We start from the raw sequence: 57671 nt of genomic DNA on the forward strand, positions 1-57671 counted from the left end.
CATCAGCATTTCGCTGTTGATGAACTGGTACAACAAGCGCATTGCGCTGATCGAACGGTGAGGGTACATCCGTGACAGCCCATGTTTTCAAACCCGACATGCCGCCACCGGTGAAGAGCGTTGGCGTGCTCGCCTGGATGCGGTCCAACCTGTTCTCCAGCTGGCTCAACACCCTGCTGACATTGTTCGCCCTGTACCTGGTCTGGCTGATCGTGCCACCGCTGGTGCAGTGGGCGTTCATCGACGCCAACTGGGTCGGTACCACCCGCGCCGACTGCACCAAGGAAGGCGCCTGCTGGGTGTTCATCCAGCAGCGCTTCGGCCAGTTCATGTACGGCTACTACCCGGCGGAACTGCGCTGGCGCGTCGACCTGACCGTGTGGCTCGCCGTGCTCGGTGCCGCGCCCTTGTTCATCAAGCGCTTCCCGAGCAAGGCGGTGTACGGCCTGGGCTTCCTGGTGCTGTACCCGATCCTCGCCTACCTCCTGTTGCACGGCGGCGCGCTGGGCCTGGACACGGTGCCCACCAGCCAATGGGGCGGCCTGATGCTGACCCTGGTGATCGCCACGGTCGGTATCGTCGGCGCCTTGCCGCTGGGTATCCTGCTGGCGCTGGGGCGGCGCTCGAACATGCCGGCGGTGAAGGTGGTCTGCGTGACCTTCATCGAGTTCTGGCGTGGCGTGCCGCTGATCACCGTGCTGTTCATGTCGTCGGTGATGCTGCCGCTGTTCCTGCCCGAGGGCATGAGCTTCGACAAGCTGCTGCGGGCGATGATCGGCGTGATCCTGTTCCAGTCGGCGTACATCGCCGAGGTGGTGCGTGGCGGGCTGCAGGCCATCCCCAAGGGCCAGTACGAGGCCGCCGCGGCCATGGGCCTGGGCTACTGGCGGGCGATGGGACTGGTGATCCTGCCCCAGGCGCTCAAGCTGGTGATCCCCGGTATCGTCAACACCTTCATCGCCCTGTTCAAGGACACCAGCCTGGTGATCATCATCGGCCTGTTCGACCTGCTCAACAGCGTCAAGCAGGCGGCGGCTGATCCTGCCTGGCTGGGCATGGCCACCGAGGGCTACGTGTTCGCCGCCCTGGTGTTCTGGATTTTCTGTTTCGGTATGTCCCGCTACTCCATGCACCTGGAGCGCAAGCTGGACACTGGCCACAAGCGTTAGGAGTTTCGAAATGAGTGAAGCGATCAAGCAGCCTGCCGGCCCCGAAGGCATCATCCAGATGCAAGGCGTGAACAAGTGGTACGGCCAGTTCCATGTGCTCAAGGACATCAACCTGAACGTGCGCCAGGGCGAGCGCATCGTGCTGTGCGGGCCGTCCGGCTCGGGCAAGTCGACCACCATCCGTTGCCTCAACCGCCTGGAGGAGCACCAGCAGGGGCGCATCGTCGTCGACGGCGTGGAGCTGACCAACGACCTCAAGCAGATCGAGGCGATCCGCCGCGAGGTGGGCATGGTGTTCCAGCACTTCAACCTGTTCCCGCACCTGACCATCCTGGAGAACTGCACCCTGGCGCCGATGTGGGTGCGCAAGATGCCGCGGCGCAAGGCCGAGGAAATCGCCATGCACTTCCTCGAGCGCGTGCGCATTCCGGAGCAGGCGCACAAGTACCCGGGGCAGTTGTCCGGTGGTCAGCAGCAGCGGGTGGCGATTGCCCGGGCGCTGTGCATGAAGCCGAAGATCATGCTGTTCGACGAGCCGACCTCGGCGCTGGACCCGGAGATGGTCAAGGAGGTGCTCGACACCATGGTCAGCCTGGCCGAAGACGGCATGACCATGCTCTGCGTGACCCACGAAATGGGCTTTGCCCGCACCGTGGCGAACCGGGTGATCTTCATGGACAAGGGGGAGATCGTCGAGCAGGCGGCGCCGGATGACTTCTTCGACCGGCCGCGCAGTGATCGGACCAAGCTGTTCCTGAGCCAGATCCTGCATTGATGCAATCGGGGCCGCCCCACGGGGCGGCTGACGCGGTCCCTGTAGGAGCGGCCTTGCGTCGCGATGGGCCGCGTAGCGGCCCCGGGGACATGTGCTGCGAAGCTGAAAACCTGGGGCCGCTTACGCGCCCCATCGCGACGCAAGGCCGTTACTACAGGGATCGCGCATGTGCTGGTTTACTTCTCTTCCTTCGGGGCCACCGGCGTCGGCGGCGGCCGCAGTCCCACTTCGGCGACCAGCTTGAGCTGCTGCCCATTGCGAACCACCTCGATGGTGATCTTCTCGTTGGGCTTGATCCTTGCCACCTGGTTCATCGACTTGCGCCCGTCACCGGCCGGTTCGCCGTTGATGCTCAAGATCACGTCACCCAGTTGCAGCCCCGCGCGCGCCGCCGGGCCATCGCGGAAGATACCTGCCACGACAATGCCCGGGCGGCCCTGCATGCCGAACGACTCAGCCAGCTCCTGGCTCAGCGGCTGCACTTCGATGCCCAGCCAGCCACGGATCACCTGGCCGTGCTCGACGATCGACTTCATCACCTCCAGTGCCAGCTTGACCGGAATGGCGAAGCCTATGCCCTGGGATCCGCCGGACTTGGAGAAGATCGCCGTGTTGATACCCACCAGGTTGCCGTTGGCATCCACCAGCGCGCCGCCGGAGTTGCCCGGGTTGATCGCAGCGTCAGTCTGGATGAAGTCTTCGTAGTTGTTCAGGCCCAGCTGGTTGCGGCCGGTGGCGCTGATGATACCCATGGTCACGGTCTGGCCGACGCCGAACGGGTTGCCGATGGCCAGGGTCACGTCACCGATGTGGATATTGTCGGAGCGGCCGATGGTGATCGCCGGCAGGCTGTTGAGGTCGATCTTGAGCACCGCCAAGTCGGTTTCCGGATCGCTGCCAATCACCCGGGCGAGGGTCTCGCGGCCGTCCTTGAGGGCCACCACGATCTGGTCGGCACCGCTGGTGACATGGTTGTTGGTCAGCAGGTAGCCTTCCGGGCTCATGATCACCGCCGAGCCCAGGCTCGACTCCCAGCGCCGCTGCTTGGGCAGGTTGTCGCCGAAGAACCGGCGGAATTGCGGGTCTTCGAACAGCGGGTGGGCGCTCTTGTTCACCACCTTGGTGGTGTACAGGTTGACCACCGCCGGCGCGGCCAGGGTCACGGCATCGGCGTAGGACACCGGACCCTGCATGATTTTCGTGGTTTGCGGGGCCTGCTGCAGGTTGACGTCCTGGCTGGGCAGGCCGACCCATTGCGGGAAGCGCTGGATGATCAGGATGGCGATCAGCACACCGGTGAGCAGGGGCCAGCCGAAGTAACGCAGAGCCTTGAACATGAATGAATCCTGGGAGTAGGGCGGGGGCCATGTCAGTTCGGCCCGGGGCGAGCGCGCGCGATCATACACGTGAACACAACGATCAGCGATGGCCGGAATCCCCAGGCGATTGTCGCCGGTTCCCCCGAAACCGGCGACGGCCCATAATGGCGGCCATTATAGGGCCTCGCGCCCTGTCGCAACGCCGAATTCGAGGAGATTTTTCATGGCCGTCGCCCTTAATACACTGGTCGAGGAAGCCGAGCGCTACCTGGGCAGCGCGAAGATCCAGGACTACTGCCCCAATGGCCTGCAGGTCGAGGGTCGCCCCCAGGTCAGCCGTATCGTCAGCGGCGTCACCGCCAGCCAGGCGCTGTTGGACGCGGCGGTCGAGGCCGAGGCAGACCTGGTGCTGGTACACCATGGCTACTTCTGGAAGGGCGAGAACCCGTGCATCACCGGGATCAAGCAGCGGCGCCTGAAGACCCTGCTCAAGCACGATATCAGCCTGCTGGCCTTCCACCTGCCGCTGGACGTGCACCCGGAAGTGGGCAACAACGTGCAGTTGGCGCGCCAGCTCGACATTACCGTCGAAGGCCCTCTGGACCCGAACAATCCCAAGGTGGTCGGCCTGGTCGGGTCGCTGGCGGAACCGGTGTCGGCGCGGGACTTCGCCCGTCGGGTGCGCGAGGCGCTGGGGCGTGAGCCGTTGGTCGTCGAGGGTGAGCAGATGATCCGCCGGGTCGGCTGGTGCACCGGCGGCGGGCAAGGCTACATCGACACCGCCATCGCCGCCGGGGTCGACTTGTTCATCAGTGGCGAGGCGTCCGAGCAGACGTTCCACAGTGCCCGCGAGAACGGCGTGAGCTTCATCGCCGCCGGCCATCACGCCACCGAGCGCTATGGCGTGCAGGCGTTGGGGGATTACCTGGCGCGACGGTTCGCGGTCGAGCACCTGTTCATCGATTGCCCGAATCCGATCTGACGGCCAGCAGCAAGAATGCGGTTTCCTGTGGGAGCGGCCTTGTGTCGCGAAAGGGCCGCAAAGCGGCCCCAAGATTTATGCGCCAACGCAAAAATTCTGGGTCTGCTACGCAGCCCTTTCGCGACACAAGGCCGCTCCACAGGGACCTCGCATGGCCCAAACCCCCAGTCATATCGTTAGATTGTTTCGATCTAGGCAGCCTCCTAAATAGAATCAGGTGCTGTGATAAAGTGGCTCGCTCGAACACGGCCCGCAGGCCGTCCATAAGATCGTTTTTCGTGAGTAGCCATGGTCGACAATCTGACGCACTTGAAACAGCTGGAGGCGGAGAGCATCCACATCATCCGCGAGGTGGCCGCCGAGTTCGACAACCCGGTGATGCTGTACTCGATCGGCAAGGATTCCGCGGTCATGCTGCACCTGGCGCGCAAGGCGTTCTTCCCGGGCAAGCTGCCGTTCCCGGTGATGCACGTCGACACCCAGTGGAAGTTCCAGGAGATGTACCGCTTCCGCGACAAGATGGTCGAAGAGATGGGCCTGGAGCTGATCACCCACGTCAACCCCGAGGGTGTGGCGCAGGGCATCAACCCGTTCACCCATGGCAGCTCCAAGCACACCGACATCATGAAGACCCAGGGCCTGAAGCAGGCGTTGGACAAGCATGGTTTCGACGCCGCCTTCGGTGGCGCGCGCCGCGACGAAGAGAAGTCGCGGGCCAAGGAGCGCGTCTACTCGTTCCGTGACAGCAAGCACCGCTGGGACCCGAAGAACCAGCGCCCGGAGCTGTGGAACATCTACAACGGCAAGGTCAACAAGGGTGAGTCGATCCGCGTGTTCCCGCTGTCGAACTGGACCGAGTTGGACATCTGGCAGTACATCTACCTCGAAGGCATCCCGATCGTGCCGCTGTACTTCGCCGCCGAGCGTGAAGTGATCGAGAAGAACGGCACCCTGATCATGATCGACGACGAGCGCATCCTCGAGCACCTGAGCGACGAGGAAAAAGCCCGCATCGTCAAGAAGAAGGTCCGTTTCCGCACCCTTGGCTGCTATCCGTTGACGGGGGCAGTCGAGTCCGAAGCCGAAACGCTGACCGACATCATTCAGGAAATGCTTCTGACGCGTACTTCCGAGCGTCAGGGCCGGGTCATCGACCACGATGGCGCAGGCTCCATGGAAGACAAGAAACGTCAGGGCTACTTCTAATTTTCAGGGTTACTCCATGTCGCACCAATCCGATTTGATCAGCGAAGACATCCTCGCTTATCTGGCTCAGCACGAGCGCAAAGAACTGCTGCGTTTCCTCACCTGCGGCAACGTGGACGACGGCAAGAGCACCCTGATCGGGCGCCTGCTGCACGACTCGAAGATGATCTACGAGGACCACCTCGAGGCCATCACCCGCGACTCGAAAAAATCCGGCACCACCGGTGAGGAAGTCGACCTGGCGCTGCTGGTGGACGGCCTGCAGGCCGAGCGCGAGCAGGGCATCACCATCGATGTCGCCTACCGCTACTTCTCCACCGCCAAGCGCAAGTTCATCATTGCCGACACCCCGGGCCACGAGCAGTACACCCGCAACATGGCCACTGGCGCGTCCACCTGCGACCTGGCGATTATCCTGGTCGATGCCCGCTACGGCGTGCAGACCCAGACCCGCCGACACAGCTACATCGCCTCGTTGCTGGGCATCAAGCACATCGTCGTCGCGGTCAACAAGATGGACCTCAAGGGCTTCGAGGAGCAGGTCTTCGAGTCGATCAAGGCCGACTACCTGAAGTTCGCCGAGGGCATCAACCTCAAGCCGAGCAGCCTGCACTTCGTGCCGATGTCGGCGCTCAAGGGCGACAACGTGGTCAACCGCAGCGAGCGCTCGCCCTGGTACACGGGCCCGGCGCTGATGGAGATCCTCGAGACCGTCGAGATCGCCGCCGACCGCAACGTCACCGACCTGCGTTTCCCGGTGCAGTACGTCAACCGTCCGAACCTGAACTTCCGTGGCTTCGCCGGTACCATCGCCGGTGGCGTGGTGCACAAGGGTGACGAGATCGTCGTGCTGCCGTCGGGCAAGAGCAGCCGGGTCAAGTCCATCGTCACCTATGAAGGCGAGTTGGAGAACGCCGGCCCCGGCCAGGCCGTGACCCTGACCATGGAAGACGAGATCGACATCTCCCGTGGCGACCTGCTGGTGCATGCCGACAACGTACCGCCGGTCACCGACCAGTTCGATGCCATGCTGGTGTGGATGGCCGAGGAGCCAATGCTCCCGGGCAAGAAGTACGACATCAAGCGCGCCACCAGCTACGTGCCGGGCTCGATTGCCAGCATCACCCACAAGGTCGATGTGAACACTTTGGAGCAGGGCGCCGCCAGCGCGCTGCAGCTCAACGAGATCGGCCGGGTCAAGGTCGCGCTGGACAGCGCCATCGCCCTGGACGGCTACGAGAGCAACCGCACCACCGGCGCGTTCATCGTCATCGATCGCCTGACCAACGGCACGGTCGGTGCCGGCATGATCATCGCCCCGCCGGTACTGCCGCACGGCAGCACCGGCCAGCACGGCAAGCTGGCCCATGTGTCCACCGAGGAGCGCGCCCTGCGCTTCGGCCAGCAGCCGGCCACCGTGCTGTTCAGCGGCCTGTCCGGCGCCGGCAAGAGCACCCTGGCCTATGCCGTGGAGCGCAAGCTGTTCGACATGGGCCGCGCGGTCTATGTGCTCGATGGCCAGAACCTGCGCCACGACCTGAACAAGGGCCTGCCGCAGGACCGCGCCGGCCGCACCGAGAACTGGCGCCGCGCCGCCCATGTGGCGCGCCAGTTCAACGAAGCCGGCCTGCTGACCCTGGCAGCGTTCGTTGCCCCGGATGCCGAAGGCCGCGAGCAGGCCAGGGCGCTGATCGGCAAGGAGCGTCTGGTCACCGTCTATGTGCAGGCGTCGCCGCTGGTGTGCCGTGAGCGTGATCCGCAAGGGCTGTACGCGGCCGGTGGCGACAACATTCCGGGCGAGAGCTTCCCGTTCGACGTGCCGCTGGATGCGGACCTGGTGATCGACACCCAGTCGGTCAGTGTCGATGAAGGTGTGAAGCTGGTGCTGGATGTGCTGCGTCAGCGTGGTGCGATCTGAGTAACCGTGTGATCTGAGAAACCCCGCTTCGGCGGGGTTTTTTGTTTGCTTCGGGAGAGCTGGGGCTGCACAGCAGCCCCCGGCATTGCTAGATATGTTTCTCGGAAACGGGAATCACCCGCCGTTCCTTCACCGCCTTGTACGAAAAGCTCGAATAGATCTCTTTCACCCCCGGCAACCGTTGCAGCACCTCCCGGGTGAACTCGCCAAACGACTCCAGGTCCCGCGCCAGGATCTCCAGCAAAAAGTCATAGCGCCCGGAGATGTTGTGGCAGGCGACGATCTCGGGAATTTCCATCAGCCGCTGCTCGAACGCCAGGGCCATCTCCTTGGTGTGCGAGTCCATCATGATGCTGACGAACGCGGTCACTCCGAAGCCCAGCGACTTGGGCGAAAGAATGGCCTGGTAGCCGGTGATGTAGCCGTTGTCCTCCAGCAGCTTGACCCGGCGCCAGCAGGGCGAAGTGGTCAGGGCAACCTGGTCGGCGAGTTCGGAAACGGTCAGGCGGGCGTTGTCCTGCAGGGCGGCGAGCAGGGCGCGGTCGGTACGGTCGAGAGCTGAAGGCATATCTTGCCCTCCTGATTCTATTTTTGTTGTTTTTCTTTCAAAACTTGCGCAATTGCGTGGGCAAGTTTGGAAAAAGCGCGGCAGCTTGGTGGCATAAGCTTATAACAAACCACAAGAGGCTGTTGCCATGCGCGACTCCAACAAAAACACCGGTTTCTCCACGCGGGCCATCCACCATGGCTATGACCCGCTGTCCCACGGCGGCGCCCTGGTGCCGCCGGTGTACCAGACCGCCACCTATGCCTTCCCCACCGTCGAGTACGGCGCCGCCTGCTTCGCGGGCGAGGAACCGGGGCATTTCTATAGCCGAATTTCCAATCCGACCCTGGCCCTGCTGGAGCAGCGCATGGCGTCCCTGGAAGGGGGCGAGGCCGGGCTGGCGCTGGCCTCCGGGATGGGCGCCATCACCGCCACGCTATGGACGCTGCTACGTCCGGGTGACGAGCTGATCGTTGGCAGTACCCTGTACGGCTGCACCTTCGCCTACCTGCACCACGGTATCGGCGAGTTCGGCGTGAAGATCCGCCATGTCGACCTCAACGACATCCCGGCACTGCGGGCCGCGATCACCTCGAAGACGCGGATGATCTATTTCGAGACCCCGGCCAACCCCAACATGCAGCTGGTGGACATTGCCGCGGTGGTCGATGCCGCCCGGGGCCACGACCTGAGCATCGTGGTCGACAACACCTACTGCACGCCTTACCTGCAACGCCCGCTGGAACTGGGCGTGGACCTGGTGGTGCATTCGGCCACCAAGTACCTGTCCGGGCATGGCGATATCACCGCCGGGCTGGTGGTCGGGCGCAAGGCACTGGTCGACCGTATCCGCCTGGAAGGGCTCAAGGACATGACCGGCGCGGTGCTGTCGCCCCATGACGCAGCGCTGCTGATGCGCGGCCTCAAGACCCTGGCCCTGCGCATGGACCGTCACTGCGCCAATGCCCAGCAGGTGGCCGAGTTCCTCGCCGAACAATCACAGGTCGAGCTGCTGCACTACCCAGGCCTGCCGTCCTTTGCGCAGTACGCGCTGGCCCAGCGGCAGATGCGCCTGCCGGGCGGCATGATCGCCTTCGAGCTCAAGGGCGGGATCGAGGCCGGTCGTCGCTTCATGAACGCCCTGCAGCTGTTCAGCCGCGCGGTGAGCCTGGGCGATGCCGAGTCGCTGGCCCAGCACCCGGCGAGCATGACCCACTCCAGCTATACCCAGCAGGAGCGTGCCGAGCATGGCATCTCGGAAGGGCTGGTGCGCTTGTCGGTGGGGCTGGAGGACATCGACGACCTGCTCGCCGACATTGCCCAGGCCTTGAAGGCCTGCGCCTGAACCGCCACGGACGAGGCCTGCGCGATGGTAGCAATGATGAACCCGAACGAGCCGTTGACGGCCCTGGAAACCGCGCTGGACAGTGACCCCGGGGAAACCGCCGAGTGGTGCGAGGCCCTGTCCTCGACCCTGGCCCACTGCGGGCCGGCACGGGCGCGCTACCTGCTGCAGCGCCTGCAGGCCCATGCCCTGGAGCTGGGCCTGGAGCGTGAGGCCCAGGCCTTCTCGGCCTACCGCAACACTTTGCCGGTGGAGCAGCAGGGCAACTATCCGGGCGACCTGGAACTGGACGAGCGAATCACCGGCATCCTGCGCTGGAACGCCCTGGCCATGGTGGTACGGGCGAACCATGTCTACGGCGAGCTGGGCGGGCATATCGCCAGCTATGCCTCGGCGGCGGAAATCTTCGAGGTCGGTTTCCAGCACTTTTTCCGGGGCGAGGGCGGCGGCGCGCAGCGCAGTGGCGACCTGGTGTTCTTCCAGCCGCACTCGGCGCCGGGTATCTATGCCCGCGCCTTCCTTGAAGGGCGCCTGAGCGAGGCGCAACTGGCCAACTACCGCCAGGAGGTCGCGGGAAACGGCCTGTGCTCCTATCCGCATCCCTGGCTGATGCCTGACTTCTGGCAGTTCCCCACCGGCTCCATGGGCATCGGCCCACTCAATGCCATCTACCAGGCGCGGTTCATGCGCTACCTGCAGCACCGCGGTCTGCTCGATACTTCGGCGCGGCATGTGTGGGGCGTGTTCGGCGATGGCGAGATGGACGAGCCGGAATCGATCGCCGGCCTGACCCTGGCGGCCCGCGAAGGCCTGGACAACCTGACCTTCATCGTCAACTGCAATCTGCAGCGCTTGGATGGCCCGGTGCGTGGCAACGGCCAGATCATCCAGGAACTCGAAGCGCTGTTCAGCGGCGCCGGCTGGAACGTCATCAAGGTGCTGTGGGGCTCGGAGTGGGACGCGCTGTTCGCCCGGGATCATGAGCATGCGCTGCTGCGCCAGCTGGCGGCGACACCCGACGGGCAATTCCAGACCCTCGGCGCCAAGGACGGCAGCTACAACCTCGAGCACTTCTTCAAGCAGAACCCGGCCCTGCAGCGCTTGGTGGCGCACATGAGCGCCGACGAGATCAACGCCCTCAAGCGCGGTGGCCACGATTTTCGCAAGCTGCATGCCGCCTATGCAGCGGCCAAGGCCTGCAAGGGCCGGCCGACGGTGATCCTGGCCAAGACCAAGAAAGGCTACGGCATGAGCAGTGCCGGTGAGTCGCGGATGACCGCGCACCAGGCCAAGAAGCTCGATGTTCAGGCACTGCTGGCCTTCCGCGACCGCTTCCACCTGCCGCTGTCGGACGAGGAAGTGGAGCAGTTGCGTTTCTACCGTCCGGCCGCCGACAGCCCGGAGATGATCTACCTGCGCCAGCGCCGCGAGGCCCTGGGCGGGCCGCTGCCGGTGCGGCGCAGCGACTGCGCCGGCCTGCCCGTGCCGGACCTGGACAGCTTCGCCGGCTTTGCCCTGCGCGCCGAGGGCAAGGAGATGTCCACCACCATGGCTGCCGTGCGCCTGCTTGGCAACTGGCTCAAGGTGCCGGGATTGGGGCCGCGGGTGGTGCCGATCGTCGCCGACGAGGCACGCACCTTCGGCATGGCCAGCCTGTTCCGCCAGATCGGCATCTACTCGCCCCAGGGGCAACGCTACGAGCCGGAGGACGCCGGCTCGCTGCTGGTCTACAAGGAAGCGCGCGACGGCCAGTTGCTGGAGGAGGGCATCACCGAGGCCGGGGCGATCTCTTCCTGGATCGCGGCGGCGACTGCCTATGCCGTGCATGGCGAGGCGATGCTGCCGGTGTACATCTATTACTCGATGTTCGGCTTCCAGCGGGTCGGCGACCTGATCTGGGCTGCCGCCGACCAGCGCGCCCGCGGCCTGTTGCTCGGCGCCACCGCGGGGCGTACCACGCTGGGTGGCGAGGGGCTGCAGCACCAGGACGGCTCGAGCCTGGTCATGGCTTCCATGGTGCCCAATTGCCGTGCCTGGGACCCGTGTTTTGCCGGCGAGCTGGCGGTGATCCTCGAGCATGCCGCGCGGCGCATGCTGGTGGAGCAGCGGGACGAGTTCCACTATGTGGCGGTGATGAATGAAAACTACCCGCAGCCGTCATTGCCCGAGGACGTGCACGAGGATGTGTTGCGAGGCATGTACCGGCTTGCCCGGCATGCGTCGGCAGCGTCCCGTGGTCAGGTACGGCTGTTGGGTTCGGGCACCATCCTGCGCGAGGTGATCGCCGCCGGCGAGTTGTTGGCCAGCGACTGGCAGGTCGACAGCGAGGTGTTCAGCGTCACCAGCTTCAGCGAGCTGGCGCGTGGGGCCAGGGATGCGCAACGCCTGGCGATGGCCGGGGAGCAAGCGGATTGTCACGTGCGTCATAGCCTGCCAGGTGATGCCCCGGTGATCGCGGCCAGCGACTATGTGCGTGCCTGGCCGCAACTGATTGCCGAGTATGTACAGGCGCCCTACATCACCCTGGGCACCGATGGATTCGGGCGCAGTGATACGCGTCAACAACTGCGGCGGTTCTTCGAGGTGGATCGGCATGCCGTGGTGCTGGCGGCATTGTACGGGCTGGTGTGCCAGGGCGTGCTGCCGGCAGATGTGCTGGGGCAGGCAAGGGCGCGGTATGGGATTGGCGAGGAGGGGGCGGCCTGGTATCGGTGAGGTGATCTGGGCTGGCCCTGTCGCGGGGCAAGCCCGCTCCCACGGAGTGATATGTCTGGTAGATCACGCTCACAAAAAAGGCCTCTTTCGAGGCCTTCTTCATGTCATCGACTCAACGCTTGAGCCCGTAGCTCTCGTCGAGCATGCCCGGCGAATTCGGGGCCTTCGGTGCGTAGTCGCGCGGCACCTCGGCGGTGTCCTTCGGCGGGGTCAGGCGATCGCGCGGGCCTTGCGCGGCTTCCGAGTGCAGCGCGGCCAGCAGGCGCTGGCGGGTCAGCTCGTCCAGGGCCAGGCGGTTGGCGCCGTCGGCCAGGTGATCCTGGACGTCCTGGTAGCTCTGGGTCAGCTTCTTGACCAGCGAAGCGGTGCTGTTGAAGTGGGTCACCACTTCATTCTGGTAATTGTCGAAGCGCTGCTGGATGTCATCCAGCTGGCGTTGGGTGTTGCTCGGTGCCGCATTGGGCAGCAGGCGGGCCAGCGCGAAACCGACGACGACGCCGACAACCAGGGCCAGGGTCGGCAGCAACCAAACAAGGAGCGAGTGTTCCACGAGTCCTTCCTCTATAAACGGCTTTGCTTTACGTTAACGGCTCAGACCTGCGCTGTATACCGCGAGCGATCGCAAATCAGAACAGAATTCCTCAGCTAGACGAGTCGACCCTCCTCGAGGTCACGGAGTAGTGCCTTGCTTATCCGCGAAACACCCTTGTTCATCGATGGCCCGTGCGGCCAGCTGGAAGCCTTGTACCTGGACGTGGCCGACGCCCGTGGCGCGGTGCTGATCTGCCACCCCAACCCGGTCCAGGGCGGCACCATGCTCAACAAGGTGGTGTCGACCCTGCAACGCACCGCCCGTGACGCCGGCTACGTCACCTTGCGCTTCAACTACCGCGGTGTCGGCCAGAGTGCCGGCAGCCATGACATGGGTGCCGGTGAAGTGGCCGACGCCGAGGCCGCTGCCGCCTGGCTACGCGCGCAGCATCCCGAGCTGCCCCTGGTGCTGATGGGCTTCTCCTTCGGTGGCTTCGTTGCCGCCAGCCTGGCCGGGCGCCTGGAGGCCGGGGGCGCGGCCCTGCAACACCTGTTCATGATCGCCCCGGCGGTGATGCGCTTGAGCGAGCAGTTCCCGCTGCCCGAGCGCGTCGTCCTCACGGTGGTGCAGCCGGACACCGACGAGGTGGTCGATCCGCAGCTGGTCTACGACTGGTCGAATGACCTGTCGCGCCCCCATGAGCTGCTGAAAGTGGCAGAATGCGGACACTTCTTCCATGGCAAGCTGACCGATCTGAAGGATCTGCTGCTGCCGCGCCTTTCGAACTGAGCCAAGCCTGAATAAGCGAACACCCATGACCACGCGCATCCTCACCGGTATCACCACCACCGGCACCCCGCACCTGGGCAACTACGCCGGCGCCATCCGCCCGGCCATCCTCGCCAGCCAGCAGCCCGGCGTCGACTCGTTCTACTTCCTGGCCGACTACCACGCCCTGATCAAGTGCGACGACCCGCAGCGCATCCAGCGCTCGCGCCTGGAGATCGCCGCCACCTGGCTGGCCGGCGGCCTGGATCCGGACAAGGTGACCTTCTACCGCCAGTCGGACATCCCCGAAATCCCCGAGCTGACCTGGCTGCTGACCTGCGTCGCCGCCAAGGGCCTGCTCAACCGCGCCCACGCCTACAAGGCTTCGGTGGACAAGAACGTCGAGGCCGGCGAAGACCCGGACGCCGGCGTGACCATGGGCCTGTTCAGCTACCCGGTGCTGATGGCCGCCGACATCCTGATGTTCAACGCCAACAAGGTGCCGGTCGGCCGTGACCAGATCCAGCATGTGGAAATGGCCCGCGACATCGGCCAGCGCTTCAACCACCTGTTCGGCCAGGGCAAGGACTTCTTCGCCTTGCCGGAAGCGGTGATCGAGGAAAGCGTGGCGACCCTGCCAGGCCTGGACGGGCGCAAGATGTCCAAGAGCTACGACAACACCATCCCGTTGTTCACCAGCGCCAAGGACATGAAAGACGCCATCTCGCGCATCGTCACCGACTCCAAGGCGCCGGGCGAGGCCAAGGATCCGGACAATTCGCATCTTTTCACCCTGTTCCAGGCCTTCTCCACGCCAGCGCAATGCGCCGCGTTCCGTGAAGAGCTGGTGCAGGGCCTGGGCTGGGGCGAGGCCAAGCAGCGCCTGTTCCAGCTGCTCGACGGCCAGCTGGCGGAAAAGCGCGAGCACTACCACCAGCTGATTTCGCGCCCGTCGGACCTGGAGGACATTCTCCTTGCTGGCGCCGCCAAGGCTCGCAAGATTGCCACGCCATTCCTCGAACAGCTGCGTGAAGCGGTTGGTCTGCGTTCGTTCCGCACCACCGTGCAAGCCACCACTGAAGTGAAGAAGAAGGCCGCAAAGACCGCCCGCTTCGTCAGCTTCCGCGATGAAGACGGCAGCTTCCGCTTCCGACTGCTGGCCGCCGATGGCGAGCAACTGCTGCTGTCACGCAGCTTCGCCGATGGCAAGAGCGCCGGTGCGGTGAGCAAGCAACTGCAGCAAGGTGGCGAGGCCGATGTACGGGTAGAGGGCCTGAGCTTCAGCCTGTGGCTGGAGGGCGAGCAGGTTGCCGACGGGCCGCAGTTCGAGGCCGCCGAGGCCCGTGACGCGGCCATCGCAAGCCTGCGCGAGGCCCTGGCGCCGCAGCAGGACTGATACGCCTACGCTGTAGGAGCGGCCTTGTGTCGCGAAAGGGTCGCGTAGCGGCCCCAGAATCTCTGTTTCATGCAGAACTGCCGGGGCCGCTTTGCGGCCCTTTCGCGACACAAGGCCGCTCCCACTAGGCAGGTAATGAGGCAAGTGGTCGCATGTATCATTGCCATCAGGCGGGCCGGTCGCTACAGTGACGGCCCGTTTTTTGTTGCCTCGCTAACGAAATCATGACTCCTCTAGAACGCTATCAAGCAGATCTGAAACGTCCCGACTTCTTCCATGATGCGGCGCAGGAAACTGCGGTGCGTCACCTGCAGCGCCTGTACGACGACCTGGTGCGCGCGCAGAACAACAAGCCGGGCGTGTTCGGCAAGCTGTTCGGCAAGAAGGAGCAGACGCCGGTCAAGGGTCTGTACTTCTGGGGCGGGGTAGGGCGAGGCAAGACCTACCTGGTCGACACCTTCTATGAAGCGCTGCCGTTCAAGCAGAAGATGCGCACGCACTTCCACCGCTTCATGAAGCGCGTCCACGAGGAGATGAAGACCCTCAAGGGCGAGAAGAACCCGCTGACCATCATCGCCAAACGCTTCAGCGAAGAGGCCAAGGTGATCTGCTTCGACGAGTTCTTCGTCTCCGACATCACCGATGCGATGATCCTCGGCACCCTGATGGAAGAGCTGTTCAAGAACGGCGTGTCGCTGGTGGCCACCTCCAACATCGTCCCCGACGGCCTGTACAAGGACGGCCTGCAGCGCGCGCGCTTCCTGCCGGCCATCGCCATGATCAAGCAGTACACCGACGTGGTGAATGTCGACAGCGGCGTCGACTACCGCCTGCGTCACCTGGAACAGGCCGAGCTGTACCACTTCCCGCTCAACGAGGCGGCCCACGAGAGCCTGCGGGCGAGCTTCAAGGCGCTGACCCCGGAATGCACCCAGGCCGTCGACAATGACGTGCTGATGATCGAGAACCGCCCGATCCATGCCCTGCGCACCTGCGACGACGTTGCCTGGTTCGACTTCCGCGCCCTGTGCGACGGGCCGCGCAGCCAGAACGACTACATCGAGCTGGGCAAGATCTTCCATGCCGTGCTGCTGAGCAACGTCGAGCAGATGGGCGTGACCACCGACGACATCGCCCGGCGCTTCATCAACATGGTCGACGAGTTCTACGACCGCAACGTGAAGCTGATCATCTCGGCCGAGGTGGAGCTCAAGGACCTGTACACCGGCGGGCGCCTGAGCTTCGAGTTCCAGCGCACGCTCAGCCGCTTGCTGGAAATGCAGTCCCACGAGTTCCTGTCGCGGGCGCACAAGCCGTAAGAATCCGGGGCTGCAAAGCAGCCCCGGCGATTTTCAGGCCTCCTGCATGAACTGCTGCCGATACTGGTTCGGCGATAGCTCCGTATGCTGGCGGAACAACCGGGCGAAGAAGCTCGCGTCGTCGTACCCCACCTCATAGCTGATGGTCTTGATGCTTTTGCGCGTGCTCGACAGCAGGCCCTTGGCCGTCTCGATCCGTAGCCGCTGCAGGTAGTGCAGGGGCTTGTCGCCGGTGGCGCTCTGGAAGCGGCGCATGAAGTTGCGGATGCTCATGCCGTGGTTGCGGGCCACGTCCTCGAAGCGGAACTTGTCGGCGAAGTGCTCCTCGAGCCAGTGCTGGATCTGCAGGATGATCAGGTCCTGGTGCAGCTTCTGGCCGCCGAAGCCCATGCGCCCCGGGGTGTAGCTGCGCTGCACCTCGTAGAGGATGTCGCGGGCCACGGCGCGGGCCACGTTGGCGCCGCAGAAACGCTCGATCAGGTAGATGTACAGGTCGCAGGCCGAGGTGGTGCCGCCGGCGCAGTACAGGTTGTCGGCGTCGGTCAGGTGCTTGTCCTGGTTCAGGCGGATCTTCGGGAAGCGCTCGGCGAAGCTGGCGAAGAAGCGCCAGTAGGTGGTCGCCTCCTTACCATCCAGCAGCCCGGATTCGGCCAGCCAGAACACGCCGCTGGCCTCGGCGCACAGCACCGCGCCGCGGGCATGCTGCTCGCGCAGCCAGGGCAGGACCTGGGGGTAACGTTGCAGCAGGTTGTCGAAGTCGTCCCAGAAGGCCGGCAGGATGATCACGTCGGCGTCGTTCAGGCCGCTGTCGACCGGCAGTTGCACGTTGCTGAAGCTGTCCACGGGCAAGCCGTCCGGGCTCACCAGGCCGATCTCGAACATCGGTTGCAGGCCCAGCCCCAGCTGCTTGCTGTAGCGCAGGCTGGCCAGGTGGAAGAAATCCTTGGCCTGCATCAGTGTCGAAGCGAACACTTTGTCCACGGCCAGGATACTGACGCGCCGCAAGGACGCGGAGGGTTGGGTAAACATCATTGTCATTGTTCTTATAGGGTAGAGTGGTCAATCACCGGCTGGATCGTCTTATTTTTTGGCGATTGTGTCTACCCCGCCAAAGTACGATCTCTCTCGGCGGGGCAAGCCCGCTCCCACGCATCCGCGCCGGGCTTGCCTGGTGACGCGGTAGCCGCTCAAGGCGCCGGGTTCGGCTGCTCCTGATGCACCGCCTCGATCGCTGCCAGCAGCTCATCGCCCAGGTTCAGCGCCTGGCTGTCGATATTGCTGCGCAACTGATCGAGGCTGGTGGCGCCGATGATGTTGCTGGTCACGAAAGGCTGGCGCGTCACGAACGCCAGCGCCATCTGCGCCGGGTCCAGGCCGTGCTCGCGGGCCAGTTGCACGTAGCGGCCGCAGGCAGCCACGGTCTGCGGGTTGGAGTAGCGGGCGAAGCGGCTGAACAGGGTCAGGCGGGCGTTCGCCGGACGGGCGCCATTTTCGTACTTGCCCGAGAGCATGCCGAAGGCCAGCGGCGAATAGGCCAGCAGACCGCATTGCTCGCGGATCGCCACCTCCGCCAGGCCCACCTCGAAGCTGCGGTTGAGCAGGTTGTAGGGATTCTGGATCGACACCGCCCGCGGCCAGCCGCGGGTCTCGGCCAGGTGCAGGAACTTCAGGGTGCCCCATGGGGTTTCGTTGGACAGGCCGACATGGCGGATCTTGCCGGCGCGGACCTGCTCGTCGAGTACCTCCAGGGTTTCCTCCAGCGGGGTGAAGATGTCCTGGGGCAGGTGCTGGTAACCAAGTTTGCCGAAGAAGTTGGTGCTGCGTTCGGGCCAGTGCAGCTGGTACAGGTCGATGCGGTCGGTCTGCAGGCGCTTGAGGCTCTCGTCCAGGGCGGCGACGATGTGCTGGCGATTGTGTTTGAGCTGGCCGTCGCGGATGTGGCTGATACCGTTGCCGGGGCCGGCGACCTTGCTGGCCAGGATCCAGTCGTCGCGGTCGCCGTTGGCGGCGAACCAGTTGCCGATGATGCGCTCGGTGGCGGCGTAGGTTTCCGGGCGCGGTGGCACTGGGTACATCTCGGCGGTGTCGATGAAGTTGATGCCCCGGGCCTTGGCCAGGGCGATCTGGGCGAAGGCCTGGTCCTGGGTGTTCTGCTCGCCCCAGGTCATGGTGCCCAGGCACAGGGCGCTGACGTTGAGGTCGGTACGGCCGAGCTTGCGGTATTCCATCGGGAAGACGCTCCATGGCAAAGAGGCCCATAAAAGCAGGTTGAAATTTTTCCTGCAATCTGGATAATTCGGCCCCTCTCCGTGTGGCGGAAGTGATGCACCACCATGCAGGGGAACCCTTGTCGAACATTGGCGTGCCCGACCCGAGCCCCCAAAAGCGTCAGCGTTCGGCTGCGCGCTTGCCCTTGGCAAGTTGTGCACTATCCAGTAAGATTCGCCGTCTATTTTTCGCTGGGCGGCCTCTGAGGCTTTAGAGAATGAAAACTTTTACTGCTAAACCGGAAACAGTAAAGCGCGAGTGGTTCGTAGTCGACGCCGCTGGTCAGACCCTGGGTCGTCTGGCTACCGAAATCGCTAGCCGCCTGCGTGGCAAGCACAAGCCAGAATACACCCCTCACGTTGACACCGGCGACTACATCGTCGTCATCAACGCCGAGCAAATCCGTGTGACTGGTGCCAAGTCTTCCGACAAGATGTACTACTCCCACTCCGGCTTCCCGGGCGGTATCAAGGAAATCAACTTCGAGAAGTTGATCGCCAAGGCCCCTGAGCGTGTTATCGAAACCGCGGTCAAAGGCATGCTGCCGAAGAACCCGCTGGGTCGCGACATGTACCGCAAGCTGAAAGTGTACGCGGGTGCAGCTCACCCACACACTGCTCAGCAGCCTCAAGAACTGAAGATCTAACGGGATAGTTCATTATGTCGGCGACTCAAAACTACGGCACTGGCCGTCGCAAGACCGCAACCGCACGTGTATTCCTGCGTCCGGGCACTGGCAACATTTCCATCAACAACCGTTCTCTGGACGTGTTCTTCGGCCGCGAAACCGCTCGCATGGTTGTTCGCCAGCCGCTGGAACTGACCGAGACCGTTGAGAAGTTCGACATCTACGTCACCGTTTCCGGTGGTGGTGTCAGCGGTCAAGCCGGTGCAATCCGCCACGGCATCACCCGCGCCCTGATGGAATACGACGAAACCCTGCGTGGCGCCCTGCGTCGTGCTGGCTACGTCACCCGCGACGCTCGTGAAGTCGAGCGTAAGAAAGTGGGTCTGCGTAAAGCGCGTAAGCGTCCTCAGTACTCCAAGCGTTAATACCGCTTCGGCAGTCGAAAAAAGCCCGGTTCCTTTTTGGAACCGGGCTTTTTTTATGTCTTGAACTAACCTCTCTGTCAGTCCGTGGCCGTTTGTCGCATAGACACAGATCAAGCAAAGCGAGGGTTGTAGCCCGACGAGCGGGTAATCACCTTGTCAGCGTGTGGATTTGTTCCTTACCATTGCGGCCAATTTTTAGTGCCACAGACATACCTAAGTAGATGCCTGTTAGAGCAGGCCAAGCAAGCTGATGGGAGAGGACTGAATGAGCAATGACGGCGTCAACGCAGGCCGGCGCCGCTTCCTCGTAGCCGCGACATCCGTGGTCGGGGCAGCGGGGGCAGTGGGGGCTGCGGTACCGTTCGTGGGGTCATGGTTTCCCAGTGCCAAGGCGAAAGCCGCAGGGGCACCGGTGAAGGTCAATATCGCCAAGGTCGAGCCCGGCCAGCAGATGGTGGCCGAGTGGCGCGGTCAACCTGTATTCATCGTGCGGCGAACGGAAGAGATCCTCGGCAATCTGAAAAAGATCACCGGTGAGCTGTCCGACCCCGAGTCCAAGGCGTCGGTGCAGCCGACCTACGTCGATCCGCAAGTTCGCTCGATCAAGCCCGAGATCCTCATCCTGGTCGGCCTGTGCACTCACCTGGGTTGCTCGCCGACGTTCCGTCCTGAAGTCGCTCCCGCCGACCTCGGCCCGAAATGGGTCGGTGGCTATTTTTGCCCATGCCACGGCTCGCACTATGACCTGGCTGGCCGGGTCTACAAATCCCAGCCGGCCCCTCTCAACCTGCCAGTGCCACCGCACTCGTACGAGTCGGACGAAATCATCGTCATCGGCGTCGATCAGGAGAACGCATGATGAGCAAGTTCATGGAGTGGATCGATGCGCGCTTCCCCGCGACGAAGATGTGGGAAGACCATCTGAGCAAGTATTACGCGCCCAAGAACTTCAACTTCCTGTACTTCTTCGGCTCCCTGGCACTGCTGGTGCTGGTCAACCAGATCGTCACCGGCGTGTGGCTGACCATGAGCTTCACCCCCTCGGCGGAAGAGGCCTTCGCCTCGGTCGAGTACATCATGCGCGACGTCGAATACGGCTGGATCCTGCGCTACCTGCACTCCACCGGCGCCTCGGCGTTCTTCATCGTGGTCTACCTGCACATGTTCCGCGGGCTGCTCTATGGCTCCTACCAGAAGCCACGCGAACTGGTCTGGCTGTTCGGCATGCTGATCTACCTGGCGCTGATGGCCGAGGCGTTCATGGGCTACCTGCTGCCGTGGGGGCAGATGTCCTACTGGGGCGCCCAGGTGATCATCTCGCTGTTCGGCGCGATTCCGGTCATCGGTGATGACCTGACCCAGTGGATTCGTGGTGATTACCTGATCTCCGGCATCACCCTGAACCGCTTCTTCGCCCTGCATGTGGTGGCCCTGCCGATCGTGATCCTCGGCCTGGTGGTGCTGCACATCCTGGCGCTGCACGAAGTGGGGTCGAACAACCCCGATGGCGTGGACATCAAGAAGAAAAAGGACGAGAACGGCATCCCGCTGGATGGCATCCCGTTCCACCCTTACTACACCGTCAAGGATATCGTCGGCGTGGTGGTGTTCCTTTTCGTGTTCTGCGCGGTGGTGTTCTTCTTCCCGGAAATGGGTGGCTACTTCCTGGAAAAACCGAACTTCGAGCAGGCCAACGCCTTCAAGACCCCTGAGCACATCGCGCCGGTGTGGTACTTCACGCCGTTCTACGCGATCCTCCGTGCGGTACCCGACAAGCTGTTCGGGGTCATCGCCATGGGTGCGGCGATCGCCGTGCTGTTCGTGTTGCCCTGGCTCGACCGCAGTCCGGTGCGCTCCATGCGCTACAAAGGCTGGCTGAGCAAAATCTTCCTGCTGGTGTTCTGCGTGGCCTTCATCATCCTTGGTGTACTGGGCGTGCTGGCGCCGACACCAGGGCGTACCTTGCTGTCGCAGGTGTGCACGGTGCTGTACTTCGCGTACTTCCTGCTGATGCCGTTCTACACAAGGCTCGAGAAGACCAAACCGGTTCCGGAAAGGGTGACTGGCTGATGAAAAAGTTTATTGCAGTATGCTTGCTGGCACTGATGCCTGGCCTTTCCTTCGCCGCCGAGCATGGCCTGGAGCTGGACAAGGTCGATATCGACCTGACCGACAAGGCCGCGATGCAGGATGGCGCGCGTACTTTCGCCAACTATTGCATGGGGTGCCATAGCGCCAAGTTCCAGCGGTACGAGCGAGTCGCCGACGACCTGGGGATCCCGCATGAGGTGATGCTCGAGAACCTGGTGTTCACCGGCGCCAAGATCGGCGACCACATGAAGATCGGCATGCAGCCCAGCGATGCCAAGACCTGGTTCGGCGCAGCGCCGCCCGACCTGACCCTGGTCGCTCGGGTGCGTGGCAGCGACTGGCTGTACACCTACCTGCGCAGCTTCTACGAGGACAAGACGCGGCCATACGGGGTGAACAACAAGGTCTTCCCCAACGTCGGCATGCCCAACGTGCTGGTGGGCCTGCAGGGTAACCAGGTGATCGGTTGCAAGCAGGTGCAGACCGAGGTCGATGGCAAGAAGCAGTTCGACCCGCTGACCGGCAGCCCGCTGACCCATGAGGCGTGCGACCAGCTGACCGTGGAGGAGAAATCCGGTACCCTGACGGCCGAGCAGTTCGACGAGAAGGTCAAGAACCTGGTGACCTTCCTGGCCTATTCGGCCAACCCGGTCAAACTGGAAAGCCAGCGCATCGGTACCTACGTGTTGCTGTACCTGGCTTTCTTCTTCGTGTTCGCCTACTTGCTCAAGCGCGAATACTGGAAGGACGTGCACTGATCACGCAGTAGTTTCTGGTAGTTGAACGCGCCCGGGGGGCTCCAGCGATAGTGCTGGGGCGCCCCGGGCGCGTTTTCATTTGCAGTTTTACAAGCATCCCGTGCGAGGAGGCGCTACATGGGCGCAACCAACAGGTTAGCCTGCTATTCCGACCCCGCTGATCATTACTCTCATCGGGTCCGCCTGGTGCTCGCGGAGAAAGGCGTCACGGTGCAGATCATCGATGTCGACGCCAATCGCCTGCCGCCCAAGCTGATTGAAGTGAACCCTTACGGCAGCTTGCCGACCCTGGTCGATCGCGACCTGGCGCTGTACGAATCGACCGTGGTGATGGAGTACCTCGAGGAGCGTTACCCGCACCCGCCGCTGATGCCGGTCTACCCGGTGGCCCGGGGCAACAGCCGCCTGCTGATGCACCGCATCCAGCGTGACTGGTGCGCCCTGGCCGACACCGTGCTTGATGCGCGCAGCAGCGAGGCGGCACGCACCCAGGCGCGCAAGGAGCTGCGCGAGAGCCTGACCGGCGTGGCGCCGCTGTTCGGCGAGATGGCCTGCTTCATGAGCGAGGAGCAAAGCCTGGTCGATTGCTGTCTACTGCCCATTCTCTGGCGATTGCCGGTGATGGGTATCGAGTTGCCGCGGCAGGCCAAGCCGCTGCTGGATTACATGGAGCGACAGTTCGCCCGCGAGCCTTTCCAGGCGAGCCTGTCCGCTGCCGAACGTGAAATGCGCAAGGTTTAAGAGGAACCGTTGATGAACTCCAGTCGCCCCTATCTTGTTCGTGCGCTGTACGAGTGGATCGTCGACAACGATTGCACGCCACATATGCTGGTCAATGCCGAGTATCCGGCGGTCCAGGTGCCCCAGGGTTTCGCCAGCGATGGCCAGATCGTCCTGAACATCTCCCCCAGTGCCGTGCGCAGCCTGCACATGGATAACGAGGCGGTGAGCTTCGAAGGCCGTTTCGGCGGCGTTGCGCACTCGCTGTTCGTGCCGGTCGGCGCCATCCTCGGGATCTATGCCCGGGAGAACGGCCAGGGCATGGTCTTTGAACTGGAGCCGCCGTTCGAGGATGAGGATGACCATGAAGCTGAAGGCGTCGAGCCGGATGATGATGGGCCGCCCGAGCCACCACGCCCCACTGGCCGTCCGAGCCTGAAGGTGGTCAAGTAGGCGTTGGGCAGTCAGGCCGGGCAGGTTCGGCACCGCTGAAGATGTTTCGACGCCGATTGACTTATCGTAAGCAATTTCAGAAGCTCACGACTTGCAGCCGTAGGCTGCCTCCAGGCCTGAGGCCGAAGTAACTTGGCCAGGGGCGGGCGACCGCCTCTGGCTCGATAGGGCCTTGCGGCCGAGCAGTGCAGCGACACACCGGTCGACCCAGGACGGGCGACCCAACAACAAAAACAAGAGAAGTCATCGACATGGATGTGAGATGTGATCAGCTCAAGGCGCTGACGGGCACCCTGTGCCTGGCGTTCGCCACCGGACTGCCGCTGCCTGCTGTGGCGGCCTATCAGGAAACCGGTCGCCTGGGCGACCCTGCCAGCTGGCGGTCGGCCGAGTACCAGCAGGACTGGGGCCTGGAGCGCATGCAGGCGAGTCAGGCCTATGCCGCCGGCATCACCGGCGCCGGCGTCAGCATTGGCGCCCTGGATTCGGGATTCGACGCCGCCCACCCTGAAGCCAACCCCTTGCGTTTTCACGCCGTTACCGCCACCGGCCAGTACCTGGATGGCACTCCGTTCAGCGTGACCGGGGGACTCAATGGCGCCAACGACAGCCATGGCACCCATGTCACCGGCACCCTGGGCGCGGCCCGTGATGGCGCTGGCATGCATGGCGTGGCCTTCAATGCCCAGGTCTACGTGGGCAACACCAACCACGACGACAAGTTTTTGTTCGGTCCCGGCCCTGACCCCAAGTATTTCAAGGCGGTCTACGATGCCCTGGTGGACGCCGGTGTGCGGGCCATCAACAACAGCTGGGGCAGCCAGCCCAAGGATGTCAGCTACCAGACCCTGGACGGCTTGCGCGCGGCCTACGCTCAGCATTTCCAGCAGGACACCTGGCTCGACGCCGCCGGCGACGTGGCGCGTCGGGGCGTGATCAACGTATTCAGCGCCGGCAACAGCGGCTATGCCAATGCCAGCGTGCGCTCGGCGCTGCCGTACTTCCAGCCGGAGCTGGAAGGCCACTGGCTGGCGGTGTCGGGCCTGGACAAGAACAACCAGCAGAAATACAACCAGTGCGGCATCGCCAAGTACTGGTGCCTGGCGACCCCGGGCGCGGCGATCAGCAGTACCGTGCCCGGTGGCGGCTACGCCACCTACAACGGCACCTCGATGGCCGCACCTCACGCCACAGGGGCCTTGGCCCTGGTCATGGAGCGCTATCCCTACCTGAACAACCAGCAGGCCCTGCAAGTGCTGCTGACCACCTCGCGCCAGCTCGACGGCTCGCCGACCCAGGGACCCAGCGAGCGGGCAGGCTGGGGCGTTCCGGACCTGGGCCGGGCGTTGCACGGACCCGGGCAGTTGCTGGGTGAATTCGACGTCAACCTGGGGCGCGGGCAGGGCGATAGCTGGAGCAACGGCATCTCCGACCAGGCCTTGGTGCAGCGTCAAACCGAGGATGCCGCGGAACGCCAGGCCTGGCAGCAGACCCTCAAGGATCGTGGCTGGGAGCATGGCCTGGCAGCGGGCGCCAGCCAGCAGGATCGCAGTGACTATGCCTTGGGCATGGCCCGTGACGCGGCTGCCGCGCGGCGGGTCTACCAGGGCAGCCTGGTCAAGTCCGGGGCTGGCTGGCTCGAGCTCACGGGTGACAGCAGCTACCGCGGCCCGACCCGCGTCGATGGCGGCCTGCTGGCGGTCAACGGCAGCCTGCAATCGGCGGTGACGGTCACCGCGGGCGGTACCCTGGGCGGCAACGGGCGGGTCGGTGCCCTGACCGCCAGCGCCGGGGGCGTGGTGGCCCCGGGTAACTCCATCGGCACCTTGAGTGTCGCTGGCAACCTGGACTTGCAGCCGGGCTCGACCTACCGGGTGGAACTGTCGCCCACGGCCAGCGACCGCCTTGTCGTTGCTGGTCAGGCCAGTGTCGGCGGCGCCAATCTCAGCCTGGAGCCCCAGGCGCGGCCGAACCTTTTGGCCGGTGGCCCGGTATCCAGCCTGGTGGGGCGCCAGTTCGACATCCTGCAGGCCGCAGGTGGCGTCAACGGGCGCTTCGCCCAGGTCGAGCCCGACTACCTGTTCCTGGGGACCTTCCTTGATTATTCGGCCAACGGCGTGCAACTGGACGTGACGCGCAGCGCCACGACGTACGCCAGTGTTGGTGCCACGGCCAACCAGCGCGCCAGCGGCGGTGCCGTGGAGCGGTTGGGGCCGGGCAATCCCGTGTATGAAAGCCTGCTGCTTTCGACCTCGGCGGACCAGGCCCGGGACGGCCTGCGTCAGCTGGCCGGGGAGATCTACCCGGCGCTGGACTCGATGCTGCTCAGCCAGGGCTCGGTCTTGCGCGATGCCCTGGGTGAGCGAGTGCAAGGTCGCGCACAGATTACCAATGCCTCTGGAAAAGGTGACAGCGAGTCGGGTGCGACTCAGCTCTGGCTCAAGGGCCTGGGCAGTTGGGGGCGCATCGAGGGTGTGCAAGGCACCGAGTCCTATACCAGTTCCCTGGGCGGCGTGCTGCTGGGCGTGGACCATGACCTTGACGAGCAGACCCGGGCCGGCCTGGCCGCAGGCTACAGCGACAGCTCCCTGGGCATGGGCGGCAGCCACTCCCGGGCCACGGTCGACAGCTACCACCTGGGTGCCTATGCCCGCCACGACCTGGACCAGTTGCGCCTGAGCCTGGGCGCCAGCCACAGCTGGCACCGTGCCGAAGTCCGGCGCGACCTGGCCTATGGCGAGGTGTCTGGCCGCCAGCGCGCACGGATCGATGCCCGCAGCCAGCAGGTGTTCGCCGAGGCGGCCTATCGCCTGGCGTTGCCGGCGGTACAGCTGGAGCCTTTCGCCAACCTGACCTACCAGCACCTGGAGCGCGACGGCTTCCACGAGAAAGGCGACGCCGCGGCGCTGCATGCCGGTGACGAGCAGCGCGACGCCTGGCTCGGCACCTTGGGCCTACGTGGGCGCCAGCAATGGCAGCTGGGCCCGCAGCAGGACCTGCAACTGGCGGCAAGCCTGGGCTGGCAGCATCGCCTGAGCGGCACCCAGGGCCGTGAGCACCTGGCTTTCGCTGGCAGCGACCTGCCGTTCCGGGTGGAGACTGCGCCGGCCTTGCGCGATGCCGCGCTGGTGGGACTGCAGGCACGGGTAGGGCTGACCCGCGACCTGGACCTGAGCCTGGACTACCAGGGGCGCCTGGCCAGTCGCGAGCAACAGCATGGCGCAGGGCTCAACCTGCAATGGCGGTTCTGAAGCGCCCTGGCGTGATACGGGCCAGGCGTTGCAACACGGAGTGTGACCAACGCGGTACTAAACCAAAACAAAACTAAGGAAGGTTGTAGTGAAGCACGTCAGAAAGGATGACAGCGCACTCGCGCAGGGCTGGGCCTTGGCCCCACTGGGGCGGGCATTGGTGGGTTGGGCGGCGCTGATGGGCACGGCCCAGGCCGCGCCCTACGTGGAGAGTGGGCGCCTCGGCGATGCCGGCAGCTGGCGCAGCAGCGAGTTCAAGGCCGACTGGGGGCTGGGGGCGATCCACGCCGACAGCGCCTATGCCGCCGGCTACAGCGGCAAGGGGGTGAAGCTGGGGATTTTCGACCAGCCGGTATATGCCCCGCACCCCGAGTTCGCCGGCAAGGACAAGATCGTGACCCTGGTCACCAGCGGCATTCGCCAGTACACCGACCCCTATATCCCGGTGAAGGCCGGCGATGCGTTCCGCTATGACGGCAGCCCGTCGGTGGGCTCGGACGGCAAGCTCGGCTCCCACGGCACCCACGTCGGCGGGATCGCCGCCGGCAACCGTGATGGCGAGTCGATGCACGGCGTGGCCTATGATGCGCAGATCATCAGCGCCGACAACGGCGACCCCGGCCCCGAGGATGGCATCGTCCTGGGCAACGATGGCGCGGTGTACAAGGCCGGCTGGGACAGCCTGGTGGCCAGCGGCGCGCGGATCATCAACAACAGCTGGGGCATCGGTATCACCGATCGCTTCGCCAAGGGCGGGCGCAATCCGGACTTTCCGCATTTTACCGTGGACGATGCCCGCGCACAGTTCGCGCAGATACAGCCACTGCTGGGCACCTTGCCTGGCGGCGCCTACGACGGGGCCATCGCCGCCGCCCGCAGCGGAGTCCTGACGATCTTCGCCGCCGGCAACGACTACAACCTGAACAACCCCGACGCGATTGCCGGCCTGGGCTATTTCGTTCCGGACATCGCCCCGAACTGGATGACCGTGGCGGCGTTGCAGCAGAACCCCGACACCAGTAGCGCCAACCCGTACCTGGCCAGCACGTTCTCTTCCCGTTGCGGCTATACCGCGAGCTTCTGCGTCTCGGCTCCCGGTACCCGGATCTACAGCGCGGTGATCGGCGGCACCAGTCTGGAGGACCTGACCCAGGGCTATGCCAACAAGAACGGCACGTCCATGGCCGCGCCCCATGCCGCCGGCGCGGCGGCGGTGCTGATGGAGCGCTTCCCCTACATGAGCGGCGCACAGATCGCCAGCGTGCTGCGCACCACCGCCACCGACATGGGCGCGCCCGGCATCGATGCCTTGTACGGGTGGGGCATGATCAACCTGGACAAGGGGATCCGCGGTCCGGGCATGTTGGTCACCGAGCAGGACATCCCCGAGGAGTTCCGCATCGCCGGCGGCTACGGCCCGAGCCAGTTCGTGGTTGATCTGCCGGGTGTCGGCGCCGTGGTGGACGCCGGTAGGCCGACCCAGCGACTCTGCAACGGCCTTAGCTGCGTACTGGACCTGTGGAGTAACGATATCTCCGGCCATGGTGGCCTGACCAAGCAGGGTATCGGCACCCTGGTGCTCAGCGGCAACAACACCTACGCAGGTCCCACCCTGGTCAACCAGGGGCGGCTGGCGGTCAATGGCTCGCTGCAATCGACGGTGACGGTCAATGACGGCGGCGTGCTGGGCGGCAATGGCCGGATCGGTGCGCTGGTGGTCAACCGTGGCGGGGTGGTGGCGCCAGGCAACTCCATCGGCACCCTGCGGGTGGGCTCCGATGTCACCTTCCAACCGGGCTCGACCTATGCCGTGGAGCTTGATGCTACTGGCAGCGACCGCCTGGTCAGCGATGGCACGGTTTCTGTAAACGGTGCGAACCTGGCCCTGGATCTGCAGAATCCCGGGGTTTCGCTGCAGTCCCAGCCGGCAACCAGCCTGGTGGGACGTCAGTTCGACATCCTGCAGGCCGCTGGCGGCGTGCAGGGCGGTTTTGCCGCTGTGCAGTCCAACCTGCTGTTCCTTGGTGGTGGCCTGGCCTACACCGGCACCGGGGTGCAGCTGGCGGTGCAACGTAGCGCCAGCTTCGCCAGTGTCGGCCTGACCGCCAACCAGCGTTCGGTGGCCGCGGCCGCCGAACGGCTCGGCGCGGGCAATCCGGTCTACGAGAGCCTGTTGTTGTCGGCTGATGCCGGCAGCGCCCGGCAGGCGTTCGATCAACTGTCCGGTGAAATCCACCCGGCGGTGGGCAATCTGCTGCTCAACGATAGTCGCCAGTTGCGCGACGCCGTGGGCGAGCGTACCCGCCAGCAGGGTGTCGCCGCCGCGCCGGCCATGGACGCCCAAGGCAACGGCCTGTGGGTCAAGGCCCTGGGGGCCTGGGGCAAGGCCGACGGTGATTCTGGCCATGCGCGCTACAGCAGTTCGATCGGCGGCATGCTGCTGGGTGTCGACGGGCAGATGAGCGAGGACACCCGCCTTGGCGTCTTCACCGGCTACAGCGACAGCTCGCTGAGCATGGGTGATGGTCGTCATTCCTCGGCCAGCGTCGACAGCTACCACTTGGGTGCCTATGCCGGCAAGGAACTGGAGCAGGTGCGCCTGAGCCTGGGCGGCAGCCACAGCTGGCATCGCATCGAGACCAAGCGCGAGCTGCAGTACAACGAGGTCAGCGATCGCCAGAAGAGCAAGCGTGATGCGCAGAGCACCCAGGTGTTCGGCGAGGCCGCCTGGAAGGTCGCGGTGCCTGGCATGGCCCTGGAGCCGTTCGCCAACCTGGCCTATGTGCATATCGCCAGCGATAGCTTCAAGGAACATGGCGGCGCCGCCGCGCTCGAGGGTGGGCGGGATAACCGTGATGCCTGGCTCTCTACCCTGGGCATGCGCGCCGGTAAGCAGCTGCAATTGTCCAGCGGCCAGGCGGTGGAGCTATCCGCCACCCTGGGTTGGCAGCACAACCTGAGCTCCACCGGGTCCGACCAGCATCTGGCCTTTGCCGGCCAGGGCGATAGCTACAAGGTCCAGGCGCTGTCCCTGGACCGTGATGCGGCGGTGGTTGGCGCACGGGCGGGGATCAGCCTGGGGCGTCAGGCCCGGGTCAACCTCGACTACAACGGACTGCTGGGTAGCCGCGACAAGAGCCACGGGGTCGGCCTGACCCTGGACTGGGCGTTCTGAGGCCCTGAAAAGCAAAACGCCCGATGCTGAGCATCGGGCGTTTTGCTTGACCTGCCTGAACCGCCATTTCGCAATTACAGGTCCTTGATGCTCTGCACCTGGTCCTTGTTGATGCGGGTCGGCTTGCCGTCCAGTTGCTTGAACTCGTAGAAGCCGGAGTTGCGGTCGAAGTGCGGAGTGTCGGTGGTCTGCAGTTCGCGACCATCGTTGAGGGTGATCACGCTCGGGGTGGAGCAGCCGGCCAAGGTGGCGAAGGCGCCGATCAGCAGGGCGGGCAGCAGCAACTTTTTCATGGAGTACTTCCTGGATCAGAGGGGAAAGGCGAGCGTCCTGACGCCCGCCGAAGGGTTGTCAGTCGATGTATTCGAACAGCTTGACGATCTTCTGCACGCCCGACACGCCCTGCACCACGTTGGTGGCGGCGTTGGCCTCCTGCTGGCGGACCAGGCCGAGCAGATAGACAATACCGTTCTCGGTGATCACCTTGATGCGCGAGCTGGGAACGCTCTCGTCGGTCAGCATCTGGGTCTTGATCTTGGTGGTCAGCCAGGCGTCGTTGTTGCGCGCCAGAATCGACGATGGCTGCATCACCTGCAGCTCGTTATGCACCTTCTTGACCCGCTGCACCTGGCCGGCGGTCTGCTCGGCAAGGGACTTGAGGTCAGCGCGCGGTGTCTGGCCGGCAAGCAGCACCACGCCGTTGTAGCTGCTGACGACGATGTGCGAACCCTTGTCCAGCTCCGGGTTGGCCTTGGCGATGTTGACCGAGACCTTGGTCTCGATCAGCGAGTCGTCGATCTTGCTGCCGATGGTGCGGGTGCCGCGGTCGTCCTCGATCGGCGAGTTGCGGGTCGAGGTCAGCACGGAACTGCAACCGGAGACACCCAGGCACAGGGTTAGGGCCATCAGGCCGAGACGCTTGGAGATCATTCTTCACTCCCGAACAGTTGGCTGTCGATCAGGTCGCACAGACAGTGGATCGCCAGCAGGTGGACTTCCTGGATGCGTGCGGTCACGCTCGAGGGGACGCGGATTTCCACGTCCTCGGGCAGCAGTAGCGAGGCCATGCCGCCGCCGTCGCGCCCGGTCAGGGCAACGACGATCATTTCTCGGTCATGGGCGGCCTGGATCGCCTGGATCACGTTGGCCGAGTTGCCGCTGGTGGAGATTGCCAGCAGGACGTCGCCGGGCTGGCCCAGGGCGCGGATCTGCTTGGAGAAGACTTCGTTGTAGCTGTAGTCGTTGGCGATCGAGGTGAGCGTGGAGCTGTCGGTGGTCAGGGCGATGGCCGGCAGGCTCGGGCGTTCGCGCTCGAAGCGGTTGAGCAGTTCCGATGAGAAATGCTGGGCGTCGCCGGCCGAGCCGCCATTGCCGCAGGCGAGCATCTTGCCGTCGTTGAGCAGGGTGTTGACCATGACCAGGCTGGCCTGCTCGATGTAGGGTGCCAGGATGTCCATTGCCTGTTGCTTGGTGTCGATGCTGTTCTGGAACAGTCGGCGGATTCGGGATTGCATGTCCATCTGGGTGACCTTAAGAGGGGCGGTGGCCTTTGCTACGCGCAACAGTGACCAGCCCGCGAAACATAGAGCTAGAAAATCGAATTGGGTTCAGCATTCGAAGGCGTTTTTCAGCCATTGAAGCGGTTGCCCCGCATGCCCCTGGCCCTGCAGGGCGACAACGTCGAAACGGCAGGGGTGGGTGGCCCAGCAGGGCGCTTGCTGCAGGAAGAGGTTGGCGGCCAGCGCCAGTCGCTGCTGCTTGCGCCCATCGATACTGGCGAGCGCTCCGCCGAACTCCGCATGCAACCGGTAGCGGACTTCGACGAATACTACTGTATCGGCATCGAGCATGACCAGATCGAGCTCGCCCCGCTTGCATCGCCAGTTGCGCGCCAGCAGCCGCAGGCCTTGCCCCTGAAGGTATTCAAGGGCGTGGTCCTCGGCGGCCTGGCCGGCGCGGCTGGGCGATGCGCCGGGCATCAGCGCGGCGTGTCCGGCAGGCGCTTGACCTGGCCACCGGCGAACTCGGCCCACGGCAGTTGGCGCTCGACGCGCTGGCTGGCGTTCATGCTCAGACTGCCCGACAGGCCCTCGACGCGGTTGTCCGGCAGTGCCTTGAGCTGGCCCAGGCGTGGCGCCAGGCTGTAGGCGTCGACGCCCATGGCATACAGCCGGCCGAGGCTGCCGGCGGCCTGCGGCCACTGCTGCACGACCTGCTGGCGCAGGCTGTTGGTGGTGTCCAGCAGCCACGGCGTTTCGCAGAAGCGGATGCCGTTCATGTCGTTGTACTGGTTGACGTCGCCGCTGGCGCTGTACAGGTTGGAGGTGGCGTAGACCGGTACGTCGCCGGCGTACTGGAAGTTCAGCGTCGGTTTGATCTGCTGGGCTTGTTGTGGCGTCGAGGCGAGGAAGATGAAGTCGATGTCCTGGCGACGCGAAGGCTGGGCGGCGATGTTACCGCCGACGGTGCTCTGCAGGCTCTTGGCGCGGCCTTCGCTCTGGCGCAGTTGGAACAGGTCGGCGATCTGCTGGGCGAGGGCAACCGGCTGGGCGATGCGCTGGGCGCTGATCAGGGTACCGCCATTGCCTTCCCAGTCCTGGCGGAAGGCGGCGAGCACGCGGTCGCCCCACTCACCGCTCGGCACCAGGGCCACGGCGCGGACCATGCCGTCGGCGCGGGCGCGGCGGGCGACTTCGCGGGCTTCGTCCTCGGCGGCCAGGCCGAACTGGAACAGTTGCGGCGGGGCTTTCTGGCCGGCGTCGGCGTAGTTCAGGGCCAGGGTGGTGATGGGCAGTTGCGGGTAGGCGGCGAGTTTCTTGACCAGCGGTTTTTCCAGCGGGCCGACCACCAGTTGCACGCCAGCGGCCTGGGCCTGGCGGTAGAAGTCATCCAGCGAGGTGATGCGCGAGCTGTCGAACACCTGTACGGCGGGGGCCGGCTGGCCACCTTGCTGTGCCTGGAAATGGGCGGCCATGAAGCCGTCGCGCAGGGCGCGGGCGACACCGGCCAGCGGGCCTTCCTGGGGCAGCAGCAGGGCGATCTTGGTCAGTGGTTGGCTGGCCAGTTCCTTGAGTTTGACCAGGGCGGTCGGCAATTGCCTGGCAGCCGGGTGCTCGGGGTGTTGCTGGCGCCAGGTGTCGATGGCGGCCTGTTGCTGCTCCAGGGTGCCGGCGCGCTTGACGGCGAGGGCCAGGCTGGTCCAGCCGGCCAGGGTCTCGTTGGCGGCGGGCTGTTGCAGCTGTTCGGCGGGCAGCGATGCAACCAGAGCCCAGGTGGCGTCGTTGTTGGCGGCGGCGGCCTGCTCGCTGAGCAACGGCGCCAGCAGCACGCGCTGCTGGGTGGCAGCCAGGGCCTGGCCGTCGGCCTCGAGGGCGGCGGCGTGGACGCTGTAGGTGCGAACCTGCTGCTCAGCCGGCAGTTCGCCGACGCGTTGCAGGCTCGGGTGCGCGAGGGCGGTCAGGGCGGCCTTGGGCTGGTTGCGGCTCATGGCCAGTTCCGCGGCCAGGGTCGAGGCGAACACCTGCTGGGCGGGCTTGAGCGGTTCCAGTTGGACCTGCTCGAGGATCCGGGCCGCGCGCGGGAAGTCCTTGTGCTTGTATGCCAGGTCCGCGGCGCTCAGGCGCAGCAGGGCCGCGTCCTCGGCGGACTTGCTGGAGGCCGCCTTCTCGAGCAGTTGCTCGATGCTGGCGTCCGGGGTGCGTGGCAGTTCGCCCAGGCTGGATGAGGGCGAGCTGGCGCAGGCTGCCAGCAGGGCAGCGAGGCAGAGGGCTGTGAGCAGCCGCAGACAAGCGATCATGTAAAGGTCCTGTTACTCGATCAAGTTGGCCGGCAATTGTACCCAAGCGGGGGGCGGGGCGCGATCTCGTCGACACTGATCCTTCACTATAGGTGGCCGCCAGCAGCGCCGGGGTGAAGTTCTTTGCGCCCTGTTACCGGCGCTCGGGCTACAATGGCGACCTTTGATCCGAAAAGCAGGTGTGCGCAGTGACTGATGTTGCAGGGGTTTCGAAATCCACGTTGGGCAAGCTTTACGTCGTCGCCACGCCCATCGGCAACCTCGACGACATGAGCGCCCGGGCGTTGAAGGTGCTGGCCGATGTGAGCCTGATCGCCGCCGAGGACACCCGTCACTCGGTGCGCCTGCTGCAACACTTCGGCATCGATACGCCGCTGGCGGCCTGCCATGAGCACAACGAGCGCGACGAAGGCGGGCGCTTCATCACCCGTCTGCTGGCCGGCGATGATGTGGCACTGGTGTCCGACGCCGGCACGCCATTGATTTCCGACCCGGGCTATCACCTGGTGCGCCAGGCGCGTGCCGCCGGTGTGCAAGTGGTGCCGGTACCCGGTGCTTGTGCGCTGATCGCTGCGCTGTCGGCGGCGGGGCTGGCGTCGGACCGCTTTATCTTCGAGGGATTCCTGCCGGCGAAAGCCGCCGGGCGCCGGGCGCGTCTGGAGCAGGTCAGGGAAGAGTCGCGCACGCTGATCTTCTATGAGGCGCCGCATCGTATTCTTGAGTGCCTGGAAGACATGGAGGCGGTGTTCGGTGGCGATCGTCCGGCGGTATTGGCGCGCGAGATCACCAAGACCTTCGAGACCCTTAAAGGGCTGCCCCTGGCCGAGCTGCGCGCGTTCGTGCAGGGCGACAGCAACCAGCAGCGCGGTGAGTGTGTTGTGCTGGTGGCGGGCTGGAGCGCGCCGGAGGGCGATCAGGCCATCAGCGCCGAGGTCCAGCGCGTGCTGGATTTGCTGCTGGCCGAGTTGCCGTTGAAGAAGGCCGCGGCTTTGGCGGCCGAAATTACCGGTGTGCGCAAGAACCTGCTCTACCAGTTGGCGCTGGAAAAACAGAAATCCCATTAATGGCGTAATGACATTATTTGTTGCATCGCTTGTTCTTGGGCGCGGCTACCGGTAACCTTGTCGGCGGAGAGTCGATCGGACAGTCGCTGCCGTCTTTTGTTCCGCAAAAGTCGGGGGAGGAAAGTCCGGGCTCCATAGGGCAGAGTGCCAGGTAACGCCTGGGAGGCGCGAGCCTACGGAAAGTGCCACAGAAAACAACCGCCTAAGCACTTCGGTGCCGGTAAGGGTGAAAAGGTGCGGTAAGAGCGCACCGCACGGCTGGCAACAGTCCGTGGCTAGGTAAACCCCACTCGGAGCAAGACCAAATAGGGTTCCATACGGCGTGGCCCGCGTCGGAACCGGGTAGGTTGCTAGAGGCGTCCAGTGATGGCCGTCGTAGAGGAATGACTGTCCTCGACAAAACCCGGCTTACAGATCGACTCTCCACCTCTTCCTTCCCTGCTTGAATCGATAGCAGATCTGACCTGGTAATACCGAAAAATTCTTACTCTTAATAAATTACTTTAACTCAACGCCCTATCCGCTTGAGTGTGTTTGATTTTTTTCGTCATTTTTCCTCTCTGTTAATCCTTCCATCTTCCTTTGTTGCGCTAAATCGCCGTCCTGTAAGGGATTTCCCTATGAACGTGCCTTGACGGTGTGGCGGGCGGATTCCTATAGTGTGCGCAAGTGGCAGAAAGTGGGATGAAGTGGGTTTTCTGACACAAAAAAGCTAACATTGTGGGGAATCGCAGCCGTGTTCCGCGGAGCCAACGCCGTCAGCCTCGATGCCAAGGGCCGTCTCGCCATGCCGAGCCGGTACCGTGACGAGCTCGATTCGCGTTGCAATGGTCAGTTGATCGTGACCATCGACGCCGTTGATCCCTGCTTGTGTGTTTATCCCCTCGACGAGTGGGAACAGATAGAAGCCAAGCTGCGCGCCCTGCCGTCGTTGCGTGAGGAAAACCGTCGCCTGCAGCGTTTGCTGATCGGCAATGCGGTTGACCTGGACCTCGATGGTAGTGGACGTTTCCTGGTGCCGCCGCGCCTGCGTGAGTACGCCAAGCTGGACAAGAAGGCGATGCTGGTGGGGCAGCTGAACAAATTCCAGCTGTGGGACGAGGATGCCTGGAACGCGGTTTCGGCAGCCGACCTTGCAGCTATTCAACAACCGGGCGCCATGCCCGATGATTTGCGTGACCTGATCCTGTGACCATAGATAGCGGCTTCAACCACATCACCGTCCTCCTCGACGAAGCCGTCGAGGCCTTGGCTCTGCGCGCCGACGGTTGCTATCTGGACGGCACCTTCGGGCGTGGCGGCCACAGCCGCCTGATCCTCAGCAAGCTCGGGCCGCAGGGGCGGCTGCTGGGGTTCGACAAGGATCCACAGGCGATTGCCACCGGGCAAGCGCTAGCGGCCGAAGACGGCCGCTTTGTCATTGTGCAGCGCAGCTTTGCCGAGCTGGGTGCCGAGGTGGCCGAGCGCGGCCTGGCAGGCAAGGTCAGCGGCATCCTGCTTGACCTGGGCGTGTCTTCGCCGCAGCTCGATGACCCCGAGCGTGGCTTCAGTTTCCTCAACGACGGCCCGCTGGACATGCGCATGAACCCGAACCAGGGTATCAGCGCCGCCGAGTTCATCGCCACTGCGCCGGTCGAGGAAATCGCCCGTGTGTTCAAGGAGTATGGCGAGGAGCGTTTCGCCGGGCGCATGGCGCGTGCCGTGGTCGAGCGTCGCGAGAAGCAGCCGTTCACCCGTACCGCCGACCTGGCCGAGGTGCTCAAGGTCGCCAATCCGGCCTGGGAGAAGGGCAAGAATCCGGCCACTCGAGCGTTCCAGGGGCTGCGCATTCACGTCAACAATGAGCTGGGTGACCTCGAGGCGGGCCTTGAAGCCGCGCTCGATGCCCTCGAAGTGGGTGGCCGCCTGGCGGTGATCAGTTTCCACTCGCTGGAAGACCGTATCGTCAAACTGTTCATGCGCAAGCTGGTCAAGGGCGAAGCGGACAACCTGCCGCGCAACCTGCCGGTGCAGCACAAGACCTTCGAGCCGAAGATCAAGCTCATCGGCAAGGCGCAGTTCGCCTCCGAAGCCGAACTCAAGGCCAACCCGCGGTCGCGCAGCGCCGTGATGCGGGTGGCGGAGAAGTTGCGGTGAGCCGGCTGTTTGCCAAGCCTTTGCCAGGCGGAAGCTTCCTGATGCTCCTGCTGTTCGTCGCCGTCCTGATTTCGGCCATTGCCGTCTCCTACAGTGCCCACTGGAACCGCCAACTGCTCAACACCCTGTACGGTGAACTGAGCGAGCGCGACAAGGCCCAGGCCGAGTGGGGGCGGCTGATCCTCGAGCAAAGCACCTGGACCGCGTCCAGCCGTATCGAGAGCCTGGCCTCCGAGCAGCTCAAGATGCGCGTGCCCGCCGCTGACGAAGTGCGGATGGTGGCGCCATGATGAAGCTCGAGGGCGCGCTCTATCCTTGGCGGTTCAGGGTGGTCATCGGCTTGCTGGCGCTGATGGTCGGTGCCATCTGCTGGCGCATCATCGACCTGCAGGTGGTCGACCGTGACTTCCTCAAAGGCCAGGGTGATGCCCGCAGTCTGCGCCATATTCCCATTCCTGCGCACCGTGGCCTGATCACCGACCGCAACGGCGAGCCGCTGGCCGTCAGTACTCCGGTCACCACCTTGTGGGCCAACCCCAAGGAAATGCAGGCAGCAAAGGATCGCTGGCCGCAACTGGCCGCCGCGCTGGGGCAGAACCCGCAGCAGCTGACCGAGCGCCTGACCCAGCAGGCCAACAAGGAATTCATCTACCTGGTCCGTGGCCTGACCCCGGAGCAGGGCCAGCACGTGCTCGACCTGAAGGTGCCGGGTGTCTATGGCCTGGAGGAGTTCCGTCGCTTCTATCCGGCAGGCGATGTCACCGCGCACATGGTCGGCTTCACCGACCTGGACGACCATGGTCGTGAGGGCGTCGAGCTGGCCTACGACGAGTGGCTTGCGGGAGTGCCCGGCAAGCGGCAGGTGATCAAGGACCGGCGTGGTCGGCTGATCAAGGATATCCAGGTAACCAAGAACGCCAAGGCCGGCAAGACCTTGGCGTTGTCGATAGACCTGCGCCTGCAATACCTGGCCACCCGCGAACTGCGCAACGCGATCGCCGAACAGGAAGCCAAGGCCGGCAGCCTGGTGATCATGGACGTCAAGACCGGTGAGGTCCTGGCCATGGTCAACCAGCCGACCTACAACCCGAACAACCGCCGCAGCATGTTCCCGGCGGCCATGCGCAACCGGGCGATCATCGACGTCTTCGAGCCGGGTTCGACGGTCAAGCCGATCTCCATGAGTGCTGCGCTGCAGAGCGGCCGGTGGAAACCCACTGACAAGGTCGAGGTGTATCCGGGCAGCTTGCAGATCGGCCGCTACACCATCAAGGACGTGTCCAGGAGCGAGGGCCCGATCCTCGACCTGACCGGCATCCTGATCAACTCGTCCAACGTCGGCATGAGCAAGATCGCCTTCGATATCGGTGGCGAGGCCATCTATCGGGTGATGTCCCAGGTCGGCCTGGGCCAGTACACCGGCCTCGGCTTCCCAGGAGAGCGCGTCGGCAACCTGCCCAACCACCGCGAGTGGCGCAAGGCCGAGACCGCGACCCTGTCGTATGGCTATGGCGTGTCGGTGACCGCCCTGCAACTGGTGCATGCCTACGCCGCGCTGGCCAACGACGGCAAGATGGTGCCGCTGTCGATTCTCAAGGTCGACAAGGCGCCGGAAGCGGTGCAGGCCATCCCCAAGGAAACCGCCGAAACCGTGCAGGCCATGCTGCAGCAGGTGATCGAGGCGCCACGTGGGGTGTTCCGCGCCCAGGTGCCGTTCTATCACGTGGGTGGCAAGTCGGGTACCGCGCGCAAGGCCACCGTCGGTTCCAAGGGCTACACCGAGAACGCCTACCGTTCGCTGTTCGCCGGCTTCGGCCCGATGAGCGATCCGCGCTACGCCATCGTCGTGGTCATCGACGAGCCGAGCAAGGGCGGTTACTTCGGTGGCCTGGTCTCGGCCCCCGTATTCAGCAAAGTGATGTCGGGCACCCTGCGCCTGATGAATGTACCGCCGGACAACCTGCCGCCTTCGACGCAGCAAGCCAGCGCAGTACCCGCCAAGGGAGGGCGAGGTTGATGACGATGCCATTGAGCAAACTGTTTGCCCATGCCAGCCGCGATCCGTTGATCCGCGAGCTGACCCTGGACAGCCGCGCCGTGCGCCCGGGCGACCTGTTCCTGGCCGTGCCGGGGGCCAAGGTCGATGGTCGCGCGCATATTGCCGATGCGCTGGCTCGTGGCGCCGCCGCAGTGGCCTATGAAGAGCAGGGCGCCAGCGTGCTGCCGCTCACCGATGCGCCGCTTATTCCGGTCAAGGGTCTGATCGGCCAGCTGTCGCAGATCGCCGGCCGCTTCTATGGCGAGCCGAGCCGTCAGCTCGACCTGGTCGGCGTGACCGGCACCAATGGCAAGACCAGCGTGACCCAACTGCTGGCCCAGGCGCTTGACGCCCTGGGCAACCGCTGTGGCCTGATCGGCACCCTCGGCACCGGTTTTTATGGCGAGCTACAGAGCGGCCGCCTGACCACGCCGGACCCGATCGCCGTGCAATCGACCTTGAATGACCTGAAGAAGGGCGGGGCCAAGGCCGTGGCCATGGAGGTATCTTCCCATGCGCTCGAGCAGGGTCGGGTTGCCGCGCTGGACTTCGATATCGCGGTGATGACCAACCTGTCCCGCGACCACCTGGACTACCACGGCAGCATGGAGGCCTACGAGGCCGCCAAGGCCAAGCTGTTCGCCTGGTCGAGCCTGCGTGCCCGGGTGGTCAACCTGGATGATGACTTTGGGCGTCGCCTGGCAGATGCTCCTGCCACATCGCGCCTGATCAGCTACAGCCTGCAGGATTCGGCGGCGTCGCTGTTCTGCAAAGAGGCTGCCTTCAACGATGATGGCGTGCGCGCCGTGATCGTCACCCCGCAGGGCGAGCATGTCTTGCGTAGCCGCCTGCTGGGGCGTTTCAACCTGAGCAACATGCTGGCGGTGGTAGCCACACTGATGGCGCTGGATTACCCGCTGGACGAAATTCTCAAGGTCATCCCGCAACTGCAAGGGCCGGTCGGCCGCATGCAGCGCCTGGGTGGCGGAGACAAGCCGCTGGTGGTGGTCGATTACGCCCACACTCCGGATGCCTTGGAAAAAGTACTCGAAGCCCTGCGTCCGCACGCTCACGGCAAGCTGCTGTGCCTGTTCGGCTGTGGTGGCGATCGTGACGCTGGCAAGCGCCCGCTGATGGCTGAAGTGGCCGAGCGCCTGGCCGACCGAGTGCTGGTCACCGACGACAACCCGCGTAGCGAAGACCCCATGCGGATCTTCGACGATATTCGCCCCGGATTCGCCAAGCCTGCGGCCGTCGCGTTCGTCGCCGGCCGTGGCGCGGCCATTGCCCAGCTGATCGCCAGTGCCAGTGCTGACGACGTGATCGTCCTGGCTGGCAAGGGGCACGAGGATTACCAGGAGATCAATGGCCAGCGCCATGACTTCTCCGACCTGGTCGAAGCCGACAAGGCACTTGCAGCCTGGGAGGCGCCACATGCTTAAGCCGATGATCCTCAGCCAGCTGACCGGCGCCCTGAATGCGCGTCTGGCAGGCGCCGACGCCAGCTTCACAGGCGTGAGCATCGACAGCCGCAGTGTCGTCGCCGGCCAACTGTTCGTCGCCCTGACCGGGCCGCGCTTCGATGGCCACGACTACCTGGCTGACGTGAAGGCCAAGGGCGCGGTCGCCGCGCTGGTCGAGCGCGAAGTCGCCGGTGTCGAACTGCCGCAGCTGCTGGTCGCCGACTGCCGTGTCGCCCTCGGCCAGCTCGGCGCGCTGAACCGTGCCGCCTTCGACAAACCGGTGGTGGCCATCACTGGTTCCAGCGGCAAGACCACGGTCAAGGAAATGCTCGCCGCGATCCTGCGTACCCGTGGACCGGTGCATGCCACCCGGGGCAACCTGAACAATGACCTCGGCGCACCGCTGACCCTGCTCGAGATCGCTCCGCAGCACAGCGCCGCGGTGATCGAGCTGGGCGCCTCGCGCATCGGCGAGATCCGCTATACCGTCGGCCTGACCCGACCGCAGGTGGTGATCATCAACAACGCCGGTACTGCCCACGTCGGCGAGTTCGGTGGCCCGGAGAAGATCGTCGAAGCCAAGGGCGAGATCCTTGAAGGCCTGGGCGAGGGCGGCACGGCCATCCTCAACCTGGCCGACAAGGCGTTCGAGATCTGGCGCAAGCGGGCGGGCAATCACCGCATCTTCAGTTTCGCCCTGGACAACCCGCAGGCGGACTTCCATGCCAGCGACATCGGGCGCGACGCCCGTGGCTGCCCGTCGTTCACCCTGCACGGCCCGGACGGCAGCGTCTCGGTGCAGTTGAACCTGCTCGGCACCCACAACGTCAGCAACGCCCTGGCCGCGGCAGCCGCTGCCCATGCCGTTGGTCTGAGCCTGAGCGGCATCGCCGCGGGCCTTGCCGCCATGCAACCGGTCAAGGGCCGCACCGTGGCGCAGATCGCACCCAGCGGCGTGCGGGTCATCGACGACAGCTACAACGCAAATCCCACCTCGATGTGCGCCGCCATTGATATACTCGCCGGCTTTTCCGGGCGCACCGTTCTGGTGCTCGGGGATATCGGCGAACTGGGACAATGGGCCGAGGAAGGCCACCGCCAGGTGGGCGACTATGCCCGCGGCAAGGTCGACGCGCTGTACGCGGTGGGCACCAACATGGCCCATGCGGTCAAGGCGTTCGGCGCCAATGGCCGCCATTTCGCTACTCAAGCTGAGCTGATCGCTGCCGTTGGCGCCGAGAATACCAGCGATACCACTATCTTGATCAAGGGCTCGCGCAGCGCTGCGATGGAAAACGTCGTGGCTGCACTGTGTGGTGCCAGCGGGGAGAAACATTAATGCTGCTGCTGTTGGCTGAGTATCTGCAACAGTTCCACAAGGGCTTCGCGGTCTTTCAGTACCTGACCCTGCGCGGGATCCTGGGTGTGCTGACCGCGTTGTCCCTGGCCCTGTGGTTGGGCCCGTGGATGATCCGTACCCTGCAGATCCGCCAGATCGGTCAGGCCGTGCGCAATGACGGCCCGCAATCGCACCTGTCCAAATCCGGCACCCCGACCATGGGCGGCGCGCTGATCCTGTCGGCCATTGCCATCAGCACCCTGCTGTGGGCCGACCTGACCAACCGCTACGTGTGGGTGGTCCTGATCGTCACCCTGGCGTTCGGCGCCATCGGCTGGGTCGACGACTACCGCAAGGTAATCGAAAAGAACTCCCGTGGCCTGCCGAGCCGCTGGAAGTATTTCTGGCAGTCTGTGTTCGGCCTGGCTGCGGCGATCTTCCTGTACAAGACCGCGCCGACCAGCGTCGAGACCACGCTGATCATCCCGATGCTCAAGGACCTGGCGATTCCGCTGGGCGCCGGGTTCATCGTGCTGACCTATTTCGTCATCGTCGGCTCAAGCAACGCGGTCAACCTGACCGACGGCCTCGATGGCCTGGCGATCATGCCGACGGTGATGGTCGGCGGTGCCCTGGGCATCTTCTGCTACCTGTCGGGTAACGTGAAGTTCGCTGAATACCTGCTGATCCCTTACGTGCCGGGCGCGGGCGAGCTGATCGTGTTCTGCGGCGCGCTGATCGGTGCCGGCCTGGGCTTCCTGTGGTTCAACACCTATCCGGCCCAGGTATTCATGGGCGACGTCGGCGCCCTGGCGCTGGGCGCGGCCTTGGGTACCATCGCGGTGATCGTCCGCCAGGAAATCGTCCTGTTCATCATGGGCGGCGTGTTCGTGATGGAAACCCTGTCGGTGGTCATCCAGGTGGCTTCGTTCAAGCTCACCGGCAAGCGCGTGTTCCGCATGGCGCCGATCCACCACCACTTTGAACTCAAGGGTTGGCCCGAGCCACGGGTGATCGTCCGCTTCTGGATCATCACCGTGATTCTGGTGCTGATTGGCCTTGCCACCCTGAAACTGAGGTAAACGAGCGTGTCACTGATCGCTTCCGACCAATTCCGCATCGTTGTCGGCCTCGGCAAGAGCGGCATGTCCCTGGTTCGCTTCCTGGCGAACCGGGGCATTGCCTTTGCGGTCGCCGACACCCGCGAGCAACCGCCGGAACTGGACACCCTGCGCCGTGAGTACCCGCAGGTGGAAGTGCGCTGTGGCGAGCTCGACGTGGACTTCCTGTGCCGGGCCAACGAGCTGTACGTGAGCCCCGGCCTGGCCCTGGCCACGCCTGCCCTGCAGCATGCCGCCGCGCGAGGGGTGAAGCTGTCGGGCGACATCGAGTTGTTCGCCCGCCACGCCAAGGCACCGATCATCGCCATCAGCGGCTCCAACGCCAAGAGCACCGTCACCACCCTGGTCGGCGAAATGGCCGCCAAGGCAGGCAAACGTGTGGCTGTCGGTGGCAACCTCGGTACCCCGGCCCTCGACCTGCTGGACGACGATGTCGAGCTGTACGTGCTGGAGCTGTCGAGCTTCCAGCTGGAAACCACCGACCAGCTCAACGCCGAAGTGGCCACCGTGCTGAACATCAGCGAAGACCACATGGACCGCTACAGCGGACTGCCGGCCTATCACCTGGCCAAGCACCGGATCTTCCGCGGTGCCCGCCAGGTGGTGGTGAACCGTCAGGATGCCCTGAGCCGTCCATTGCCGGTCGAAGGCCGGCCGAGCTGGAGCTTCGGGCTCAACGCGCCGGACTTCAAGGCCTTTGGCCTGCGCGAAGTGGAGGGCGAGAAGTACCTGGCGTTCGAATTCCAGACGCTCATGCCGGTGCGTGAGCTGAAGATCCGTGGCGCCCACAACCAGAGCAACGCCCTGGCCGCGCTGGCTCTCGGTCATGCCGCCGGCCTGCCCTTCGCGCCAATGCTCGACGCCCTGCGCGAGTTCAAGGGCCTGGCCCATCGCTGCCAGTGGGTGCGCGAGCGCAACGGGGTGAACTGGTACGACGATTCCAAGGCCACCAACGTCGGTGCCGCCCTGGCGGCCATCGAAGGCCTGGGCGCCGATATCGAAGGCAAGCTGGTACTGATCGCGGGTGGTGATGGCAAGGGCGCTGACTTCGCTGCCCTGCGCGAGCCGGTGGCTCAGCATTGCCGTGCCGTCGTGCTGCTTGGCCGTGACGCCGAGCGTCTGGCTGAAACCTTGGGCGATGCCGTGGCGCAGGTCCGGGTCAAGACCCTCGACGAAGCCGTGCAGCGTTGTGCCGAACTGGCGCAGCCGGGCGACGCGGTCCTGCTGTCGCCTGCCTGCGCCAGCCTCGACATGTTCAAGAACTTCGAAGAACGCGGGCGCCTGTTCGCCCAGGCGGCGGAGGGGCTGGCATGATCTTCGGCATCCTCAAGCCGTATCCGTCGCCGCTGATCAGCGGCCGTGGCATCGACCTCGACTTCCCACTGCTGGCCGGCTGCCTGGCGCTGCTCGGCCTGGGCCTGGTGATGATCACCTCGGCCTCCTCGGAGGTGGCCGCGGTGCAGTCGGGCAACCCGCTGTACCACATGATCCGCCACCTGGTGTATGTCTCCCTCGGCCTGGGGGCCGGGGTGTTGACCATGCTGGTGCCGATCGCCACCTGGCAGCGCATGGGCTTCCTCATGCTGATAGGCGCCTTCGGTCTGCTGGTGCTGGTGCTGGTGCCAGGCATCGGCCGCGAGGTGAACGGTTCGATGCGCTGGATCGGCTTCAGCTTCTTCAACGTGCAGCCGTCGGAGATCGCCAAGGTCTTCGTTGTGATCTACCTCGCCGGCTACCTGGTTCGCCGGCAGACCGAGGTGCGCGAAAGCTGGATGGGCTTTTTCAAGCCGTTCATCGTGCTGCTGCCGATGGCCGGCCTGTTGCTGATGGAGCCAGACTTCGGCGCCACGGTGGTGATGATGGGCGCCGCGGCGGCCATGCTGTTCCTCGGTGGGGTGGGGTTGTTCCGCTTCTCGCTGATGGTGGTGCTGGCGGTCATTTCGGTGGTGGTGCTGGTCCAGGCCCAACCGTACCGCATGGCGCGACTGATCACCTTCACCGACCCCTGGTCCGACCAGTTCGGCTCCGGCTATCAGCTGACCCAGGCGCTGATCGCCTTCGGCCGCGGCGAGTGGCTGGGCGTGGGCCTTGGCAACAGCGTGCAGAAGCAGTTCTACCTGCCCGAGGCGCACACCGACTTCGTGTTCTCGGTGCTGGCTGAAGAGCTCGGCGTGGTCGGTTCGCTGCTGACCATCGCGCTGTTCGTCTTCATCACTGTGCGCGCGCTGTACATCGGCCTGTGGGCCGAGAAGGCCAAGCAGTTCTTCGCCGCCTACATGGCCTTTGGCCTGTCGTTCCTGTGGATCGGCCAGTTCCTGATCAACATCGGCGTGAACGTCGGCCTGCTGCCGACCAAGGGCCTGACCCTGCCGTTCCTCAGCTACGGCGGCAGCTCACTGGTGATCTGCTGCGCCTGCGTGGGGCTTTTGCTGCGGATCGAGTGGGAGAGCCGCACGCACCTGGGCAGCGAGGAGCACGAATTCAAGGAGAGCGATTTTGCCGAGGAGACCAGCCATGGCCGCTGACGGCAAGAACATCCTGATCATGGCGGGCGGTACCGGGGGGCACGTGTTCCCGGCCCTGGCCTGCGCCCGCGAGTTCCAGGCCCGTGGCTACAGCGTTCACTGGCTGGGCACCCCGCGTGGCATCGAGAACGAGCTGGTGCCTCAGGCCGGCCTGCCGTTGCACCTGATCCAGGTCACCGGCCTGCGTGGCAAGGGCAAGCTGTCGCTGCTCAAGGCGCCGTTCACCCTGGTCAAGGCCGTGCTGCAGGCGCGGCGGATCGTGCGTCAGCTCAAGCCGGTCTGCGTGGTCGGCTTCGGCGGCTATGTGACCGGGCCCGGCGGTGTTGCCGCGCGGTTGTGCGGGGTGCCGCTGGTGATCCACGAGCAGAATGCCCGCGCCGGCACCACCAATCGCCTGCTGCTGCCGTTGGCCGCGCGTGTCTGCGAAGCCTTCCCGGACACCTTCGCCGCCAGCGACAAGCTGCGTACCACCGGCAATCCGGTGCGTCCGGAGCTGTTCATGGACGCGGCGCGCGCGCCCCTGGCCGAGCGCCGTGCGCGCCTGCTGGTCATGGGTGGCAGCCTGGGTGCGGAACCATTGAACAAATTGTTGCCTAAGGCCCTGTCCGAAGTGCCGGAGAACCTGCGCCCCGAGGTGTTCCACCAGGCCGGGAAAAACCACGCCCCGGTCACCGCCGAGCGTTATCACGAGGCAGGTGTCGAGGCCCAGGTCGAACCGTTCATCAAGGACATGGCCCATGCCTATGGCTGGGCCGATATGGTGGTGTGCCGGGCCGGCGCCCTGACCGTCAGCGAACTCGCGGCGGCGGGCCTGCCCTCGATGCTGGTGCCCTTGCCCCATGCCATCGACGACCACCAGACCCACAACGCCCAATACCTGGCTCGCGAAGGCGCCGCCTTCCTGATGCCACAAGCGACTACTGGCGCAGCGCAGCTCGCTGAACGCCTGAACGAGGTGCTGATGCAACCCGAGAAACTCAACGCCATGGCCGGCACCGCCCGCCGCCTGGCCAAACCTGGCGCAACCAGCACCGTGGTCGATATCTGCCTGGAGGTGGCCCATGGTTGAGAGCCAGAAAGCCATGCCCCAGCCAAAGATGGGCCGTATCCGTCGCATCCATTTCGTCGGCATCGGCGGCGTGGGCATGTGCGGCATCGCCGAAGTGCTGCTGAACCTGGGCTACGAAGTATCCGGTTCCGACCTGAAAGAGTCGCCGGTGACCGAGCGCCTGCAGTCGTTCGGCGCGCAGATCTTCGTCGGCCATCGCGCCGAGAATGCCGCCAACGCCGATGTGCTGGTGGTGTCCAGCGCGATCAACCCGGCCAACCCGGAAGTCGCCACCGCCCTGGAGCGGCGGATTCCCGTGGTGCCGCGTGCCGAGATGCTTGCCGAGCTGATGCGCTATCGCCACGGCGTGGCCGTTGCCGGCACCCACGGCAAGACCACCACCACCAGCCTGCTGGCCTCGGTGTTCGCCGCCGGCGGCCTGGACCCGACCTTCGTCATCGGCGGTCGCCTGACCGCGGCCGGCACCAACGCGCAACTGGGCACCAGCCGCTACCTGATCGCCGAGGCCGACGAGAGCGACGCCAGCTTCCTGCACCTGCAGCCGATGGTCGCCGTGGTCACCAATATCGACGCCGATCACATGGCCACTTACGAAGGCGACTTCAACAAGCTGAAGAAGACCTTCGTCGAGTTCCTGCACAACCTGCCGTTCTACGGGCTGGCGGTGATGTGCCTGGACGACCCGGTGGTGCGCGAGATCCTGCCGCAGGTCAAGCGCCCGACCGTCACCTACGGCTTCAGCGAAGAGGCTGACATCCGCGCCATCAACGTGCGTCAGCAGGGTATGCAGACTCACTTCACCGTGCTGCGCCGTGACTGCGAGCCGCTCGAGGTGTCGGTGAACATGCCGGGCAACCACAACGTGCTCAACGCCCTGGCCACCATCGCCATCGCCACCGACGAAGGCATCAGCGACGAGGCCATCGTCCAGGGCCTGTCGGGCTTCCAGGGCGTCGGTCGACGCTTCCAGGTCTACGGCGAGCTGCCGGTCGACGGTGGCAGCGTGATGCTGGTCGACGACTACGGTCACCACCCGACCGAGGTCGCCGCGGTGATCAAGGCCGTGCGTGGCGGTTGGCCGAGCCGCCGCCTGGTGATCGTCTACCAGCCGCACCGCTACAGCCGTACCCGCGACCTGTACGACGATTTCGTCCAGGTGCTGGGCGATGCCAACGTGCTGTTGCTGATGGAGGTCTACCCGGCCGGCGAAGAGCCGATCCCCGGCGCCGACAGCCGCCAGCTGTGCCACAGCATCCGCCAGCGCGGCAAGCTCGATCCGATCTACATCGAACGTGGCGCCGAGCTCGCGCCGCTGGTCAAGCCGCTGCTGCGCGCCGGCGACATCCTGATCTGCCAGGGTGCCGGTGATGTCGGTGGCCTGGCCCCGCAATTGATGAAAAGCCCGCTGTTCGCAGGCGCCAAGCAGGAGAAGTCGAAATGACCAGCGCCTACGACAAGTTGCACTCGACCCTGGACGTCAAGGCCTTTGGCCGCGTCGCTGTGCTGTACGGTGGCAAGAGTGCCGAGCGTGAGGTTTCCCTGAAATCGGGCAAGGCAGTGATCGAGGCGCTGACCAACGCTGGTGTCGACGTCGTCGCCATCGACGTCGGCGACGACCTGCTGACCCGCCTGCAGAGCGAGAAGATCGACCGCGCCTTCATCATCCTCCACGGCCGTGGCGGTGAGGACGGCAGCATGCAGGGCCTGCTCGAGTGCCTGGGGATTCCCTACACCGGCAGCGGCATCCTCGCCTCGGCGCTGGCCATGGACAAGCTGCGCACCAAGCAGGTGTGGCAGAGCCTGGGCATCCCCACGCCGCGTCACGCCGTGCTGGCCAGCGAGCAGGATTGCGTGGCCGCCAGTGCGGAACTGGGCTTCCCGTTGATCGTCAAACCCGCCCATGAAGGTTCGAGCATCGGCATGGCCAAGGTGAACAGCGAGCAAGAGCTGGTCGCCGCCTGGAAAGACGCCGCCAAGTACGACTCGCAAGTGCTGGTCGAGCAGTGGATCCACGGTCCGGAGTTCACCATCGCCGTATTGCGCGGCCAGGTGCTGCCGCCGATCGCGCTGGGCACCCCGCACGTGTTCTACGACTACGACGCCAAGTACATCGCCAACGACACCCAGTACCGCATCCCTTGCGGCCTGGACAGCGTCAAGGAGCAGGAGCTGATCGACCTGACCGCGCGCGCCTGTGATGCCGTTGGCATCGAGGGCTGGGGCCGTCTGGACGTGATGCAGGACGAGCAGGGCCGGTTCTGGCTGCTCGAAGTCAACACCGCACCGGGCATGACCGACCATAGCCTGGTGCCCATGGCGGCCCGTGCCGCCGGCCTGGACTTCCAGCAACTGGTGCTGGCAATCCTGGCCGACAGCGTAGCGACGAGAGGTTAATAGACATGCAAGGCGCGATGATACGTCAGCAGCCCCCCGTGACCGGCCGTAGCAAGCCGGTGCCGCGTGGTGCCAGCCGACTGGTGGCCGACGAGCCCGTATCGGCGCGCCTGCCACGGCCGAGCTTCGGCGGTCTCAAGCGCCTGCTGTGGCCGGTGCTGCTGGTGGCCGCGGGCTTTGGCGCCTACGAGGGCGCCATCCGCCTGATGCCTTACGCCGACCGGCCGATCACCAAGATCGACGTGCAGGGCGACCTCAGCTACATCAGCCAGCAGTCGGTGCAGCAGCGGATCGCCCCCTATGTGGCGGCGAGTTTCTTCACCGTCGACCTGGCGGCGATGCGCGTCGAACTGGAGCAGATGCCCTGGATCGCCCACGCCGAAGTGCGCCGGGTGTGGCCGGACGAGGTGGTGATCCGCCTGGAAGAACAGCTGCCGGTGGCGCGCTGGGGCGACGAGGCCTTGCTCAACAACCAGGGCCAGGCCTTCACGCCGCGCGAGCTGGCCAACTACGAGCACCTGCCGCAGCTGTTCGGGCCGCAGCGCGCTCAGCAACAAGTCATGCAGCAGTATCAGGTATTGAGCCAGATGCTGCGCCCCATGGGCTTTTCCATCGCTCGCCTGGAGCTGCGCGAGCGAGGCAGCTGGTTCCTGACCACCGGTGCGGGCAGCGCCGGTGCGGGCGTCGAGCTGCTGCTGGGGCGCGACCATCTGGTGGAGAAGATGCGCCGTTTCATTGCCATTTACGACAAATCGCTTAAAGACCAGATCACCAATATCGCCCGCATCGATCTGCGTTATTCCAACGGACTTGCCGTTGGTTGGCGGGAACCGAATGCACCGACGACGGCCCAACCCGCCGTTGCGAAGAATTAGAGAGAGGCAGGACCATGGCAAACGCGCATAGCGGCAAAATGATCGTCGGGCTGGACATCGGCACTTCCAAGGTGGTGGCGCTGGTGGGTGAGGTCGGCGAGGACGGCACCCTGGAGATCGTCGGGATCGGCACCCATCCGTCCCGCGGTCTGAAGAAGGGCGTGGTGGTGAACATCGAATCGACCGTGCAGTCGATCCAGCGCGCCGTCGAAGAGGCCCAGCTGATGGCCGGCTGCCGCATCCACTCGGCGTTCGTCGGCGTGGCCGGCAACCACATCCGCAGCCTGAACTCCCACGGCATCGTCGCCATCCGCGACCGCGAAGTCAGCACCGCCGACCTCGAGCGCGTGCTCGACGCCGCCCAGGCCGTGGCCATTCCGGCCGACCAGCGGGTGCTGCACACCCTGCCGCAGGACTATGTGATCGACAACCAGGAAGGCGTGCGCGAGCCCCTGGGCATGTCGGGCGTGCGCCTGGAAGCCAAGGTCCATGTGGTCACCTGCGCGGTCAACGCGGCGCAGAACATCGAGAAGTGCGTGCGCCGCTGCGGGCTGGAAATCGACGACATCATCCTCGAGCAGTTGGCCTCGGCCTACTCGGTGCTGACCGACGACGAAAAAGAACTGGGCGTGTGCCTGGTGGATATCGGCGGCGGCACCACCGACATCGCCATCTTCACTGAAGGCGCGATCCGTCACACCGCGGTGATCCCGATCGCGGGCGATCAGGTCACCAACGACATCGCCATGGCCCTGCGCACCCCCACGCAGTACGCCGAGGAAATCAAGATCCGCTACGCCTGCGCCCTGGCCAAGCTGGCCGGCGCTGGCGAGACCATCAAGGTGCCGAGCGTCGGCGACCGCCCGCCGCGCGAGCTGTCGCGCCAGGCCCTGGCCGAAGTGGTGGAGCCGCGTTACGACGAGCTGTTCACCCTGATCCAGGCCGAACTGCGTCGCAGCGGCTTCGAGGACCTCGTGCCAGCCGGCATCGTCCTCACCGGCGGCACCGCAAAGATGGAAGGCGCCGTGGAACTGGCCGAGGAAATCTTCCACATGCCGGTACGCCTGGGCGTGCCGCACAGCGTTCGGGGCCTGAGCGACGTGGTGCGCAACCCGATCTATTCCACCGGCGTGGGCCTGCTCACCTATGGCCTGCAGAAGCAGTCCGAGGACCCGTCCCTGACCGGTATCAGCAACAGCAACAGCAGCAACAACAGCTATGGCGATGAACCGAAGGGCCCTGTGCTTGAACGACTCAAGCGTTGGGTCCAGAGCAACTTCTAAGTTTCAAAGCAGTAGTGGTAGGCGCGACAACTAGAGAACTGTAAGGAGAGGGAAAATGTTCGAGCTCGTAGACAACGTCCCGCAAAGTCCGGTCATCAAGGTGATCGGCGTTGGCGGTGGTGGCGGCAACGCCGTCAACCACATGGTCAAAAGCAACATCGAAGGCGTCGAGTTCATCTGCGCCAACACCGATGCCCAAGCGCTGAAGAACATCGGCGCGCGCACCATCCTGCAACTGGGCACGGGTGTGACCAAGGGCCTGGGTGCCGGCGCCAATCCGGAGGTCGGCCGTCAGGCCGCGCTGGAAGACCGTGAGCGCATCGCCGAAGTGCTGCAAGGCACCAACATGGTGTTCATCACCACCGGCATGGGGGGTGGTACCGGTACCGGCGCGGCGCCGATCATCGCCGAAGTGGCCAAGGAAATGGGCATCCTCACCGTTGCGGTGGTGACCCGTCCGTTCCCGTTCGAGGGCCGCAAGCGCATGCAGATCGCCGACGAAGGCATCCGCATGCTGGCTGAGAGCGTCGACTCGCTGATCACCATCCCCAACGAGAAGCTGCTGACCATCCTGGGCAAGGATGCAAGCCTCTTGTCCGCCTTCGCCAAGGCCGACGACGTGCTGGCCGGTGCCGTTCGCGGTATTTCCGACATCATCAAGCGTCCGGGCATGATCAACGTCGACTTCGCCGACGTGCGCACCGTGATGGGCGAGATGGGCATGGCGATGATGGGTACCGGTTGCGCCAGCGGCCCGAACCGTGCGCGCGAAGCCACCGAGGCGGCGATTCGCAACCCGCTGCTCGAGGACGTCAACCTGCAGGGCGCCCGCGGCATCCTGGTGAACATCACCGCCGGTCCCGACCTGTCGCTGGGCGAGTACTCCGACGTGGGTAGCATCATCGAGGCCTTCGCCTCCGACCACGCGATGGTCAAGGTCGGCACCGTGATCGACCCGGATATGCGCGACGAACTGCACGTGACCGTGGTGGCCACCGGCCTGGGCGCGCGCATCGAGAAGCCGGTCAAGGTGGTCGACAACACCCTGCAGACCGCCCAGCAGGCGTACGAGGCCTCCAATCCGGCCCCGGTTCGCCAGGAGCAGTCGGCGGTCAACTACCGTGACCTGGAGCGTCCGACCGTGATGCGCAACCAGGCCCACGCGGGTGCCGCGGCGGCCGCTAAACTCAACCCACAGGATGATCTGGACTACCTGGATATCCCGGCGTTCCTGCGTCGTCAGGCCGATTGATGGAATTTATCAGGGGTATTAGGGTGATTGGTGTTCAGCAAAGGCCGGGTCTGTTATCATCCCCAGCCTTTGTTGATACCTGTTCGCAATTTGCGCTGAAGCGGCCAATGCCATGATTAGACAACGCACCCTGAAGAATACCATCCGTGCCACAGGTGTCGGCCTGCACTCCGGGGAGAAGGTCTACCTGACCCTCAAGCCTGCGCCTGTCGACACCGGCATCGTCTTCCGTCGCGCCGACCTCGACCCTGTGGTCGAAATCCCGGCGCGCGCGGCCAACGTCGGCGAGACCACCATGTCGACGACGCTGGTCAACGGTGACGTCAAAGTCGATACGGTCGAGCATCTGCTCTCCGCCATGGCGGGCCTGGGCATCGATAACGCCTACGTCGAGCTCTCCGCCTCGGAAGTGCCGATCATGGATGGCAGCGCCGGACCCTTCGTATTCCTGATCCAATCGGCCGGCCTGGAAGAACAGGACGCAGCCAAGAAGTTCATCCGCATCCTGCGCGAAGTGACAGTGGAGGAGGGCGACAAGCGCGCCACTTTCCTGCCTTTCGACGGGTTCAAGGTGAGCTTCGAGATCGACTTCGATCACCCGGTCCTCAAGGGCCAGACCCAGAGCGCGGTCGTCGACTTCTCCAGCACCTCGTTCGTCAAGGAAGTCAGCCGTGCCCGCACGTTCGGCTTCATGCGTGACATCGAGTACCTGCGCAAACACAACCTTGCGCTGGGTGGCAGTGTGGAGAACGCCATCGTGGTCGACGAGACCGGCGTGCTTAACGAAGACGGCCTTCGTTCCGATGACGAATTCGTCAAGCACAAGATCCTCGACGCCATCGGCGACCTTTATCTGCTGGGCAACAGCCTGATCGGCGAGTTCAAGGGCTACAAGTCCGGGCACGCGCTGAACAACCAGCTGTTGCGCAAGCTGATCGCTGAAACCGACGCTTGGGAAGTGGTCACCTTCGAAGATGCCAGCACGGCACCGATCTCGTACATGCGCCCTGTTGCGGCCGTGTAAGTTCGAACACTCTCTCTAGTGATTAAGGCCACCTTCGGGTGGCCTTTTTTATTGGGGTGTCAAAAGATGGAGCCCAGGAGCGGGCATGACTCTCGATACGTCCGCTCACGCTATCGCGGGGACGTGTATCAGGCTTTGCCCTGCGCGTGTGCCGCCAGACGCTCCAGCGCCGCGCGCAGCTTCGGGTCGCTGATGCCTTCGGCCGAGCCGCGTATGCTGTCTGCGGCAGATTCCGAAAGCTCAGGCCCGTGACCTTCATGTTTTGCCGCCACCAGCGGCGGCTGTACCTTGAACTGGATGCGGCTCAGGTTGGCGAACGCTTCCATGGCTTGCAGCTGGCGTTGCAGGCGCTTTTGCTGGTAGCGCAGGCGGGTGGCCCAATGGCCGTCGGTCACCACCAGCAACAATGTCCCTTCCTTCCAGGAGGCCACGTGGCAGTGCTCGCGGGCGGCCGGTTGCAGCTGGCTTTCCAGCAGGCGCTGCAGGTGCTCCAGGCGTTCGGCCTGGTTGAGCAGCAGGCGCAGGGGCCGGGCCTTGCGCAACAGGTCGGCGGGGGGGCGGGCAGGGGTGGGTTTGTAGGCCATGGAGGTCTGCAGAGGGATACAGGATCAACAGTCTACCAGTTGGGCATTCATCGCGGGGCAAGCCCGCTCCCACGCCAGCGTGTGGCGAGCGGTCGCCGGATCTTGATGCAAGTCATTCGCGATACGTTTCATCTTCACGCACCTTGAACTTGCGCAAAAAGCCCCTATGTTAGTCAGGCCCCCTAAAAGCGCTGTGCCAGCATCGTGGAAATCCACCACTTTCCTCACCATCGTTTCCGGGTAGAATGCTCGTTCGCATGCGGCCTCAGGGCTGCACGGGCGACTCACGGGGCCGCCCTCCATCCCTACGTGTGGAAGATCCTGCCGATATGTTTGCGCCTTTGTTAAAAAAACTTTTTGGAAGCAAGAACGAGCGTGAAATCAAACGCATGCTCAAGACGGTGAGCACCGTCAATGCCTTCGAAGAGAAGATGGTGGCCCTCTCCGACGAGCAACTGCGGGGCAAGACCGCAGAGTTCAAGGAACGCCTGGCCAAAGGCGAGACGCTCGACCAGTTGCTGCCCGAAGCCTTCGCCGTGGCCCGCGAGGCCGGCAAGCGCGTAATGGGCATGCGTCACTTCGATGTCCAGCTGATCGGCGGCATGACCTTGCACGAAGGCATGATCGCAGAAATGCGCACCGGTGAAGGCAAGACCTTGGTCGGTACCCTGGCTGTGTACCTCAACGCGCTGTCCGGCAAGGGCGTGCACGTGGTCACCGTCAACGACTACCTGGCTCGCCGCGACGCCAACTGGATGCGTCCGCTGTACGAATTCCTCGGCCTCAACGTCGGCATCGTCTCGGCCTTCCAGCCGCCGGAAGAAAAGCGCGCCGCCTATGCCGCCGACATCACCTACGGCACCAACAACGAATTCGGTTTCGACTACCTGCGCGACAACATGGCGTTCAGCCAGGACGAGAAGTTCCAGCGTGAGCTGAACTTCGCCGTGATCGACGAAGTCGACTCGATCCTCATCGACGAAGCGCGCACCCCGCTGATCATCTCCGGCCAGGCCGAGGACAGCTCCAAGCTGTACATCGAGATCAACCGCCTGATCCCGCGCCTGACCCAGCACATCGAGGAAGTCGAAGGCAAGGTGACCCAAGAGGGCCACTACACCATCGACGAGAAGAGCCGTCAGGTCGAACTGAACGAGGCCGGCCACCAGTTCATCGAGGACATGCTGACCCAGTCCGGCCTGCTGGCCGAGGGCGAGAGCCTGTACTCGGCGCACAACCTGAGCCTGCTGACCCATGTCTACGCCGGCCTGCGCGCGCACAAGCTGTTCCACCGCAACGTCGAGTACATCGTCCAGGAAGGCCAGATCCTCCTGATCGACGAGCACACCGGCCGCACCATGCCGGGCCGCCGCCTGTCCGAAGGCCTGCACCAGGCGATCGAGGCCAAGGAAAACCTGAACATCCAGGCCGAGAGCCAGACCCTGGCCTCGACCACCTTCCAGAACTACTTCCGCCTCTACACCAAGCTGTCCGGCATGACCGGTACCGCCGACACCGAGGCATTCGAGTTCGCCCAGATCTACAACCTCAACGTGATGGTCATCCCACCGAACAAGCCGTTGGCCCGCAAGGACTTCAACGACCTGGTGTACCTGACCGCCGACGAGAAGTACGCCGCGATCATCGCCGACATCAAGGAAAGCATGGCCCATGGCCGTCCGGTCCTGGTCGGTACCGCGACCATCGAAACCTCCGAGCACATGTCCAACCTGCTCAAGAAGGAAGGTATCGACCACAAGGTCCTGAACGCCAAGTACCACGAAAAAGAAGCCGAGATCATCGCGCAAGCCGGTGCTCCGGGCGCACTGACCATCGCCACCAACATGGCCGGTCGTGGTACCGACATCCTGCTGGGCGGCAACTGGGAGGCCGAGGTGGCCGCCCTGGACAACCCGACCGCCGAACAGATCGCCCAGATCAAGGCTGACTGGCAGAAGCGTCACCAGCAGGTGCTGGAAGCCGGTGGCCTGCACGTGATCGCCTCTGAGCGCCACGAGTCGCGCCGTATCGACAACCAGCTGCGTGGCCGTGCCGGCCGTCAGGGAGACGCCGGCTCCAGCCGTTTCTACCTGTCGCTGGAAGACAGCCTGATGCGCATCTTCGCCTCCGACCGGGTGAAGAACTTCATGAAGGCGCTGGGCATGCAGTCCGGTGAGGCCATCGAGCACCGCATGGTAACCAACGCCATCGAGAAGGCGCAGCGCAAGGTCGAAGGCCGCAACTTCGACATCCGCAAGCAGCTGCTCGAATACGACGACGTGGCCAACGAGCAGCGCAAGGTGATCTACCACATGCGCAACAGCCTGCTGGCCGCCGAGAACATCGGCGACACCATCGCCGAGTTCCGCCAGGAAGTGCTCGATGCCACCATCAGCCAGCATATTCCGCCGCAATCGCTGCCCGAGCAGTGGGACGTGGCCGGCCTGGAAGCTTCGCTGGCCAGCGATTTCGCCATCAAGCTGCCGATCCAGCAGTGGCTCGACGAGGACGATCACCTCTACGAGGAGACCCTGCGCGAGCGGCTGATCAAGGAAATCACCGACGCCTACAACGAGAAGGAAGACCAGGCCGGCATCGACGCCCTGCGCACCTTCGAGAAGCAGATCCTGCTGCGCGTGCTGGACGACCTGTGGAAAGACCACCTGTCGACCATGGACCACCTGCGCCACGGTATCCACCTGCGCGGCTATGCGCAGAAGAACCCGAAGCAGGAGTACAAGCGCGAGTCGTTCACCTTGTTCCAGGAGCTGCTGGAGTCGATCAAGCGCGACACCATCCGCGTGCTCTCGCACGTCCAGGTACGCCGCGAAGATCCGGCCGAGGAAGAGGCGCGCCTGCGCCGCGAGGCCGAGGAACTGGCCAGCCGCATGCAGTTCCAGCATGCCGCCGCGCCGGGCCTGGAAGGCGAGCAGCTGGCCGAGGAGGGCGCCGAAGTCGCCGTGGCCTCCGCGCCGGTTCGCAACGACATGAAGCTGGGCCGCAACGAGCCGTGCTGGTGTGGTTCGGGCAAGAAATTCAAGCATTGCCATGGTCAGATTGAATGATCTGAACCACCTGCAGTAACGTGATACATCCAGGGCCGCTTCGCGGCCCTTTCGCGAGATAAGGCCGCTCCCGCAGGAAACGCGACAATCCTGTAGGAGCGGCCTTGTGTCGCTAATGGGGCGCGAAGCGGCCCCGTTTTTGTTCTCAACCGATTTATCTAGGAGCGCTCTAATGGCTGTTGGTCTTGGTCCCCTGCCCACCCTGCACCCGGTTCCCGGTTTCGAACTCGGTATCGCCTCGGCGGGCATCAAGCGCCCAGGGCGCAAGGATGTGGTGGTGATGCGCTGCGCCGAAGGCTCCAGCGTCGCCGGCGTGTTCACCCTCAACGCCTTTTGCGCGGCCCCGGTGATCCTTTCCAAGCAGCGTGTGCAGGGTACCGTGCGTTACCTGCTGACCAACACCGGCAACGCCAACGCCGGCACCGGCGCACCGGGCCTGGCCGCCGCCGAGCGCACCTGCGCCAAGCTGGCGGAGCTTGCCGGTGTTCCTGCTGAGTCCGTGCTGCCGTTTTCCACCGGCGTGATCGGCGAGCCGCTGCCAGTGGAGAAGATCGAAGGCGCGCTGCAGGCCGCCTTGGACAACCTGTCGGAAAACCACTGGGCCGAAGCCGCCACTGGCATCATGACCACCGACACCCTGCCCAAGGGCGCCAGCCGCCAGTTCCAGTACGACGGCAAGACCATCACCGTCACCGGCATCAGCAAGGGCGCGGGCATGATCCGTCCGAACATGGCCACCATGCTCGGCTACATCGCCACCGACGCCAAGGTCGCCCCGGCGGTGCTCAAGGACCTGATACTCGACGGTGCCAACAAGTCGTTCAACCGCATCACCATCGACGGCGACACCTCGACCAATGACTGCTGCATGCTGATCGCCACC

General features: G+C 64.5%; 50 protein-coding genes and 1 other RNA gene (2 of these 51 only partly in view). 40 read left to right on the forward strand and 11 right to left on the reverse strand.

Annotation, left to right across the window (positions count from 1 at the left end):
* The 3 genes in view from AC25MA_RS12695 to AC25MA_RS12705 are tightly spaced (at most 10 nt apart) and all read left to right on the forward strand, a layout consistent with a single transcriptional unit that may run on beyond the window.
* Positions 1–61: the 3' end of an amino acid ABC transporter permease gene (locus AC25MA_RS12695; protein ID WP_062364047.1), read on the forward strand. It extends 1118 nt beyond the left edge of the window; 61 of the gene's 1179 nt are visible here — the last part of the coding sequence; the start codon falls outside the window, past its left edge; its stop codon occupies positions 59–61.
* 10 nt (positions 62–71) lie between these two features.
* Positions 72–1169: an amino acid ABC transporter permease gene (locus AC25MA_RS12700; RefSeq protein ID WP_349738293.1), complete on the forward strand. Its 1098-nt coding sequence runs from the start codon at positions 72–74 to the stop codon at positions 1167–1169.
* A gap of 10 nt (positions 1170–1179) precedes the next feature.
* The gene (locus AC25MA_RS12705; protein WP_028689773.1) at positions 1180–1944 is read left to right on the forward strand and encodes an amino acid ABC transporter ATP-binding protein; all 765 of its coding nucleotides are present in this window, start codon (positions 1180–1182) and stop codon (positions 1942–1944) included.
* Between the two features lie 176 nt (positions 1945–2120).
* Here the strand turns inward: AC25MA_RS12705 and algW are convergent, their stop codons facing one another.
* Positions 2121–3281, reverse strand: a complete 1161-nt coding sequence (gene algW, locus AC25MA_RS12710) for a Do family serine endopeptidase AlgW (protein WP_088852353.1) — start codon at positions 3279–3281, stop codon at positions 2121–2123.
* A gap of 205 nt (positions 3282–3486) precedes the next feature.
* On the opposite strand from algW, the gene AC25MA_RS12715 reads away from it, so the two are divergent.
* From AC25MA_RS12715 to cysN, 3 genes are all read left to right on the forward strand, one after another.
* The gene (locus AC25MA_RS12715; protein ID WP_028689771.1) at positions 3487–4245 is read left to right on the forward strand and encodes a Nif3-like dinuclear metal center hexameric protein; all 759 of its coding nucleotides are present in this window, start codon (positions 3487–3489) and stop codon (positions 4243–4245) included.
* A gap of 288 nt (positions 4246–4533) precedes the next feature.
* Entirely contained in the window at positions 4534–5451 is a 918-nt protein-coding gene (gene cysD, locus AC25MA_RS12720; protein ID WP_011535568.1) for a sulfate adenylyltransferase subunit CysD, read from the forward strand.
* A 16-nt stretch (positions 5452–5467) separates the two neighbouring features.
* Entirely contained in the window at positions 5468–7369 is a 1902-nt protein-coding gene (gene cysN, locus AC25MA_RS12725; protein WP_486972076.1) for a sulfate adenylyltransferase subunit CysN, read from the forward strand.
* Between the two features lie 88 nt (positions 7370–7457).
* Here cysN and AC25MA_RS12730 read toward each other — a convergent pair whose 3' ends face one another.
* A complete protein-coding gene (locus AC25MA_RS12730; RefSeq protein WP_028689769.1) occupies positions 7458–7937 on the reverse strand; it encodes an Lrp/AsnC family transcriptional regulator in 480 nt (159 codons plus the stop codon).
* Positions 7938–8064: 127 nt separating this feature from the next.
* On the opposite strand from AC25MA_RS12730, the gene AC25MA_RS12735 reads away from it, so the two are divergent.
* Positions 8065–9261 carry a methionine gamma-lyase gene (locus AC25MA_RS12735; RefSeq protein WP_028689768.1) on the forward strand — a complete coding sequence of 399 codons (1197 nt, stop codon included), beginning with the start codon at positions 8065–8067 and terminating at the stop codon, positions 9259–9261.
* Between the two features lie 24 nt (positions 9262–9285).
* Positions 9286–11976 carry an alpha-ketoglutarate dehydrogenase gene (gene mdeB, locus AC25MA_RS12740; protein ID WP_486972077.1) on the forward strand — a complete coding sequence of 897 codons (2691 nt, stop codon included), beginning with the start codon at positions 9286–9288 and terminating at the stop codon, positions 11974–11976.
* 112 nt (positions 11977–12088) lie between these two features.
* Here mdeB and AC25MA_RS12745 read toward each other — a convergent pair whose 3' ends face one another.
* Positions 12089–12526 carry a Z-ring associated ZapG family protein gene (locus tag AC25MA_RS12745; protein ID WP_028689766.1) on the reverse strand — a complete coding sequence of 146 codons (438 nt, stop codon included), beginning with the start codon at positions 12524–12526 and terminating at the stop codon, positions 12089–12091.
* 135 nt (positions 12527–12661) lie between these two features.
* On the opposite strand from AC25MA_RS12745, the gene AC25MA_RS12750 reads away from it, so the two are divergent.
* The 3 genes from AC25MA_RS12750 to zapE all read left to right on the forward strand — a co-directional run bounded on the left by AC25MA_RS12750 (position 12662) and on the right by zapE (position 15991).
* Positions 12662–13297, forward strand: a complete 636-nt coding sequence (locus AC25MA_RS12750; RefSeq protein ID WP_349738291.1) for an alpha/beta hydrolase — start codon at positions 12662–12664, stop codon at positions 13295–13297.
* Between the two features lie 25 nt (positions 13298–13322).
* Positions 13323–14672, forward strand: a complete 1350-nt coding sequence (locus AC25MA_RS12755; RefSeq protein WP_028689764.1) for a tryptophan--tRNA ligase — start codon at positions 13323–13325, stop codon at positions 14670–14672.
* Between the two features lie 224 nt (positions 14673–14896).
* The gene (gene zapE, locus AC25MA_RS12760) at positions 14897–15991 is read left to right on the forward strand and encodes a cell division protein ZapE (RefSeq protein ID WP_028689763.1); all 1095 of its coding nucleotides are present in this window, start codon (positions 14897–14899) and stop codon (positions 15989–15991) included.
* Between the two features lie 33 nt (positions 15992–16024).
* Here zapE and AC25MA_RS12765 read toward each other — a convergent pair whose 3' ends face one another.
* Together AC25MA_RS12765 and AC25MA_RS12770 are read right to left on the reverse strand one after the other, a co-directional pair.
* Positions 16025–16921: a GlxA family transcriptional regulator gene (locus tag AC25MA_RS12765; RefSeq protein ID WP_167388431.1), complete on the reverse strand. Its 897-nt coding sequence runs from the start codon at positions 16919–16921 to the stop codon at positions 16025–16027.
* A 257-nt stretch (positions 16922–17178) separates the two neighbouring features.
* Positions 17179–18219: an NADP(H)-dependent aldo-keto reductase gene (locus tag AC25MA_RS12770; RefSeq protein ID WP_028689761.1), complete on the reverse strand. Its 1041-nt coding sequence runs from the start codon at positions 18217–18219 to the stop codon at positions 17179–17181.
* A 257-nt stretch (positions 18220–18476) separates the two neighbouring features.
* Here AC25MA_RS12770 and rplM point away from each other — a divergent pair, with 257 nt between their 5' ends.
* The 9 genes from rplM (at position 18477) to AC25MA_RS12815 (ending at position 29760) form a co-directional block, all read left to right on the forward strand.
* On the forward strand, positions 18477–18905 hold the full coding sequence (gene rplM / locus AC25MA_RS12775; RefSeq protein WP_008097538.1) for a 50S ribosomal protein L13: 429 nt from the start codon (positions 18477–18479) through the stop codon (positions 18903–18905).
* 14 nt (positions 18906–18919) lie between these two features.
* Positions 18920–19312 carry a 30S ribosomal protein S9 gene (gene rpsI / locus AC25MA_RS12780; RefSeq protein ID WP_003260797.1) on the forward strand — a complete coding sequence of 131 codons (393 nt, stop codon included), beginning with the start codon at positions 18920–18922 and terminating at the stop codon, positions 19310–19312.
* A 265-nt stretch (positions 19313–19577) separates the two neighbouring features.
* Entirely contained in the window at positions 19578–20171 is a 594-nt protein-coding gene (gene petA / locus AC25MA_RS12785) for a ubiquinol-cytochrome c reductase iron-sulfur subunit (RefSeq protein WP_023628711.1), read from the forward strand.
* A complete protein-coding gene (locus tag AC25MA_RS12790) occupies positions 20171–21382 on the forward strand; it encodes a cytochrome b (RefSeq protein WP_028689760.1) in 1212 nt (403 codons plus the stop codon). Before petA ends, AC25MA_RS12790 begins: the two co-directional genes overlap by 1 nt.
* Positions 21382–22161, forward strand: coding sequence for a cytochrome c1 (locus AC25MA_RS12795; protein WP_028689759.1), 780 nt, complete (start codon positions 21382–21384; stop codon positions 22159–22161). Before AC25MA_RS12790 ends, AC25MA_RS12795 begins: the two co-directional genes overlap by 1 nt.
* A gap of 117 nt (positions 22162–22278) precedes the next feature.
* On the forward strand, positions 22279–22902 hold the full coding sequence (locus tag AC25MA_RS12800; protein ID WP_028689758.1) for a glutathione S-transferase N-terminal domain-containing protein: 624 nt from the start codon (positions 22279–22281) through the stop codon (positions 22900–22902).
* Positions 22903–22914: 12 nt separating this feature from the next.
* Positions 22915–23334: a ClpXP protease specificity-enhancing factor gene (locus tag AC25MA_RS12805; protein WP_062364059.1), complete on the forward strand. Its 420-nt coding sequence runs from the start codon at positions 22915–22917 to the stop codon at positions 23332–23334.
* A 251-nt stretch (positions 23335–23585) separates the two neighbouring features.
* Positions 23586–26585 (forward strand): autotransporter serine peptidase EprS, encoded by a 3000-nt coding sequence (gene eprS, locus AC25MA_RS12810; protein ID WP_486972078.1) that lies wholly within the window; start codon positions 23586–23588, stop codon positions 26583–26585.
* Between the two features lie 178 nt (positions 26586–26763).
* Positions 26764–29760 carry an autotransporter domain-containing protein gene (locus AC25MA_RS12815; protein WP_189662021.1) on the forward strand — a complete coding sequence of 999 codons (2997 nt, stop codon included), beginning with the start codon at positions 26764–26766 and terminating at the stop codon, positions 29758–29760.
* Positions 29761–29834: 74 nt separating this feature from the next.
* Here the strand turns inward: AC25MA_RS12815 and AC25MA_RS12820 are convergent, their stop codons facing one another.
* From AC25MA_RS12820 to AC25MA_RS12840, 5 genes are all read right to left on the reverse strand, one after another.
* The gene (locus AC25MA_RS12820; RefSeq protein WP_028689754.1) at positions 29835–30053 is read right to left on the reverse strand and encodes a YgdI/YgdR family lipoprotein; all 219 of its coding nucleotides are present in this window, start codon (positions 30051–30053) and stop codon (positions 29835–29837) included.
* Between the two features lie 58 nt (positions 30054–30111).
* Complete coding sequence (locus AC25MA_RS12825) at positions 30112–30690, reverse strand: BON domain-containing protein (protein WP_062364064.1); 579 nt, start codon at positions 30688–30690, stop codon at positions 30112–30114.
* Entirely contained in the window at positions 30687–31280 is a 594-nt protein-coding gene (locus AC25MA_RS12830) for a phosphoheptose isomerase (RefSeq protein ID WP_028689752.1), read from the reverse strand. Before AC25MA_RS12830 ends, AC25MA_RS12825 begins: the two co-directional genes overlap by 4 nt.
* 87 nt (positions 31281–31367) lie before the next feature.
* Entirely contained in the window at positions 31368–31739 is a 372-nt protein-coding gene (locus AC25MA_RS12835; protein ID WP_028689751.1) for a YraN family protein, read from the reverse strand.
* Positions 31739–33556, reverse strand: a complete 1818-nt coding sequence (locus AC25MA_RS12840; protein WP_486972079.1) for a penicillin-binding protein activator — start codon at positions 33554–33556, stop codon at positions 31739–31741. The genes AC25MA_RS12835 and AC25MA_RS12840 overlap by 1 nt, the downstream gene beginning before the upstream one ends.
* A 188-nt stretch (positions 33557–33744) precedes the next feature.
* Between AC25MA_RS12840 and rsmI the strand changes: the two genes are divergently transcribed.
* The 18 genes from rsmI to lpxC all read left to right on the forward strand — a co-directional run bounded on the left by rsmI (position 33745) and on the right by lpxC (position 53139).
* Positions 33745–34620, forward strand: a complete 876-nt coding sequence (gene rsmI / locus AC25MA_RS12845) for a 16S rRNA (cytidine(1402)-2'-O)-methyltransferase (RefSeq protein WP_028689749.1) — start codon at positions 33745–33747, stop codon at positions 34618–34620.
* Between the two features lie 67 nt (positions 34621–34687).
* Positions 34688–35047, forward strand: an RNA gene (gene rnpB / locus AC25MA_RS12850) — RNase P RNA component class A.
* A gap of 309 nt (positions 35048–35356) precedes the next feature.
* Complete coding sequence (mraZ, locus tag AC25MA_RS12855) at positions 35357–35812, forward strand: division/cell wall cluster transcriptional repressor MraZ (RefSeq protein ID WP_028689748.1); 456 nt, start codon at positions 35357–35359, stop codon at positions 35810–35812.
* Complete coding sequence (gene rsmH, locus AC25MA_RS12860; RefSeq protein ID WP_028689747.1) at positions 35809–36756, forward strand: 16S rRNA (cytosine(1402)-N(4))-methyltransferase RsmH; 948 nt, start codon at positions 35809–35811, stop codon at positions 36754–36756. The genes mraZ and rsmH overlap by 4 nt, the downstream gene beginning before the upstream one ends.
* The gene (gene ftsL, locus AC25MA_RS12865; protein ID WP_028689746.1) at positions 36753–37046 is read left to right on the forward strand and encodes a cell division protein FtsL; all 294 of its coding nucleotides are present in this window, start codon (positions 36753–36755) and stop codon (positions 37044–37046) included. The genes rsmH and ftsL overlap by 4 nt, the downstream gene beginning before the upstream one ends.
* Positions 37046–38773 carry a peptidoglycan D,D-transpeptidase FtsI family protein gene (locus tag AC25MA_RS12870; protein ID WP_162175252.1) on the forward strand — a complete coding sequence of 576 codons (1728 nt, stop codon included), beginning with the start codon at positions 37046–37048 and terminating at the stop codon, positions 38771–38773. The genes ftsL and AC25MA_RS12870 overlap by 1 nt, the downstream gene beginning before the upstream one ends.
* On the forward strand, positions 38773–40236 hold the full coding sequence (locus AC25MA_RS12875; RefSeq protein WP_028689744.1) for a UDP-N-acetylmuramoyl-L-alanyl-D-glutamate--2,6-diaminopimelate ligase: 1464 nt from the start codon (positions 38773–38775) through the stop codon (positions 40234–40236). Before AC25MA_RS12870 ends, AC25MA_RS12875 begins: the two co-directional genes overlap by 1 nt.
* The gene (locus AC25MA_RS12880; protein ID WP_069016109.1) at positions 40229–41596 is read left to right on the forward strand and encodes a UDP-N-acetylmuramoyl-tripeptide--D-alanyl-D-alanine ligase; all 1368 of its coding nucleotides are present in this window, start codon (positions 40229–40231) and stop codon (positions 41594–41596) included. The genes AC25MA_RS12875 and AC25MA_RS12880 overlap by 8 nt, the downstream gene beginning before the upstream one ends.
* Complete coding sequence (mraY, locus tag AC25MA_RS12885) at positions 41596–42678, forward strand: phospho-N-acetylmuramoyl-pentapeptide-transferase (RefSeq protein WP_028689742.1); 1083 nt, start codon at positions 41596–41598, stop codon at positions 42676–42678. Before AC25MA_RS12880 ends, mraY begins: the two co-directional genes overlap by 1 nt.
* A 6-nt stretch (positions 42679–42684) precedes the next feature.
* On the forward strand, positions 42685–44031 hold the full coding sequence (gene murD / locus AC25MA_RS12890) for a UDP-N-acetylmuramoyl-L-alanine--D-glutamate ligase (RefSeq protein WP_486972080.1): 1347 nt from the start codon (positions 42685–42687) through the stop codon (positions 44029–44031).
* Positions 44028–45242, forward strand: coding sequence for a putative lipid II flippase FtsW (ftsW, locus tag AC25MA_RS12895; protein WP_028689740.1), 1215 nt, complete (start codon positions 44028–44030; stop codon positions 45240–45242). Before murD ends, ftsW begins: the two co-directional genes overlap by 4 nt.
* The gene (gene murG, locus AC25MA_RS12900) at positions 45232–46311 is read left to right on the forward strand and encodes an undecaprenyldiphospho-muramoylpentapeptide beta-N-acetylglucosaminyltransferase (RefSeq protein WP_062364072.1); all 1080 of its coding nucleotides are present in this window, start codon (positions 45232–45234) and stop codon (positions 46309–46311) included. Before ftsW ends, murG begins: the two co-directional genes overlap by 11 nt.
* Positions 46304–47752, forward strand: a complete 1449-nt coding sequence (gene murC, locus AC25MA_RS12905; RefSeq protein ID WP_028689738.1) for a UDP-N-acetylmuramate--L-alanine ligase — start codon at positions 46304–46306, stop codon at positions 47750–47752. The genes murG and murC overlap by 8 nt, the downstream gene beginning before the upstream one ends.
* Positions 47749–48705: a D-alanine--D-alanine ligase gene (locus AC25MA_RS12910; RefSeq protein WP_028689737.1), complete on the forward strand. Its 957-nt coding sequence runs from the start codon at positions 47749–47751 to the stop codon at positions 48703–48705. Before murC ends, AC25MA_RS12910 begins: the two co-directional genes overlap by 4 nt.
* 5 nt (positions 48706–48710) lie before the next feature.
* Entirely contained in the window at positions 48711–49580 is an 870-nt protein-coding gene (locus tag AC25MA_RS12915; protein WP_062364074.1) for a cell division protein FtsQ/DivIB, read from the forward strand.
* A 14-nt stretch (positions 49581–49594) separates the two neighbouring features.
* Positions 49595–50863, forward strand: coding sequence for a cell division protein FtsA (gene ftsA / locus AC25MA_RS12920; protein WP_028689735.1), 1269 nt, complete (start codon positions 49595–49597; stop codon positions 50861–50863).
* 55 nt (positions 50864–50918) lie between these two features.
* Positions 50919–52115, forward strand: a complete 1197-nt coding sequence (gene ftsZ / locus AC25MA_RS12925) for a cell division protein FtsZ (protein ID WP_028689734.1) — start codon at positions 50919–50921, stop codon at positions 52113–52115.
* A 112-nt stretch (positions 52116–52227) separates the two neighbouring features.
* Entirely contained in the window at positions 52228–53139 is a 912-nt protein-coding gene (lpxC, locus tag AC25MA_RS12930) for a UDP-3-O-acyl-N-acetylglucosamine deacetylase (protein ID WP_028689733.1), read from the forward strand.
* A 128-nt stretch (positions 53140–53267) separates the two neighbouring features.
* On the opposite strand, the gene AC25MA_RS12935 is transcribed toward lpxC, so the two are convergent.
* The gene (locus tag AC25MA_RS12935) at positions 53268–53723 is read right to left on the reverse strand and encodes a DUF721 domain-containing protein (RefSeq protein ID WP_062575066.1); all 456 of its coding nucleotides are present in this window, start codon (positions 53721–53723) and stop codon (positions 53268–53270) included.
* A gap of 329 nt (positions 53724–54052) precedes the next feature.
* On the opposite strand from AC25MA_RS12935, the gene secA reads away from it, so the two are divergent.
* Positions 54053–56788, forward strand: a complete 2736-nt coding sequence (secA, locus tag AC25MA_RS12940) for a preprotein translocase subunit SecA (protein ID WP_486972081.1) — start codon at positions 54053–54055, stop codon at positions 56786–56788.
* Positions 56789–56960: 172 nt separating this feature from the next.
* Positions 56961–57671 carry the 5' portion of a bifunctional glutamate N-acetyltransferase/amino-acid acetyltransferase ArgJ gene (argJ, locus tag AC25MA_RS12945; RefSeq protein WP_028689730.1) on the forward strand. It continues 507 nt past the right edge of the window, so 711 of the gene's 1218 nt are visible here — the first part of the coding sequence; it begins with the start codon at positions 56961–56963; its stop codon lies beyond the right edge, outside the window.

It is taken from the genome of Pseudomonas sp. P65(2024), from assembly GCF_057480955.1.

Coding starts and splice junctions, on each gene's coding strand:
- AC25MA_RS12705 (WP_028689773.1), top strand. CDS start 1,180: ATGAGTGAAGCGATCAAGCAGCCTGCCGGCCCCGAAGGCATCATCCAG.
- algW (WP_088852353.1), bottom strand. CDS start 3,281: ATGTTCAAGGCTCTGCGTTACTTCGGCTGGCCCCTGCTCACCGGTGTG.
- AC25MA_RS12715 (WP_028689771.1), top strand. CDS start 3,487: ATGGCCGTCGCCCTTAATACACTGGTCGAGGAAGCCGAGCGCTACCTG.
- cysD (WP_011535568.1), top strand. CDS start 4,534: ATGGTCGACAATCTGACGCACTTGAAACAGCTGGAGGCGGAGAGCATC.
- cysN (WP_486972076.1), top strand. CDS start 5,468: ATGTCGCACCAATCCGATTTGATCAGCGAAGACATCCTCGCTTATCTG.
- AC25MA_RS12730 (WP_028689769.1), bottom strand. CDS start 7,937: ATGCCTTCAGCTCTCGACCGTACCGACCGCGCCCTGCTCGCCGCCCTG.
- AC25MA_RS12735 (WP_028689768.1), top strand. CDS start 8,065: ATGCGCGACTCCAACAAAAACACCGGTTTCTCCACGCGGGCCATCCAC.
- mdeB (WP_486972077.1), top strand. CDS start 9,286: ATGGTAGCAATGATGAACCCGAACGAGCCGTTGACGGCCCTGGAAACC.
- AC25MA_RS12755 (WP_028689764.1), top strand. CDS start 13,323: ATGACCACGCGCATCCTCACCGGTATCACCACCACCGGCACCCCGCAC.
- zapE (WP_028689763.1), top strand. CDS start 14,897: ATGACTCCTCTAGAACGCTATCAAGCAGATCTGAAACGTCCCGACTTC.
- AC25MA_RS12770 (WP_028689761.1), bottom strand. CDS start 18,219: ATGGAATACCGCAAGCTCGGCCGTACCGACCTCAACGTCAGCGCCCTG.
- rplM (WP_008097538.1), top strand. CDS start 18,477: ATGAAAACTTTTACTGCTAAACCGGAAACAGTAAAGCGCGAGTGGTTC.
- rpsI (WP_003260797.1), top strand. CDS start 18,920: ATGTCGGCGACTCAAAACTACGGCACTGGCCGTCGCAAGACCGCAACC.
- petA (WP_023628711.1), top strand. CDS start 19,578: ATGAGCAATGACGGCGTCAACGCAGGCCGGCGCCGCTTCCTCGTAGCC.
- AC25MA_RS12790 (WP_028689760.1), top strand. CDS start 20,171: ATGAGCAAGTTCATGGAGTGGATCGATGCGCGCTTCCCCGCGACGAAG.
- AC25MA_RS12795 (WP_028689759.1), top strand. CDS start 21,382: ATGAAAAAGTTTATTGCAGTATGCTTGCTGGCACTGATGCCTGGCCTT.
- AC25MA_RS12800 (WP_028689758.1), top strand. CDS start 22,279: ATGGGCGCAACCAACAGGTTAGCCTGCTATTCCGACCCCGCTGATCAT.
- AC25MA_RS12805 (WP_062364059.1), top strand. CDS start 22,915: ATGAACTCCAGTCGCCCCTATCTTGTTCGTGCGCTGTACGAGTGGATC.
- eprS (WP_486972078.1), top strand. CDS start 23,586: ATGGATGTGAGATGTGATCAGCTCAAGGCGCTGACGGGCACCCTGTGC.
- AC25MA_RS12815 (WP_189662021.1), top strand. CDS start 26,764: ATGGGCACGGCCCAGGCCGCGCCCTACGTGGAGAGTGGGCGCCTCGGC.
- AC25MA_RS12820 (WP_028689754.1), bottom strand. CDS start 30,053: ATGAAAAAGTTGCTGCTGCCCGCCCTGCTGATCGGCGCCTTCGCCACC.
- AC25MA_RS12825 (WP_062364064.1), bottom strand. CDS start 30,690: ATGATCTCCAAGCGTCTCGGCCTGATGGCCCTAACCCTGTGCCTGGGT.
- AC25MA_RS12830 (WP_028689752.1), bottom strand. CDS start 31,280: ATGGACATGCAATCCCGAATCCGCCGACTGTTCCAGAACAGCATCGAC.
- AC25MA_RS12835 (WP_028689751.1), bottom strand. CDS start 31,739: ATGCCCGGCGCATCGCCCAGCCGCGCCGGCCAGGCCGCCGAGGACCAC.
- AC25MA_RS12840 (WP_486972079.1), bottom strand. CDS start 33,556: ATGATCGCTTGTCTGCGGCTGCTCACAGCCCTCTGCCTCGCTGCCCTG.
- AC25MA_RS12870 (WP_162175252.1), top strand. CDS start 37,046: ATGAAGCTCGAGGGCGCGCTCTATCCTTGGCGGTTCAGGGTGGTCATC.
- AC25MA_RS12875 (WP_028689744.1), top strand. CDS start 38,773: ATGACGATGCCATTGAGCAAACTGTTTGCCCATGCCAGCCGCGATCCG.
- AC25MA_RS12880 (WP_069016109.1), top strand. CDS start 40,229: ATGCTTAAGCCGATGATCCTCAGCCAGCTGACCGGCGCCCTGAATGCG.
- mraY (WP_028689742.1), top strand. CDS start 41,596: ATGCTGCTGCTGTTGGCTGAGTATCTGCAACAGTTCCACAAGGGCTTC.
- ftsW (WP_028689740.1), top strand. CDS start 44,028: ATGATCTTCGGCATCCTCAAGCCGTATCCGTCGCCGCTGATCAGCGGC.
- murG (WP_062364072.1), top strand. CDS start 45,232: ATGGCCGCTGACGGCAAGAACATCCTGATCATGGCGGGCGGTACCGGG.
- murC (WP_028689738.1), top strand. CDS start 46,304: ATGGTTGAGAGCCAGAAAGCCATGCCCCAGCCAAAGATGGGCCGTATC.
- AC25MA_RS12910 (WP_028689737.1), top strand. CDS start 47,749: ATGACCAGCGCCTACGACAAGTTGCACTCGACCCTGGACGTCAAGGCC.
- AC25MA_RS12915 (WP_062364074.1), top strand. CDS start 48,711: ATGCAAGGCGCGATGATACGTCAGCAGCCCCCCGTGACCGGCCGTAGC.
- ftsA (WP_028689735.1), top strand. CDS start 49,595: ATGGCAAACGCGCATAGCGGCAAAATGATCGTCGGGCTGGACATCGGC.
- ftsZ (WP_028689734.1), top strand. CDS start 50,919: ATGTTCGAGCTCGTAGACAACGTCCCGCAAAGTCCGGTCATCAAGGTG.
- lpxC (WP_028689733.1), top strand. CDS start 52,228: ATGATTAGACAACGCACCCTGAAGAATACCATCCGTGCCACAGGTGTC.
- AC25MA_RS12935 (WP_062575066.1), bottom strand. CDS start 53,723: ATGGCCTACAAACCCACCCCTGCCCGCCCCCCCGCCGACCTGTTGCGC.
- secA (WP_486972081.1), top strand. CDS start 54,053: ATGTTTGCGCCTTTGTTAAAAAAACTTTTTGGAAGCAAGAACGAGCGT.